This is a genomic window from Pseudomonas sp. EA_35y_Pfl2_R111, assembly GCF_963970955.1.
GTDB lineage: Bacteria > Pseudomonadota > Gammaproteobacteria > Pseudomonadales > Pseudomonadaceae > Aquipseudomonas.
On record NZ_CAXAOM010000004.1, the window covers coordinates 336,835 to 392,746 of the forward strand.

A 55,912-nucleotide genomic window follows, 5' to 3' on the forward strand; every position below is an offset into this window, starting at 1 on the left:
TGAGCGAGCCGCGTGTGGCGCTGATGCAGACGTGCGTGCTGGCGGTGGTGCTGGTTTGGTTGTGTCTGTTTGCCAGTTATGCTCAAGCCATGCGTCAGCGTATGCGCCAGCGGCGTTTTGCCCTGCAGGCGCATCAAGACACGCTGCGTGGCATGATGCGCCAGCTGGAAGACCTGGCTGCCACGGATGAGTTGACCGGCCTGTGTAACCGCCGGCACTTCCTACGGTTGGCCAGCCGTGAGCTGGAAGGGCTGCGTCATGGGCGCCAACATGGCCTGGCGCTACTCGATCTGGATCATTTCAAGCGGATCAACGATATCCACGGCCACGCCGCCGGGGATCGCGTTCTGCAAACATTCGCCGCCGTCGCCCGCGCCTGCCTGCGCGATGGTGATGTGGTAGCCCGCTACGGCGGTGAGGAATTTGTGTTGTTGTTACCCAATACCGAAGCCGATCAGTTCACCGCCTGCTGCGAGCGCCTGCGTGAGGCTTTCAGCCGCGCCGAGCCGCTGGGGGTTAAGGTGGCCAGCCTGAGCGTGTCCATCGGCATGACCCTGCTGACCGTGCACGATGATCTCGACGAAGCTCTGCAACGTGCCGACCAGGCGCTGTACCAGGCCAAACGCGACGGGCGTAACCGTTGCGCGGCGACCTGGGAGGATGTGGATGCCTGAGTTGCGGGCCGCGGGACGCAGCCTTGAGGTCGCCCCCGCCAGTAATCTGCTGGACAGCCTGCTGGCTGCCGGCATCGCCGTGCCCTATAGCTGCCGCGCCGGCAGTTGCCATGCCTGCCTGGTGCGTTGTGTGGGCGGCGAGTTGCTCGATGGCAAGCCAGAAGCCCTGGACGAGGCAAGACGTGAACAGGGCTGGCGCCTGGCCTGTCAGTGTCGGGTGGTCGAGGACGTGCAGGTCGAGGTGTTCGACCCGCTGCGCGATGCGGCCCCTGCCGTTATTCACAGTTGCGATTGGCTCAGCAACGACGTGCTGCGCCTGCGTCTGACCCCACAGCGGCCGCTGCGCTACAGCGCTGGTCAACACCTGCAACTCTGGACTGAAGACGGTATTGCCCGACCCTATTCGCTGGCCAGTCTGCCTGGCGATGATCCTTGGCTGGAATTTCATATCGACTGCCGCCAGGGCGGCGCCTTTGCCACGGAGGCGCGGGCGTTTCAACCGGGCGACAGCCTGCGCCTGGGCGAATTGCGCGGTGCGGCGTTGCACTATGACCCGGACTGGCAAACCCGCCCGCTCTGGCTGATGGCCGCTGGCACCGGGCTGGCGCCGTTGTATGGGGTGCTGCGCGAGGCGCTACGCCAGGAGCATCAGGGCGCTATCCGGGTTATTCACCTGGCCCATGATGCGCCCGCGCATTACCTGGCCGAGCCCTTACAGGCGTTGGCTGCCAGCCATCCTCAAGTAAAGGTCGAGCTGATTGTGGCGGCCGAGTTGCCGGCTGCTTTGGCCGAACTGCGCCTTGTTTCGCGGCAGACCATCGCCTTACTCTGCGGCCACCCCGACAGCGTCGAAACCTTTGCGCGCCGCCTGTATCTGGCGGGTTTGCCGCGTAGCCAGGTTTTCGCTGACGTCTTTTTGCCCCACGCGCGCTAGCCACTCAGGTTTTCAGCTCGCGGGTGGCCTGCCGTGAGGAACAATGATGAGTGAGCACCTGCTGGTTGAGCGTGAGCAAGGGTTGCTGACCCTGCGCATGCACCGCCCCGATAAGAAGAATGCCCTGACCCGCGCCATGTACAGCGGCATGGCCGAAGTGCTGGTGCAGGCCGATCAGGATACAAGCGTGCGCGCCGTGCTGATCACCGGCGGCGAGAGCTGCTTTACCAGCGGCAACGATGTTGCAGACTTTATCAAGGCGCCACCGACCGGGCTGAACAGCGAAGTGTTCCAGTTTATGCAGGCGCTGTTCGAGTTCAGCAAACCAGTGGTGGCCGCCGTCAACGGTCCTGCCGTGGGCATCGGCACCACAATGCTGCTGCACTGCGACCTGGTGTATGTCAGTCATGACGCCACGCTGAAGATGCCCTTCGTCAACCTCGGCCTGTGTCCTGAATACGGTTCCAGCCTGATTCTGCCGCGCTTGCTCGGCCACGCCCGCGCTGCCGAACTGCTGCTGTTGGGGCAAAGCTTTACCGGTGAGCAGGCCGCAGCCTGGGGCATCGCCAATCAGGCGCTGGATAGCGGCGCGGCAACCCTGGCCAAGGCCCGCGAAATGGCCCTGCGCTTTCAGCAATTGGCACCAGCGGCGGTGGCGGACAGCAAACGGCTGATGCGCGCGCCAGGACGTGAAGAGCTGCGCCGGGTCATCGAGGAGGAGGGGGCGTTGTTCGGGCAACGGCTGCGCTCGCCGGAAGCTATTGAAGCGCTGACAGCCTTTATGCAGCGGCGCACGCCGGACTTCAGCAAGTTTGCTTGAGCCGAAACATAAGCGGGCGGATCGCTACCTTGTTGAGACCGAGGTGGGGGCCACGCTGCTGTTAACTCGCGCGCGGTATTGGACGAAAGCTACGCGTTGTTGGAATGCACGAAACTCAGCGTGCCTCATGCAGGTGATTCGTGTTTTGTGGAGGTCGGCACGCTTCCAGACCCGAGAGCAGGGTTTTTCCTCTCCTTGCTCTCCCACTCCGCCTTGATCTGGAGAATCTTTGGCAGGATTGACTCGAACACCTCGATCAACCGGGGTTCGAAATGGTTTCCCGAGCCCTTTTCCAGTGCCTCCAGGACTTGTTCGATAGGCCAGGGATCTTTGTAGGGGCGTCTCATCGCCAGCGCATCGAAGACATCCGCCACCGCCACGATGCGTGCTGATTCGGGAATGGCCTCGCCCGCAAGCCCATCGGGATACCCACTGCCATCCCACTTCTCATGGTGCCGCAAGGCTATTTCTGCGGCCATCTGGAAAACCGGTGCTGCACTCTTGATAAGGATGTCGTGACCAATGCGCGGGTGTTCCTTTATCGCCAGCCACTCGGCGTCATTGAGCTTGCCTGGCTTGCGCAAAATCACATCGGGTATGCCCAGCTTGCCGGTGTCATGCATCGGCGCTGCGAGCTCCAACAACTGGCAATCCCGCTCGCTCCAGCCACTCGCCATGGCGAGCGTGCTGGCATAGGCCGCCATTCGCCAAATGTGTGCGCCGGTGTCAGTGTCTTTGAAATGTCCAGCTTCACCCAGCATGTAGATCGCATCGCGATGGCTGGTTTCCAATTGCTTTACATCGACCAACGAGAGATGTGTGCGCACACGAGCCCGCACGATGGGCGGGGAGATTGGTTTGACGATGTAGTCGACCGCTCCGGCCGCAAAGCCTGCGGTCTCGTTGCCGACTTCGGACATGGCCGTGACAAAGATGACTGGGATCGACTCGGTAACTGGGTTGGCCTTCAACTGCCGACAGATACCGTAACCATCAACCCCTGGCATTTGGATATCGAGCAGAATCAAAGAGGGACAATGCTTTTCAGCGGCTAGCAGCGCTTCTGCGCCATTGCGTGCAAACACCAGCGAATAATCCGCTTCGAGCACTTGGCGCATGGCTGCGAGATTTTGCGGTTCATCATCGACAATTAACAAAGGTCCATTGAGCATGGTTAATCCCTCAACGACAGGCCCATTTCATCCGCCAGTGCACGAATAGCTGTCTCGCCACCGCGGAAATCGAAGTTTTCGCTGGCTTCCGCGAGGGGAGCCAGGTGCTCGGGTGAAAGATGCTCAGCCAGAACGTACAGAACCGGCTCCACCATTGACGGGTTGTCCTGATCGAATGCTGTCAAAAGTTGCTGAAATAGTGACTCCAATTCTCTGCTACTCGTGGGCTCATCAAGAGCTTGCCGGCTTGCGACAGCGTTTGACTGAGCGTCAGGGGCATAGGTCTCAATCGAGTTCAACGCGCAATCCATGGCGGCGCGAAAGGCGCTTGTCGCCGTACTGGTATCTTCATCAGCATAGAGTAAGGATTCGAACTCGTTTGCTGCGGTGAAGACATCGTCGAGCGCTAGGTTTCCCGCTACTCCCTTGAGCTTGTGGAGTAGCGCTTGGGCCGTGCTGAGGTCGGCTGTTGCCAACACCTGGGCGCTGTCACCGAATTCACTCACGAACTTGCGCAAATAGCGCCGATAGGTTTCCTCGTCGCCCCACAGCGCCAGACCACGTCCGACGTTGATGCCTGGCAGCTCAGGCATTCGCCCTTGCGCCGCCTTATGTAACGACTGGGTGAGGTCGCTGGTCTGGGCTCGCCCGGTCTCGACCTTGCCCTTGGCGGCCAGGCGTCTGATCAAGTCGATCGCAGCTTCTGCATCGAAAGGCTTGGCGATGTAATCATTCATGCCAACCGCACGCGCCGCATCCCGTTGGGCTTTGAATGCGCCAGCCGTCAGCGCGATGATCGGGAGCTCCGCCAACGCGGGGTTGGCACGAATAGCACAGGTCGCCTGATAGCCATCCATGACAGGCATCTGCACGTCCATCAGCACGATATCGACTTCGCCGACGTGCGTTCCAAGCCAGTCCAAGGCTTCCTTGCCGTCGTTGGCCAGCACGACCAACGCGCCTTCTCCGGCGAAGATGCGCTGTGCGACTTCACGGTTGATCTCGCTATCGTCGACAATCAACAGGCGAACGCCCTTGAGGCGCTGGGTATTTTCGTTCTCGATTGTCGAGTCGATAATTTGCAGCCTGCGCGCCCGCGCCACGGCGTTATAGAGACTGGATGGCGTTACCGGTTTGCTCAGCACTTCTTCGATCATGTCGGCATTTGGCTGCTCGAGAAGCACCTCGCGAGAATAGGCCGTAGCCATGAGGATTATCGGTGCATGGCCGGCCTTCTGCTCGAAGTGAATGGTCTGGGCCGCGAGCAGGCCATCCATACCCGGCATTTTCCAGTCGAGCACGATGACATCGCATGGTGCCTCTTGGTCCTGCTCTGCCAGCACCTGCTCAACCGCTTCGGCGCCGGAGGAAACGACCTGCGGGTTCCAACCAAGGCCGCTCGCGGTTATCCGTAAAGCTTCACGCGCTATGGGGTTGTCATCGGCGATCAACACCTTGAGGTTTGCCATGGCTGCGGGATACAACGCGGTCGCTGGGGCTCTCTGCATCGTCAGGGTGAACCAGAACTCGCTGCCTTGGCCGGGGGCGCTGGTTAAGCCGACTTCTCCGCCCATCAATGCGACCAACCGCTGGCAAATGGATAACCCCAAGCCTGTGCCGCCAAACCTGCGAGTGGTGGAGGCATCCGCCTGGGTGAATGGTTGAAACAGTTCCCTCTGCTGTCCAGCGGAAATACCGATGCCAGTGTCGCGCACGGCGAAACGCAAGGTGACTTGCTGCTCGTCTGCCTCTACCTGTGTGATGAGAACGCTCACGACGCCGTGGTCAGTGAACTTGATAGCGTTGCCGGTGAGATTGACCAGTATCTGCTCAATACGTAATGCATCCCCCAGCAGCTGGTCGATACCCGGAGGGGGAGAGATGATCAATTCGAGGTCTTTATCCCCGGCATTGGTGCCCATGACCGTCGCGAGATTATCCAGGATGTCCGCTAACCGGAACGACGCGTGCTCGATTTCAAGGTGCCCTGACTCGATCTTCGAATAGTCCAGAATGTCATTGATGATGCCCTGCAGTGAACGGCCGGCGATGCGGATCTTATGCACCATATCGCGCGTATCTTCCGACAAATCGGCTTTTTCCAAGAGATAAGCCAGGCCAAGTACCGCATTCATGGGGGTGCGAATTTCATGGCTCATATTGGCCAGAAAATTGGCCTTGGCACGCGAAGCGGCTTCTGCCGCCTCGGCACGAACGGCTAACGCCTTATTGAGTCGTGCGATCTGAAATTGAGAGCGGATAACCCAGGCCGCGACCAAGGCCGCGATCAGAAACAACAAACCGGCGATGGGGGCCAGTGTTCGCCATATGCGCGCTTTTTCTTCATTCAGCACCGCCATGGGAACGAACGAGGCCACCCGCCAGACATATTCAGCGTCGCCGACGACCGCAACCTTTGAGCCGTAACCTCGCGGATGGAACACGCGGCGGGCCTCCTGCAGTGGGAATAGGTTGTGCCAACTCCATAGACCGTCGGCCAGCCATACCTCTCCCTGGGGCGCACTGTTTATCGCTTGCCAGGCTGCCGGATGGCGAGAGGCGAGTGTGTTCGGCTGACCCAAGACAAATCCCCATTCATCCATGGCCTCGCCGCTCTGTAACCAGTAGCCGTCAGCGTTCAGCAGCATCATGTCTGAACTGTTATCCCTGAGTATCTTCAACCAGGATTCGCCCAGGTAGTTGATGACCAGTACGCCACGACGCTTACCCGATTTGTTGAAAAGAGGAGTGGCGACACGCAGCGTGGGTTTATAGGGACGCTCTATTTGACCATTCTCGATATTCAGATCCAGGGGGGAAATATAAAGGCCGCCTGGATCTAATTTGATCGATTCAATGAAATAAGTTCGTTTCGACTTGTCTTGTAATTTATTCTGCGCTACGCGACGGGCTTGACCCTCGACAGTGTTAACACGCAGAAGCTCCTTGCCGGACTCATCGATCCAACGAATTTGGTCAATTCCGCGATTGGCATTGGTATATGCAATGATGTTTTCCGCTATGCGAGTCAGGTCTTCAGGCGTTGACGTTGTGAGGGACTCTTGCAAGCGGGGCATTCCCGTTAAATAGGAAATGTCGCCAATCAGTTCGCTTACACGATCCGAAAGTTCATCATTAATGATTTCGACCGTTTCACGCTCGTGATCGACAATGCGCTTTTCTACGTAGTGGAATTCGGTGTTTGCGATGAAAAAAACGCCGCCCCCAATCAGGGTCCACGCCATGGTGAGGAGAAGGAGAAAACTCGCTACCGGACCGCCAAGTACGCCCATATCCTTTGCTTCCTGCTTCCATTTGGATGGTCATAAAGGCAGGCAATAGCTAAAGCGATGCCTCTGCGGTGTGAGTGTAGGTTGTGAACCGAGAACCAAGGAATTGCTCTTTTACGGTGTAGTTCGCTGCAGGGCTTGCGTCAATCCCAGTCGTCTGGATGTTGATTTTTCTTCTATGTGTCGTGGATTAGTCTATGGGTTATTTTTTAACTATATGGGGTTGTTGTATTGGTAGTTGTCTTGTTGTTGTGATGCTGCCTGGTAATCCTTTTACATATATCTCCAGTGGTGTTGGGTGATAAAAGTTATTTAATTGTGCTTTGTCTATATAGAAGGTTTCCATGTTAAGTGTGTAGGTGTTTTACGGGTTAAAGTTTTATGTGCCTGTCGGCGTGATTTTTAGACGATGAGTTTTGTGGCGCGGTTCTGGTTTCTTTATCTCCACTAAAAGTTTCCGTCAACGCTTACTTAAAAATAGCGGGTTTATATTTATATATATTCTACGTCTTGGGCGTTCTAGGTCCCGTGTGGGCCCGTTAATTAGAACAGCACGGCGACGCCTCTCGGTATCACTTTCTAGATGGCAGCACTCACAGTGCAAATAAAAAGGCCGCTCGTTTGAGCGGCCTTTTCGGTGGCGCGAGGCTGGTTACACCAGCGCTTCACCGACATGCAGCAGTTTCATGGTGTTGGTGCCGCCGATCGTGTGGTAGCTGTCACCCTTGGTCAGAATCACCCAATCGCCGGCCTGCACTACGCCGCGCTTGAGCAGCTCGTCCACCGCAGCCTGACTGACTTCGGCCGGTTGCAAAGCGGCTGGGTCGAACGGCACGGTGTAGACGCCACGGAACATGGCCGCGCGGGCCTGGGTTTCGCGGTGTGGGGAGAAGGCGAAGATCGGCACCGAAGAGCGGATGCGCGACATGATTAGCGGCGTGTAGCCACTTTCGGTGAGGGCGATGATCGCTTTCACACCGGGGAAGTGATTGGCCGTGTACATGGCCGCCAGGGCGATGCTTTCGTCGCAACGCTCGAACTCGGTGCCTATGCGATGGCTGGACTTCTTGCTGGTCGGATGTTTTTCCGCGCCCAGGCAAATCCGCGCCATGGCTTGCACCGCTTCCAGCGGGTAAGCGCCAGCGGCGCTTTCTGCCGAGAGCATCACCGCATCGGTGTAGTCGAGCACGGCGTTGGCCACGTCGGAGACTTCCGCGCGGGTCGGCATCGGGTTCTGGATCATCGACTCCATCATCTGCGTCGCCGTGATCACCGCCTTGTTGTGGCGGCGCGCGTGCAGAATGATTTTCTTCTGGATGCCGCACAGCTCGGCGTCGCCGATTTCCACGCCCAGGTCGCCACGGGCAACCATTACCGCATCACTGGCGCGGATCAGGCCATCGAGGGTTTCGTCGTCGGCGACCGCTTCGGCGCGCTCGATCTTGGCCACCAGCCAGGCGGTGCCGCCGGCTTCATCACGCAGCTTGCGTGCGTAGTGCATATCGTCGGCATCGCGCGGGAAGGACACCGCCAGGTAATCCAGCTCCATCTCGGCGGCGAGCTTGATGTCGGCTTTGTCTTTCTCGGTCAGTGCCGGCGCGGTCAGGCCACCGCCACGGCGGTTGATGCCTTTGTGGTCGGACAGCGGGCCGCCGATGATCACTTCGCAGTGCAGGGCATCGCTGGTGGCGCTGACAACGCGCATCACCACGCGGCCGTCGTCGAGCAGCAGCTCGTCACCGACGCCGCAATCCTTGACCAGGTCCGGGTAGTCGATACCAACGATGTCTTGTGTACCGGCGGTCAGCGGGTGGCTGGTGGAAAAGGTGAAGCGGTCGCCGAGCTTGAGTTCGATGCGTTTGTTGGCGAATTTGGCGATGCGGATTTTCGGGCCTTGCAGGTCGCCGAGCAGGGCAACGTGGCGGCCATGCTTGGCGGCCAGCTCACGGACCAGCTTGGCGCGGGCTTTGTGCTCATCGGGCGAACCGTGGGAGAAATTCAGGCGGGCGACATCCAGGCCAGCGATGATCAGCTGTTCAAGCACTTCGGGGCTGTTGCTGGATGGGCCGAGGGTGGCGACGATTTTGGTGCGGCGAACGGTCATGCACAGGCTCCTGAGTTTCGACGTTACGCGAGGCTACTATGCCGCAACCCTGTAGTCATTGTTCCTCTGCACTACCTTGCCGGCCCGAGGGTTTAGCGATTGAGCGCCTGATCCAGATGACGGGCGGCTTTGTCGTTCAGCTCGCTGCCAGGGTATTGCACCAGCAGGCGGCGCAGGTAGGTGATGGCCTTGTCGCGGCTGGCCAGGGGATTGTCCGGAGCCAGGTACATCAGGCCGAGTTGGTACAGGGCCTTTTCCTTGATATCGGCGGGGATGCCGGGGTCGCTCAGGGCCAGCAGGTAGAGCTCTTCGGCTTCGCCGACGCGGTTTTTCAGTACGGCGCGGCGCGACAGCAGGGTCATGTCCGCATCAAGGCTAGGCTTGTACAGGTCGAGCTGTTGATTGGGCTTCCAGTGCGCGAGCAGTTCGCGCGAGGTTTTGTGCACCGGCTCGTCTGCCCGCTCGCGGATCATCACGATACGCGCCTCGGCCCGTTCCGCAGCGCGGCTGGCGGGGAACTGGTTGAGCACCTGATAGAAGTAGTTGAGCGCCTTGTTGTCATCGCGCTGTTCGTTGAAGCGGTTCATATACAGCAGGCCGATCTGGTACAGCGAGATCGCACGCACCTCGTCGCTGAGCTTCTCGTCACGGTAACCGGTGAGGTACAGCTGCTCGGCCTGTTCGCTTTTGGCATCGCGGATGGCCTGGGCGCTGTAGGTCAGCAGATCACCTTCATCCTCGATAGCGGCGAGCATGCGGTTGTTCTTCAGGGTCTTGTATTCGACCACTTCGTTAGTGGTGATCTGCGCAATAAACAGAGGCGTGGTGGGCGAGCAGGCGCTCAGCAGGGCGAAACACAGCAGCACTAGCGGGCGAGAGGAAGGCAACATGACAGCTCCTGGGCGCAATGGCCATTGCGCGCCAGTCTAGTCAGACGTGTGAGCGCTGGCCAAGTGGTTGGCGGCATTACCCATCAGAGGATATGTTGCTGCAGAATTTTCCGAGGCAGTCGATACACTGCTCATTGGAGGAGAGGCTTATGCGCATACTGTTTATTGTTCTGCTGGTGGTGGGTGTGGCGGGCTGCAACCGTTACTCGTTCGATCACCACCTCAATAGTGCCTATCAGGCCTACGACCGCGGTGAGTGCGAGGCGGCCATCCTGTCGCTTTCCAAGGCCGAGCGAAACAGCCGCTCGCGGCGTTATATGCAGCCGGAAATCTCCCTATTGCGTGGCCAGTGCCTGGAGCGTCAGGCGCTGTTCGTCGATGCCATGCAGACCTATCAATTCATCGTCACCAACTACCCGGCCAGTGAGTACGCCTACCGTGCACGTGCACGCATGGACACCCTTCGCCAGTTGGGACATGACGGCGTCGATGTGGCCGTCAAGGTTACGCCGGTCAAACCCTGACCGCTGGTCGTTACAGGCCATAGAAGGCTATTCTCGGCGGTAAGCTGAGGTTTTACGGGAAGGAATCCATGCGCGTCTTGTTGTGCCTATTATTATTGCCGGGGCTGGCGGCTGCGGAAATCTATCGCTGGACCGATGCCAATGGCCAGGTGCATTTCGGTCAGCGTCCAGCGGCAGTCGGGGCTGAGAAGGTCGAGGTCAAGCCGCAGGTGGTCGAGCGTGACCAGCTGACCCGTGAGCGCGAAGAGCGCACCAATCGTTTCTATGAGGCGCGCCGCGAGGAGCAGGCGCAGGCGTCGGCTGTGGCTGCGGATAACCAGGCCAAGCGTGCCGAGGAATGCAGCGAATTACGCAAAAAACTGGCCTCGATCCCTGAAGGGCGCAGCTATTACCGCACCGAAGCGAACGGCGAGCGTAGTTACTACAGTGATGATCAGCTCGATACCGCCCGTCAGCAATTGCAGAGCCGGATGTCTGAACGCTGTTCCTGAAACTGGTTTAAGCGCAGTAGTGGGGCCATACTCAATGGCCATCTATAGCGATTTGCCACTATGTCCAAACATATTCAGCGCAGCATCGAGCGGCATCAGTTGCCGTACTACCTGAAGGTGTTCAATCGCATCACCGATAAACCTATGGGCTATATCGGCAATGTCTCCCTGGACGGACTGATGCTGATCAGTCAGCTGCCCCTGCTGGTGGGCGCACGCTTTGACATGCGCTTGAAGATCCCTGGGCACGATGCGCAGCACTACATTGATTTCTCAGCCACCTGCCAGTGGTCCCGAGAGGATGTCACCCCAGGTTGCTATGACTCAGGCTTCGCCCTGGTCGCACCGCCTGGTGACTATGTTGAGATGGTCGATGCGCTGCGGCATTACTTCAGTTTTCGCTCTATGGCTGCATCGGCCTGACTTGATCACCCCGGCAGGCAATAAAAAACCGCCCCTAGAGGCGGTTTTTTATTGCCTGCCATCCCTGGCGGCTACCCTTCGGACCGTCGCTGGCGCGACGTTAAAAATTGCTCCCTGCAATTTTTTATTGCAGCGCGGTTTAGGCGCTGACGGTTTGTTCCAGCTGTAGCAGCGCGTCGGAGCGCGACTGCACCTCGCGGTAGCGTTCGGCGTCGCTGGCGAGAACGTCAGCCATGGCCGGGAAGATCTCGTTCAGTTTGGTGCGCCATTGCTCTGACTTCACCTGTTCGCCGAAGCACCGCTGGATGAGATCAAGCATGATCGAGACTGTTACCGAAGCGCCTGGCGAGGCGCCTAGCAGTGCGGCGAGAGAACCGTCTTGTGCTGCCACCAGTTCGGTTCCGAACTGCAGGATGCCTCCGTTCTTCGCATGCTTCTTGATGATCTGTACGCGTTGGCCGGCTATCTCGATGCGCCAGTCTTCAGCTTTGGCCTCTGGATAGAAGCCGCGCAGGGTTTCCAAACGCTTCTCTTCGGACTGCAGTACTTCCTTGATCAGGTAGCGGGTCAAGTCGAAGTTGTCGCGCGCTACGGCCAGCATTGGACCAATGTTGTTGAAGCGGATCGACAGCGGCAGGTCGAGGAACGAACCACGCTTGAGGAACTTGGTGGTGAAACCGGCATAAGGGCCGAACAGCAGTGAGGTCTTGCCCTCCACGACGCGGGTATCCAGGTGCGGTACCGACATCGGCGGCGAACCGACTGCTGCCTGGCTGTAGACCTTGGCCTGGTGCTGCTTGACCACTTCCGGGTTGTCGCAACGCAGCCACTGGCCGCTCACCGGGAAACCGCCAAAGCCTTTGCCTTCCGGAATGCCGGACATCTGCAGCAGCGGCAGCGCCGCGCCACCGGCGCCGAGGAAGACGAACTTAGCCTGAATTTCGCGGTTGCTGCCGTTATTCAGGTCCTTGACGCTGACGCGCCAACCTTGACCACTGCGCTTGATCCCAACGACCTTTTGGCTGCAGGTGACTTTGGCTTCGTTCTGCTGGCGCAGGTGCTCGAGCAGGTGGAGCGTCAGTGCGCCGAAGTTCACGTCGGTACCGGCCATTACGCGGGTGGCAGCGATGGGCTCGTTCGGGTCGCGACCCGGGAGCATCAGCGGCATCCATTCAGCCATGGTGGCGCGGTCTTCGCTGTATTCCATTTCGCTGAAAGCGTGATGGGTTGTCAGCGCCTTAAAGCGCTTCTTCAGGAAGTCGATGCCTTTTTGGCCGCGCACGAAGCTTAAGTGCGGAATTGGGCTGATAAACGATTTAGGCGAGCCAAAGCGACCTTTCTCGACCAGGTAGGCCCAGAACTGCTTGGATTCCTCGAACTGAGTATTAATGGTCACCGACTTTTTGATGTCGATCGAGCCGTCTTCAGCTTCCGGCGTGTAGTTCAGCTCGCACAGGGCCGCATGGCCAGTGCCCGCATTGTTCCACGGGTAAGAGCTTTCGCTTGACGCGCTGCTCATCATCTCGAGCACTTCCAGCTTGATCGCCGGGTCGAGCTCTTTCAGCAGTACGGCCAGGGTCGCACTCATGATGCCGGCACCAACCAGCACCACATCCATTGTTTCGTAATCGTTTTGCGCCATTACCACTTCTCCGCAAACCAGCACTCAATAGACGTTAGTCAGCTTGTGTACGCACACAGCTAATCAGCAGTCGGCGAGACGCTCAGGGTTGAAAGAAGCAGGCTTCTGGGTGCAGATGCCAACCGCGAGATCGTTCATTTTCGCCACACTCTTGTGAAGTTTTCCAAACCGTTTTTTCACGCTCTTTTGGAGTCGTGAACCTCAAAACACGTCTGCCAGGGCCGACTTTTCCACGATATAAAGCGACCATTGCAGCAACTGCATGGCATTTCACGGGGGGAAAAGCGGCGGCCGGAAGGCAGCGCGAAGTGGGCGACTCTCTGGGGCGCGGCCGATGAATGGTGCATCAGCGTGACGGCAGGGCCCGAACAGGAGGCGTCCTTATAATCGGGGCGCGATTATAAGGGCAAAGCAGGAAAATTGATCGCCTGGTGTGACTTTTCTTCTTCCGCCGGTCAGGCCGCCAGCGTTTGCTGCACGCGCAGGCATGGCGTGACCTGGGCGGTTCTGACGCCGGCAGGCAGCGGTCGATTGAGCCAGCTTGGGCAGCTGTGTTGCACCTCAATCCAGCCGGAGCCTTGTGGTACCTGGGCTGAATGGCGTAACGCGCGGCAGATGCTTTGCGCATCGATCAGGGCAAATGAGCGCATCGGGCGGCGTGGGGCGAGTAGGTTGCGCAGTGAGAACATGGCGAATCACTCATGAGCAGGGAAGACTAAAGTCTTATGCCTGATGCGCATGACAAAGGCGTTACGGGAACCTGTTACCCCCTTGGACGTCCTAACAAGCAACGCTGTCAGGCATTTACCGCGCTGGTTATACTGCGCGCCACTTCTGCCCCTTATTTATGGAGAGTTGAGCATGCTGCATCGTCTGCTGTTTGGTCTGGTGGCTGTTGCCAGCCTTACTCTGGTGGGTTGCGCCCACAGCCCGCAACAACTCAGCCCACAACCCAAACTCAATAGCCCGCTGACCGCGGTTGGCCAGGGCCAGCCGGTGGTGGTGCGCGTGGCCGATGGTCGTCCTTCTCCCGTATTGGGCACCCGTGGCGGCCTTTACCCGGAAACCAGTGCGATCAGCGTGACCGGTCAGGACATCCTGCCCAAGCTGCAGGCCCAGGCGGAAGCGGCGGTTCGTCTGCTCGGCTTTACCCCAAGCGCGAATGCCTATAACGCGCCGCAGCTGACCCTGACTCTGGCCGAACTGAAGTATCAGTCGCCGAAAGACGGGATGTACGTGACCGAAGCGGATATGACCGCCACCTTCCGTCTCGATGTGCAGAACAGCAGCCGTCGCTACAGTGGCCGTTATGGCGCCTCGCTGAACCAGCGCTTCGGCATGGCGCCGAATCAGGCGACCAACACCAAGCTGATCAGCGATGTGTTGAGCGATGCCCTGACCCGCGCCTTCAAAGACCCGACCATCAGCCAGATGCTCGCGCAGTAAGCCTTAGCGCAGTAATTAAAAAGCCCGGAATTTTCCGGGCTTTTTTACATTTGCGAGTTGCGCGCCTGCAGCGATAACCCCGGTTTTAGGCCGCCTCGCTGTAAAACTCCGGCAGGCTCATGCCGGTGCGCGTGTCTATGTCGGGCAGGGCGTAGTGCTCGTGACCGCCCATGGCGCAGTAGACCAGCCAGTGGTCGTCCTGCACATTGAACGACAGGCCATCGATGACGGCGTCCACGTCATCCAGCGAATCGATCAGGTAGTCGCGGTCTTGGGGTTGGGCATGCAGCATGGTGTGATCCTCCATGGATATTAAGGCCGGTCGCCGTGCACGAAGCCTGTGTGGCCAAGGCTTTGGGACGAGTGTTAGACCATAGCTCAGGAAAATGACAGTGTTTAGACCGCTTGGTCATAGCGACTGCGATTCGTCGGAATCGAACCGCGGGTGCGGCAACCTCCGGTAGACTCCGCGGCCGTATTTGGACTGCCCGATACTGCTTCGGGTTTGCTGATAATCAGGCGCGACGTTGATCGCCTGCCTTATAGAAGTAGAGGTTGAGCATGTCGTTGCAAGCGCTCTGGTTGCTGATCGAAGGTCAGCCTGGGCAGTGGCTGAATGGGTTGGCGCTGTTTTTTGCCCTGGCCGGCGCATGGTTGCTGCTGGCCACCCGCATGCGCGAGCAGCGTGCGCAGGCGCGGTGGCTGGCGGGTAGTGAGCTGAATGAACTGGCGGATGAGGCCTATGCCTTTGACGAGCCGACCCTGCGCCTGAACCAGTTTTTCTACCGTTTTGCTTATGCCTGCCTGGCGTCGGCACTGCTGCTGTCTTGGTTTAGCACGCAGCTGTAACTGGGTTTATCCGGCAATAAAAAACGGCAGCCAGTGGCTGCCGTTTTTTATTGCCTGCACGTCCCTACAGCGGTAGGCCGGCCTTGATCCGGTACTGGTTACGCACCGGATTGGCGTATTGCAGGATCAGGTAGGGCTGTTGCTCGCTTGGGCAGTTGGCCAGGCGCCGCTGCCATTCGTTCTTGGCTGCGCTGAGTTCTGCTGCGGGGAATAGCTCGGCGGCGCTGGGCACGGTCAGTTCCGGGTCGCGGTCCGCCCACATGGCGTAGGCCAGGTAATGCACGGGAAACAGTCGATAACCGGTAAGGATCTGCCGGTCCATTTCCGCTGCCAGCAGTTTGCTGTCTTCCAGGCCCTGACTGACCGGCGCACCGAAGTGCACATGCACGCGGCCTTTGTAGCCGGTAATGCCGAGGGCGATGCTCTGGTCATCTTCGCCGGCGGCCTTGGTGTAGCTGCCGCTGCTGGCGCGGATAAACAGCTCGCGGGCCTTGGCCTGGTCGCAGGGGTCGTACTCGTAGCTGATCGATACCGGCGTTAGGCGCAGGGCGTCGATTACCTCGGCGAACGGCTCGCCCTTGCGGCTCATATGGAACATCTTGAGGATCGCCGAATCCGTGCGGTCATCGCCATCCTTGGCGCGGCCTTCGGCCTGGGCGATCCAGATCGACTCGCCATCATTGCGGATCGAATGATTGATATAGGCCGACAGCAGCTGATAAGCCGCCAGTTTCTCGCGCCGTCCGCTGATCGAGCGGTGCACGATAAAGCTCTTGTTCAGGCGCATCAGATCGCTGACAAAGGGCTTCTGCAGCAGGTTGTCGCCGATGGCAATGCGCGGCGTGGGTAGGCCGGCGTGGTACACCGCGTAATTGACAAACGCCGGGTCCATAACGATATCGCGGTGGTTGGCGAGAAACAGATAGGCCTTGCCTGCCTGCAGATGTTCGATGCCGGAGTAGCTCACACCATCGGTGGCTTGCTCAATGGTGTGGTCGACATAGCTCTCGATACGCGTTTGCAATTGCGCCACAGAACTCACGTCGCGAAACTCAAGACGCAGGCGATAGGCTATAAGTGGTTTAAGCAGCCAGCCTAGCGACGATGCCAGGCGCGGGAAGCGGAACTGGGTGAGGATGCCGAGAAACGCATCGTCGGCCAGCAGGCGCGCCAGCACGGCAGGGACTTCGGCGTCGGCGTAAGGTCGGATGGCATCGAATTCGCCCATCATGCTCTCTTGTTGTGGGTGGCTGTGGAGATGCTCAGTGCTCTGGTCGTCGCGCGCGACAATGCATGTTGCGCGACTGCAGGGCCAGCTATAGACCGGCGATTATACGCCCAAGTCACAAGGAGACAGCGATGCTGGAAAGCCAGGACTACCAATGCCCTTATTGTGGCGAGCAGGTTGAGGCGCTGCTCGACCTTTCCGCCGGCGATCAGCAGTACATCGAAGACTGCCCAGTGTGTTGTCGGCCCATCGTATGTTCGCTGCAGACCGATGGTGAGGACTGGAGCCTGGACGTGCGCGGGGAGAATGACTGATGCAGCGAATCTACGAGCCGCAGGACCTGATGGAGGGCGAACTGCTGCTGGTTATGCTGGCCAGTGAGGGGATAGAGGCTTATCTCACTGGGCAGCATTTGGCCGGTGCGGTGGGTGAGTTACCCGCCTGCGGCTTGCTCGGGGTGATGGTTGAGGATGACCAGGCGCACAGCGCACGACAGCTGATCGCCGCGTACAATGCTGCGCTGCCGCTGCCGACGGATGAGCCTGAAAGTTTTCAAGGTTCGTTGCTCTGCTAAAAAATCTGGCAGCGTCCCTCTGACCTAATTCTTGCTGGCCGTCTGGTCGGTACATTGACTGCTGAACGCTATCGAGTTTCCCATGTGTGGACGTTATGCCCTGTTCCGTTGGACGCCTGCATTTGCGGCGATTCCCGGTTTCCCTGCTGATCAGTTACCGCACTGGAGCATTTCGCCCAATAGCCAGGTGTTGCTGCTGCGCAATGTCGAGGGTGAGCGCCAGTTGACCCGCGCGCGCTGGGGGCTGACGCCGCCCTGGTTGACCGATCTGACCAAAACCCCGGCCCAGGCCCGTGCGGAAACCCTGGCCGAGCAGCCGATGTTTCGTGAGGCGTTTCGCTTGCGTCGCGGCCTGCTGCCCGCCAACGGGTTTTACGAGTGGCGGGGCACCGCGCGCAAGCGTCCGTACTGGCTCAGCGGTGAGACCACGCCGCTGTATTTCGCCGCATTGTGGGAGGCCTATCCGGTTGAGGGTTGCGTCTACCTGAGCGCGGCGGTGGTAACTCAGGCGGCAGCCAGCCAGCGACGCCCACTGATTCTCGATGAGGCCGGCCAGGCTGCCTGGTTGGTTGCCGATACCCCAGCGGCCGAGTTGCAGGCCTTGCTGGCGAGCCCGCAACCGGCGCTGCGCGAGCGGGTGTTGGCGAATCTGATCAACGATCCCAAGCTGGATGCGCCTGAGTGCCTGACCCCGGCGTAGCCAAAGCGGTATAAAAAAGGGCGGACTGTTATGGCAGTCCGCCTTTTTGTTGCTGCTTGATCAGACCTTGAACTGGTTGATCAGCCGGCGTTGCTGTTCGGCCAGCTTGGTCAGCTCGGCGCTGGCCTGGCTGGCTTCGTCGGCACCCCCAGCCACTTCATTGGCCACCTGGCCGATATTGGTGACGTTGCGGTTGATGTCCTCGGCCACCGCGCTTTGTTCTTCGGCCGCGCTGGCGATCTGCGTGTTCATGTCGTTGATCACCGAGACCGCCTGGGTGATAGATTCCAGTGCCTCGGCGGCCTGGCTGGCCTGTTGCACACTGATCTCGGTCTTGCTTTGGCTGTCTTCCATGACCGTGACCACGTCGCGCGTACCCTGTTGCAGCTGCTGAATCATGGTCTGGATTTCTTCGGTGGCTTTCTGGGTCTTTTGCGCCAGATTGCGCACCTCATCGGCCACAACGGCAAAGCCGCGGCCCTGTTCGCCTGCGCGTGCCGCCTCAATGGCGGCGTTGAGTGCGAGCAGGTTGGTTTGCTCGGCAATCCCGCGAATTGCCACCAGGATGGCGGTGATGTTCTCGCTGTCTTTGGCCAGGGTTTGCACCACGGTGACTGCGCGGCCGATTTCCTGCGCCAGAGCGGCAATTGCATCGGCGGTGTGTTGCACCGTCTGCTTACCCTGATTAGCCGCGCGGTCCGCATGACTGGCCGCTTCGGCCGCATGGGTGGCGTTGCGCGCCACGTCCTGGGCGGTGGCGGTCATTTCATGCACGGCGGTGGCGACCAGTTCGATCTCCGCCAGCTGTTTCTGCACCCCGGTATTGGTGCGGATGGCAATGTCGGCTGTGTGCTCTGAGGAGTCACTGACTTTCTGTACCGAGCTGACGACTTGGCTAATCATGCTTTGCAGTTTGCCGAGAAAGGTGTTGAAGCCCTTGGCGATGTCGCCCAGTTCGTCACTGCGGTTCACCTCCAGGCGGCAGGTCAAATCGCCATCGCCCTGGGCGATGTCGTCAAGCATGGTCACCATCTGCCGCAGCGGACGGGCGATGCCGTAGCCGACAAACCAGATCACCAGCATGCCAATACCGGCAACCAATAGGCCCACCAAAGCCATACCCAGGGTGTCAGCTTCAGCTTGCTCAGTAAGCCCGGCCTGCAACTCATTCAGATTGGCAAATACCGCGCTGGTCGGCAGCACGATGGCCAGGGTCCAGCGTGTCGAGGTGCCGGCGACCTGGAACGGCAGCAGCAGTTGCAGCAGTTGGCGCTGCTCGTCGAGTTTGTTGATCGGTTGATCGTTGCTGCTTTGCTTGAGCTGACTCAGCAGCTCGGCATCAATCACCTTGCTGGCCGGCTGACCTATCAATGAGGCGTCTTGGGTCGCGGCGATCAGGGTGCCGTTGGCGGCGATCAGGGCAAGTTCACCGGCGCCGTCGTAGAGTTCGCCTTTGGCTGTATTCAAGCGCTCCTGGATAAAGTCCAGGGCCAGATCATTGCCGGCAATGCCGCGGAACTGGCCATTGACCATGATCGGCGCGTTGAAGGCGGCGACCAGTACCTGCTTGCCGCCGAAGTCGTAGGAGGCTGGGTCAATCACGCAGGGCTTGCCAGTTTCCTTGGGGCACAGGTAGTACTCACCCGTGCGCACCCCGGTAGGTTGAACCTCTTCGCTTTCCATCTGCTCCACGGTCAAGGCGTCGAGCTTCAGTTGGTCGCCATCCCTGTACCACCACGGCATAAAGCGGCCGGTATGGTCGTAGCCGCTTTCCTTCTGATTGACGTAGAGGTCGTCGTCCTGATCGAAGGCGTTGGCTTCCCAGCCGATGTAGAGGTCAAGTAGTTCCGGGTTGGCCTTGAGGTATACACCGACCAGGCTGCTTAGTTCTTCGCGGGTCAGGCTGATGCCGGGGCTGCCATCCGTGCTGCCATCCGTGCTGCCCATCTGGCTGTTGAGGGTGGCCAGGGATTTTGCCACGGTCATGGGGTGCTCAAACTGGCGCTGCAGCTGGCCGACCTGTGCTTTGGCCAGAGCGTTCAAGCGTTGCTCGATCACATCCTCTAATAGGCCCTGGGTGCGTTCTTGCACGTGGGTCTGGGTACGCGCGCTGGTGAATAGGGCGTAGAGCACCAGGGCGACGACCACAGCCAGGATGCTAGCCCCCGCCATAAGTGCAACGGAGGACTGGATCGACTTGAATCGCATAGGGACTCCTAAACGTGTTGGTTGCACCCGTCCCTGGCTTATCGGCAGCGTAGCTTCAAAGCATTAGCTCGCCCCTGCCACTAGCAAAGAGCCTTGTGCGGCTTAGTGCAAGTTGTGCGGGTTGTTTTGCCCAGGTGCACGGCCTAGCATACGGTCCCTGTCGTGAAGGAGAGCTGACATGAAGATCCCATTTCGCCTGGCCAGTCTGGCGTTCTGCAGCCTGCTGACAGCCTGCCAGGCTGTGAACACCACCAGTGGCGGTGCCGTAGGTGTTGAGCGCAAGCAATACATGTTCAGCATGCTCTCGACCCAAGAGGTCAATCAGATGTATGCCCAGTCTTACCAGCAGACTCTGGGCGAAGCGTCCAGCAAGGGTGTGCTGGATAAGACCAGTAATAACGCCAAGCGCCTGCGCACCATTGCCGGTCGTCTGATCAAGCATGCCCCATTGTTTCGTCCGGATGCGGCGCAGTGGCAGTGGGAGGTCAACTTGATCAAGAGCCCTGAGCTGAACGCCAACTGCGGTCCGGGCGGCAAGATCATTTTCTACAGCGGGATTATCGAGAAGCTCAAGCTCACCGACGATGAGATCGCCGCGATCATGGGGCATGAAATGGCCCACGCTCTGCGCGAGCATAGCCGCGAGGCGATGTCCAAAGCCTATGGTGTTGAGATGGCCAAGCAGGGCGCTGGTGCCTTGCTCGGTCTGGGCTCTGACAGCTTGGCCCTGGCCGACGCAGCCGTGCAGTACGGCATGATGCTGCCGAACAGCCGTGGTAATGAGAACGAGGCCGATCTGATCGGTCTTGAACTGGCAGCGCGTGGTGGCTACAACCCCAATGCCGCGGTCAGTCTGTGGCAGAAAATGGCCGCCGCCAGCGAAGGTGCACCGCCTGAGTTTATGAGCACGCACCCCGCATCAAGCAGTCGGATCGCTTCCCTGCAGGCGGCGATTCCCAAGGTGATGCCGTTGTATGAACAGGCACGCTAAAGCCCTGTAAACAAAAGCCCCCAGATGGGGGCTTTTTGTTGAGCGCTAATTGTTCAAGGCAGTGCCTTGGCTGCAAAAGGCTGGGTCGCCAGGCCCAGTTGTGAGCGAAAGCTTTCCATGTCGAACATGGTGCAAATTTCCTGAATTTCATTGCTTGGGGTAATGGTCCAGAAGGCCATGGCCGAGATGCTCAGTATCTTGTCGCTGGGTGGGTAGCCGAGTGCAGGCTTCTGGATGGTGCCGATCAGAGTGCTCCAGGTGACAACCTTATTATGCTCGGCGATGCATTCCTCAATCACCACCTGCAGGTCGGGCATGGCATGGCGTATGTCCTGCACCATCTGGGCAAACGCAGGGCTGGTCAGCGGTCTGCCGATAAACGAGCTCTTGTAGAGAAAGTCTTTGCTGTGCAGTTGCTCGGCCAGCGCGGTGCGGCCTTTGTTCCACGACAACTCGATATGGTGACGTACCAGTTTTTTCCGATCATCCAGTGACATCGGTGTCTCCCTGACTGCTGAGTGGGCAGGATGTTGCGCACTGTAGCAGCCGCCGGGAAGCCGAAGTATTGGCCGAAACGCCAGCACCCTGGCGTCAACTTGATGTCAAATAAGCCCGCTGAATGTCAGTGCCTGATAGCTGGCATACACCGCCAGTGCGGCAAAGGCGCAGGCCGCCAGGCGGCGGATCAGGGTCAGTGGCAGGCGCTCGGCCGCGCAATTCCCAGCCAGCACCACCGGTACGTTGGCCAGCAGCATGCCAAGAGTGGTACCGATCACCACCAGGATAAAGTGCGGGTACTGCGCGGCCAGCATCACTGTGGCGACCTGGGTCTTATCGCCCATTTCCGCGAGGAAGAACGCGATCAGCGTCGTCATGAATGGCCCATAGCGTTTGAGCTTGGAGCTTTCATCGTCATCCAGCTTGTCGGGGATCAGTGTCCACAGGGCTACGGCTACAAAGCTGGCGGCAAGAGTCCAGCTCAAGGTGGCGGGGGAAAAGAAGCCTGCAACCCAGTTGCCGATCGCGCCGGCGGCGAAATGGTTGGCCAGGGTGGCGACCACGATACCCCAGATGATCGGCCAAGGTTTGCGAAAGCGCGCGGCCAACAGCAAGGCGAGCAGCTGCGTTTTGTCGCCGATTTCGGCCAAGGCAACGATAAAGGTCGGAACAAACAGGGATTCGAGCATCAGGCTTTCCTAAAGGGGCGGGTCGACACGGCTATGACACGTACAGCCTTCCCGCCCCGGGTAAGGTGTGCGTGTCATAGGTCTGGTCAAACCGCAGGCCCCTCTGAGTGGGCCTTGGGTCGCACGCGCCATGCTCTGCTGAGCAAGTATGTTGACGCGTGCCGGGCGAGCTGGCGCTCGCGGGAGACTACTCCCCTAGGACGCGCGCATTCTGCCCGCGCATCCCTGATAGGGCAAGCGCCGTTTAGCCTTTGCAGGCGCGGTAGATGCGAAAGCCTGTGGCGTCGGCGAGGGTCTGGCAGGGACCGAGGTGCTGTTCGATCAGTGGAGGGTATTTAAGAAAGCTGTTGGCGACCAGTCGCAATTCGCCTTCGTTGGCCAGGTGCTGGCTGGCCTGGCGCAGCAGGTGTTCGGTGGCCTGGTAGTGAGTGTGCACGCCCTGGTGAAAGGGCGGGTTGCTAAGGATCGCACTCAGGCCCGTAGGCGCCGCATCGATGCCGTCACCATTGATGACATCGGCCTGCAGGCCATTGGCGGCCAAGGTCAGGCGGCTGCTTTCAACGGCGAAGGCGTCCACGTCCAGCAGGGTGAGCTGGCTATCCGGGTAGCGGCGTTTCAGCGCCGCGCCGAGTACGCCTGCTCCACAGCCGAAATCCAGGATATGCCCGCTGGGCAAGCCGTCTAGGTGTTCAAGCAACAGCGCGCTGCCGACGTCCAGGCGACCGTGGCTGAATACGCCCGGCAGGCTGAGTACCTGCAGGGGGCCGTCGGCCAGGGCTAACTCGTAGCGTTGCGCCAGGCTGTGCAGATCCGGCGTGGCCGGTGCGTGCTCAACCCGTACTTGCCAGAGCTGGCAGTGCCGCGCGCTGTCGAGCTTGCGTGCTTGACCAAAGGTTGCCAACTGCTTGGCTGCGCGCTCGATGCCCGCGCGTTTTTCGCCGACCAGAAACAGTTCACGGCCATTCAGGCGTGCCGCCAGGGCATTGAGCAGGTACTCGGTCAGCTCGCGGGATTTTGGTAGAAACAGCACGGCTGCCTGGAAGTCGCGTTCGCTAGGTTGAGTGCCAAAGTGGCAGCGATTGCTGAAGCGGGCATCCAGCAGCGCGTGCTCGCCAGCATGCCAGCTCCAGCCGTGTGCCTCGGGGAGTTGGCCGAGCAGGTCATCCGCCGGCAAGCCGGCAAGCAGCAGCGGGCCGTTGAAGAGTTCGGCCTGGCGCAGCAGTACTTCGCTTCGCGGGTCCATAAGCGCTCCTGGAAAAAAGTCGCGTAGCTTAGCTGACAACGCGCATGGGCGTGCCGTTGAAGAATGCCAAAGCGTTTTCACTGAGCTGGCCGACGATGCGTTGCCGCGCTTCGCGGCTGCCCCAGGCGCTGTGTGGGGTGATGATCAGCCTTGGAATATCGGCGGCGAGCAGTGGGTTGCCGTCTTTCGGCGGTTCCTGGGTCAGCACATCGGTTGCCGCGCCGCCCAGGTGGCCTGCACGTAATGCGTCGGCCAGGGCCTGCTCGTTGATCAGGCCGCCGCGGGCGGTATTGATCAGAAAGGCCGTGGGCTTCATCAGGCTGAGCTCGCGGGCATCGATCAGGTTCAGGGTGTCGCTGTTCAGCGGGCAATGCAGGGTCAGGGCATCGACCTGGGGCAGCAGTACATCCAGTGGCAGGCGGTCGGCTCGACGCGGTCGACCTGGCAGCTGACCGAGCAGCACGCGCATGCTAAAGGCCTCTGCCAGTTTTGCGACTGCGCCGCCCAGCTCGCCATGACCGAGCAGGCCGAGGGTTTTGCCGTGCAGCTCGACGATCGGGTAATCGAGCAGACAGAACTGCTGCGCCTGCTGCCAGCGGCCGGCGCGAACGTCCTGCTGGTAATCGGGTAGGCGCGTGGCCAGGGCCAATAGCAGCATCAGTGTGTGTTGCGCCACCGATGGCGTGCCGTAACCCTGGCAGTTGCACACGGTTACGCCATGGGCGCGGGCGGCAGTCAGGTCAATCGGGTTAGTCCCGGTGGCGGCCACCAGCACCAGCTTCAGATCTGGACAGGCGGCGAACACCTCGGCATTCAGCGGCACCTTGTTGCTGATCGCCACCTGCGCGCACTGTAAGCGCTCGATAGTTTGCGCCTGGGTGCTGTGCGGATACAGCTGCAGGTCGGCAAAGCAGGCGTTCAGGTTGGACAGGTCAAGGTCGCCCAAGTCGAGTGAGCTGTGGTCGAGAAAGGCGGCGCGGTGACTGTTACTCATCAGCTGTATCTATCCTGCGGGTTTGGGCGGGGAGTAAGGTGGCGAGCCTAACAGAATCATTTCGACGTCGCGGAGCCGCCCCATGTACTGGACCGAGTTTTTAGCTGTGGCCCTGATCCACTTGCTGGCTGTGGCCAGCCCTGGCCCGGATTTCGCGATTGTGGTGCGCGAGAGTGTCGCGCATGGGCGGCGTGCAGGCATCTTTAGCGCGATTGGCGTGGGCTGTGGGATCTTTATCCATGTGGCCTATTCGCTGCTGGGTATCGGCTTGATCGTGTCGCAATCGATTGTGCTGTTCAACGCCCTGAAGTGGCTGGCGGCGGCTTACCTGCTGTACATCGGTATCAGGGCATTGCGGGCCAAACCGGCAAGCTCGAGCGATGCCGAGTTGAGCCTGGATGAAGGTGAGCGCTCGCCGCGTGCAGCCTTTGTTGCAGGCTTTGTAACCAATGGCCTGAACCCCAAGGCTACGCTGTTCTTCCTGTCGCTGTTTACCGTGGTGATCAACCCGCATACGCCGCTGCCGGTGCAGGCGGGCTACGGCGTTTATCTAGCGGTGGCCACGGCGCTGTGGTTCTGCATGGTCGCGCAGCTGTTCAGCCACCAGCGCGTGCGTGCCGGTTTCGCGCGCATGGGGCACTGGTTCGATCGGTTGATGGGGGCGGTGCTGGTCGGGTTGGGCGTCAAGCTGGCGTTTAGCGAGTTGCGCTAAGAACCTGTCTAACGCCTGCTGCGCGTCGGCCCTGCTGCGTTAAAAACAGGCTCTGAATGCTCATTTACATCAGTAAACTCCGCTTCCTTGCCTGTTTTTGCCTTGCATGGCTCTAGCTCGAAAGACGTTAAACAGGTTCTGGGTCGAGCGCTGCAACGAAAACGCCCCGCATCTGCGGGGCGTTTTCGTTTAACAGGCTCGCTTACTCGTCTTTGCCTTTGCTGCGCATCGCGCGCTGCACTTCGCGGTCGGCGTCACGTTCTTTCTCGGTGTGGCGTTTGTCGAAGTCCTTCTTGCCCTTGGCCAGGGCAATCTCGCACTTGATCAGGTGCGCCTTCCAGTAAATCGACAGGGCCACGCAGGCATAGCCTTTCTGCTGTACGGCGCCGAACAACTTGTCCAACTCGCGCTTGTTCAGCAGCAGCTTGCGGGTACGCGTTGGGTCGGCAATCACATGGGTGCTGGCCGCCGTCAATGGGGTGATGTGGCAACCCATCAGCCAGGCCTCATCGTTTTTCAGCAGCACATAGCTGTCGACCAACTGGGCCTTACCGGCGCGCAGACTTTTCACTTCCCAGCCGGCCAGGACCAAGCCTGCCTCGAACCTGGATTCGACGAAGTAGTCGTGCATCGCCTTCTTGTTTTGCGCGATGGTGCCTTGCGGGTGTTTCTTTTGTTTAGCCATAGGGCGCGCATTATAGGGAGTCACTGGCGCGGGCGCTATGTGCGGTAGGGCAAAATCAGCTTCGCTGGGCGTCTGATGCAGCGCGGCGCCGGCTGCGCTTGAGCCGCCCTGGCGAATCCCCGACAATGCGCGATCTTTTTCAATAGAGCGGGCTAGCCGAGCATGGCGAACGATAAGGTTTCGATACACGGTGCCTGGGCCAGCCGTTGGGTGTTTATTCTGGCTGCGACCGGTTCGGCAGTTGGTTTGGGCAATATCTGGAAGTTTCCCTATATGACCGGCATGTACGGCGGTGGGGCTTTCGTGATGATGTACCTGGTATGCATCTTTATGGTCGGCTTGCCGATCATGCTCGCCGAAACCCTGATCGGTCGACGCGGTCGGCAGAGCCCGGTGAATACCCTCAAGACCCTGGCCATTGAGTCAGGCGCCTCGCCGAAATGGTCCTGGGCCGCGCTGGTGGGGATGGTTGCTGCTCTGTTGATTCTGTCTTTCTATAGCGTGGTGGCAGGCTGGTCGCTGGACTACATCCTCAGCATGGGCGGTGGCCAGTTTGCTGGGGTCAGTGCCGAGGGCGCTGGCGCGGCGTTTGGTGCGCTGACGGCTGACCCATGGCGACTGACCCTGTGGCATACCTTGTTTATGCTGCTGACCGGCTTTGTTATCGCCCGTGGCGTTGTGGCTGGTCTTGAACGCAGCCTGCGCATCATGATGCCGCTGCTGTTTGTGCTGTTACTGGTGCTGCTGGGTTACAGCATGACCACCGGGCACTTTATGCAGGGCTTCCACTTTCTCTTCGATTTTCAGCCGGACCGCGTGCTTGATGGCGTGCTAGCCGCCATGGGCCATGCCTTCTTCACCCTGAGCGTCGGTGTAGGCGCGATCATGGTCTACGGCTCATATATGCCGAAGAGCGCTTCGATTGGCGGCACCATTCTCACCGTTGGCATTCTCGATACCCTGGTGGCTCTCACGGCCGGTATGGCGCTGTTCCCCATCGTCTTCGCCGGTGGCCTTGAGCCAGGCGCAGGTCCGGGGCTGATGTTTGTCACCCTGCCGGTGGCGTTCGGCAATATCGCCTTTGGCCAGGTGATGGGCACGCTTTTCTTTATCCTAGTGCTGATCGCTGCCTGGACTTCGTCGATCTCCATGCTCGAGCCGGCGGTGGCCTATTTGGTCGAGCGCACTAAGCGCAGCCGGGTGCTGGTGACCAGCGTGCTGGCGTTCCTCTGCTGGGTAGTCGGCATGGGTACGGTGCTGTCGTTTAACCTGGGGGCTGAGGCGAAGTTCTTTGTCTTTGGCGAGGATGGTTTCCACCTGTTCCAGTGGGGGGCAGAAGGTGGGCGGAATTTCTTCGACACCATTGATTACCTGACCAGTCGTATTCTGTTGCCGTTCGGTGGCCTGGCGTTCGCCATATTCGCCGGCTGGGTGCTCAAACGTGAGGCGGTGCGTGAAGAGCTGGCGATGAAAAGCCCGCTGCTGTTCAGCGTGGTGTACTGGTTGATTCGTGTGGTCGCGCCAATTGGCGTGCTGATCGTATTTGTCGCAGAGCTGAGCAAATGATCGCCTGCATCCTGTTTAGCCAAGTGGTTGGGTTATGAGTACTCATATTCAGCGTTCGGCGCTGTTGCCTTATCCGGCGCGTGCGTTGTTTGATCTGGTCAATGATGTGGCCAGCTATCCGCAATTTCTGCCCTGGTGCTCGGCCAGCGAAGTGCTTGAATCAAGCGACACGCATATGCGTGCCAGTCTGGCAGTGGCCAAGGGCGGCTTGAGCCAGCGCTTTGTCACGGCCAACACCCTAGTGCCGGGTGAGCTGATCAAACTGACCCTGGTCGAGGGGCCGTTTACTCAGCTGTATGGGCATTGGGAATTCAAGGCGCTGGGCGACAAGGCCTGCAAGATCAGCCTCGATCTGACCTTCGACTACGCCGGGCCGCTGGTACGGGCAACCCTCGGGCCGCTGTTCAATCAGGCCACCAATACCTTGGTTGATGCCTTCTGCCAAAGGGCCAAGCAGCTTTATGGATAAGCCAAACATCGTGGTTGAGGTGGTCTACGCCCTAGCCGACAAACAGAAGCTGCTGCGGTTGAGTCTGCCTTATGGCACCACGGTGCGTCAGGCGGCGGTGCAGTCTGGAATGCAGGCGCATTTTCCCGACTTGGATCTGCACAACAGTCCGCTGGGCATTTTCGGCAAGGCGGTGAGCAAGCCCGATGATCGCGTGCTGGAAGAGGGGGAGCGAGTAGAGATCTATCGGCCGCTGATTGCTGACCCGAAAGAGGTGCGCAAGCAACGTGCGGCCAAAGCGGCGCAAGCCAAGGCCGAAGACGCCGCACAGTAAGTGTTGAAAGCGTGGCTTGCAGAGGTGCAGGCGTAAAAAAGCCCGGACATGTCCGGGCTTTTTATCAGTAAATTTTACTGCGGGGTGCTTTCCAGGGGCTCTGGCGTCGGCACTGGCACGACTTTCACGTCGTCCACTTCGCGCTGAATCTGTTCAAGCAGCGATCCCGGGGCGGGTTTCTCTTCAACCTGCGGCTGCTGAGTGGTTTGCGGCGTTGTAACGCCGCTGTCTTCACCCAGAATGGCCTGGTCGCGGCTCACGCCTGGCATGAAGTCGCCAGACAGACCGACCAGCTGATCCTCAGCATTGAAATTCACGCTGACGCGCTCCTGCAGGCGTTGACCGCCGCCCGGCTGAATGCTGTACAGGTAGTCCCAGCGATTGGCGTGGAAGGTGTCGGTGAGCAGGGGGTTGCCCATGATAAACCGCACTTGCTTGCGGGTCATTCCCGGCCGCAACTGGTCTATCATGTCCTGCGTGACGACATTGCCCTGTTGGATGTCGATTTTATAAACCCCGGGGAATGAACAACCGGCGAGTGCGAGTAGCCCCGTAAGGGTGAGGCTGGTCAGCAGGAGTTTGGTTTTTTGCATCGGTGGGCGACTTCCACTATCTTGGCTGGGCAATATAACCCCGGATCATACCCGCAATAAAGGAAGCTGCGAAGCCGCTTCCGTGAGAAAGCAGACCATGGTTGAAAATAGCGAACTACGCAAGGCTGGCCTGAAAGTGACCCTGCCACGGGTCAAGATACTGCAAATGCTCGACCACGCCGGTCAGCGTCATATGAGTGCTGAAGATGTCTACAAGGCGCTGATGGAGGCGGGTGACGACGTAGGTTTGGCAACTGTGTACCGCGTACTGACCCAGTTTGAAGCAGCCGGTCTGGTGGTTCGTCATAACTTCGATGGCGGTCATGCGGTCTTCGAATTGGCGGACAGCGGTCATCACGACCATATGGTTTGTGTCGACTCCGGTGACGTGATCGAGTTCTTCGATGCCGAGATTGAGAGGCGCCAGAAAGAAATCGTCAAAGAGCACGGTTTCGAGTTGGTTGATCACAATCTGGTGCTGTATGTGCGCAAGAAAACCTGATTGATGCAGGCATAACAAAGGCGACCCTAGGGTCGCCTTTGTGCTTTCTGCGCGGCGCTGAATCAGGCCTGAGCGCTACCGACCATTTGCCGGGCGTGGGCCAGGGATTCCTCGGTGAGGTCAACGCCGCCGAGCATGCGGGCGATTTCCTCGACTCGCTGCGCCGGGCTCAATTTGCTCACAGCGGTGCGGGTGGCATCGCTTTCGCGCACCTTGTGCACGAACAGGTGCTGATGCCCTTGCGCTGCAACCTGCGGCAGGTGAGTGACGGTGAGTACCTGGCCGCGTTCGCCGAGGCGGCGCAGTAACTGGCCGACTACTTCGGCGGTAGGGCCGCCGATGCCGACGTCGACTTCATCGAAGACCAGGGTCGGCACTCGCGAGGTTTGCGCGGTGATCACCTGAATTGCCAGGCTGATGCGCGACAACTCACCGCCCGAGGCGACCTTGGCCAGGGCCTTCAACGGCTGGCCAGGGTTGGCGCTGACCAGAAACTCCAGCTGCTCCAGGCCGTTGGGGTGCGGTTCGCTGTTGCTGTTGGCGCTGAGTTTGATATTGAAACGCCCGCCGGGCATGCCCAGCGTCTGCATTTCCTGCTCGACAGCAGTGGCCAGTTGGCTGGCCGCGTTATTGCGCAGGGTACTGAGCTCCGCTGCTTTTTCCTGGTAATGCCGTTCGAAGGCGGCCAGTTCGTCGCTCAGGCGTTCGGCGGCCTGGTCGTCGGCGTTGAGGCTTTCCAGTTCTTCGAACAGCTGTTGCTGCATGGCGCCCAGCTCGGTTGGCTGGATGCGGTGCTTGCGCGCCAGGGTGTAGATCGCGTCCAGGCGTTCTTCCATCTGCCGCAGGCGTTCAGGGTCGGCGTCGAAATGGTCAAGAAAGCGGTTCAACTCACCGACGGCTTCTTCTACCTGGATTTGCGCGCTGGCCAGCAGGTTGGTGGCTTCGCTCAGTGCGCCGGGTTGGCCCTGGAAAGCGCCGAGGCGGTTAAGGCTGCTGGTCAGGGCGGACAGTACGTTGCCAGCGTCATTCTCGCTGCACTGCTCGATTACCAGGCGGCAGGCGCTGAGCAGGCTTTCGGCGTTGGTCAGGTTTTTGTGTTCCTGCTCCAGGTTGTCCAGCTCATCTTCGCCGAGTGCCAGGTTGTCGAGTTCTTCCAGCTGGTAGCTGAGCAACTGATGACGGGCGCGCTGTTCGTCGCCGATGCTGGAAACCCGTTCCAGCTCATTCTTGGTCTGCTTCCAGCGCTGCGCCGCGAGCTGCACCTGGCGCGCCAGTTCCTGGCTACCGGCGTATTCGTCGAGCAGGCGGCGGTGGGTCTCAGGCTTGAGCAGGGATTGGTGTTCATGCTGGCTGTGGATGTCGATCAGCAGCTCGCCGAGGGCCTTGAGGTCACCCTGCGGGCAGGGTGAGCCGTTGATATAGCCACGCGAGCGGCCTTCGGCGGTGATCACTCGGCGCAGGATGCACGGGCCGTCATTGTCCAGATCGCGCTCGGCCAGCCAGGCGCGGGCTTCGGGGATGTCGTGCAGGTCGAAGCTGGCGAGGATGTCCGCCTTGTCCGCACCGGGGCGCACTACGCCGCTGTCGGCGCGATCACCCAGGGTCAGGCCAAGGGCGTCGAGCATGATCGACTTGCCGGCGCCAGTTTCCCCGCTGATTACGCTCATGCCGGCGTCCAGCTCTAGATCAAGGTGTTCAACGATGGCGTAGTTGTGTACGGACAGGTGCACCAGCATGGCGAGGGCCTCCCAAGTTCATGTCTGGTTATTTATACAGTGTTTTTTTGTGGGCTGACAATCCGTCTGTTGTCCTTGAAACCACATTTTTTGACCCCATATAGCGGTCAGGTACGTGAGTTGAGGCTCGCGTCGGATTTATAAGAGGAGAGACGCATGGCTGACGAACAGACCCTGGATACGCAGAACCCCGATGTACAAACAGCTGCCGAAGCGGCTGCGGGCGATGACCTGGTTGCCCGCGTGCAAGCGCTGGAAGAGCAACTGGCCACTGCGCAGGATCAGTCGCTGCGCATGGCTGCCGATCTGCAGAACGTGCGCCGCCGCGCCGAGCAGGATGTAGAGAAAGCGCACAAATTTGCTCTGGAGAAATTCGCCAACGACCTGTTGCCGGTGGTGGATAGCCTGGAGCGCGGCCTTGAGCTGTCGAATCCGGATGATGAGGCGATCAAGGCTGTACGTGAGGGCATGGAGCTGACGCTCAAGCTGTTCAGCGACACCCTCAAGCGTCACCAGTTGGAAGCCATTGACCCGCATGGCGCGCCGTTCAACGCCGAGCACCATCAGGCGATGGCGATGCAGGAAAGCACCAGCGTCGAGCCTAACAGCGTGCTCAAGGTGTTCCAGAAGGGCTACATGCTCAATGGTCGCCTGCTGCGCCCCGCCATGGTGGTGGTCAGCAAGGCGCCGGTGGAAGCGCCGCCATCGATCGATGAGCAGGCTTGAAATTCGCCGAGCTGCCCCCATTAAACAGTCAAGCGTTTTAGTGCTACCGCCGCTGACAACGATCAGCGGCGGGATTATCAAAGTTTCGGGAGAGTGAAGATGGGCAAAATTATTGGTATCGACCTGGGGACCACCAACTCCTGCGTCTCTATTCTGGAAAACGGCAGCGTCAAGGTCATCGAGAACGCCGAAGGCGCTCGCACCACGCCATCGATCATCGCCTATGCCAACGATGGTGAAATCCTCGTTGGCCAATCGGCCAAACGTCAGGCGGTGACCAATCCGCACAACACCCTGTACGCGGTGAAGCGTCTGATCGGTCGTCGTTTTGACGAAGATGTCGTGCAGAAAGACATTCAGATGGTCCCGTACAAGATTGTCAAAGCTGACAACAACGACGCTTGGGTTGAAGTGAACGGCCAGAAAATGGCACCGCCACAAATCTCGGCTGAAATCCTCAAGAAGATGAAGAAGACCGCCGAAGACTACCTCGGCGAGCCAGTGACCGAAGCGGTGATCACCGTGCCGGCCTACTTCAACGACAGCCAGCGTCAGGCCACTAAAGACGCCGGCCGTATTGCCGGTCTGGACGTCAAACGCATCATCAACGAGCCGACCGCAGCCGCTCTGGCCTACGGTATGGACAAGGCCAAGGGCGATCACACCGTGATCGTCTATGACCTGGGTGGCGGTACCTTCGACGTTTCGGTGATCGAAATCGCTGAAGTTGACGGGGAGCACCAGTTCGAAGTGTTGGCCACCAACGGTGACACCTTCCTCGGCGGTGAAGACTTCGACATTCGTCTGATCGACTACCTCGTTGACGAATTCAAGAAAGAAAGCGGTATGAACCTCAAGGGTGACCCGCTGGCCATGCAGCGCCTGAAAGAAGGCGCTGAAAAAGCCAAGATCGAGCTGTCCTCGAGCCAGTCGACCGACGTGAACCTGCCGTATATCACTGCAGATGCCACCGGTCCGAAGCACCTGAACGTGAAGATCTCCCGCGCCAAGCTGGAATCGCTGGTTGAAGACCTGGTGCAGCGCACCATCGAACCTTGCCGTATCGCGTTGAAAGATGCCGGTATCGACATCGGTGCGATCAACGACGTGATCCTGGTCGGCGGTCAGACCCGCATGCCGCTGGTGCAGAAGCTGGTCACCGATTTCTTCGGTAAAGAAGCGCGTAAAGACGTTAACCCGGACGAAGCTGTGGCCATGGGCGCTGCTATCCAGGGCGCGGTACTGGCCGGCGACGTCAAAGATGTGTTGCTGCTCGACGTGTCACCGCTGACTCTGGGTATCGAAACCATGGGCGGCGTGATGACTGCGCTGATCGAGAAAAACACCACGATTCCGACCAAGAAATCGCAAGTGTTCTCGACTGCCGACGATAACCAGGGCGCCGTGACCATTCACGTGCTGCAGGGCGAGCGCAAGCAAGCCAGCGGTAACAAGTCCCTGGGCAAATTCGATCTGGCCGAGATTCCGCCGGCTCCGCGTGGTGTACCGCAGATCGAAGTAACCTTCGATATCGATGCCAACGGCATCCTGCACGTTGGCGCGAAAGACAAGGCCACCGGCAAGACTCAGTCCATCGTGATCAAGGCCAACTCTGGTCTGTCTGAGGAGGAAATTCAGCAGATGGTGCGTGACGCCGAGGCCAACGCCGAGGAAGACCGCAAGTTCGAAGAGCTGGCAACCGCACGTAACCAAGGCGATCAACTGGTGCACGCCACCCGCAAGATGATCACTGAGGCGGGCGACAAAGCTACCGCGGACGAGAAGACTGCCATCGAAACCGCATTGAGCGCGCTGGAAGTGGCGATCAAGGGCGACGACAAGGCTGAAATCGACGCCAAGATGGCTGCGCTGTCCGAAGTGACCGCACCCCTTGCGCAGAAGATGTACGCCGAGCAGCCTCAGCCGGGCGCCCAAGCTCCGGATGCTGAGCAAGCCACGGACGCAGGCGACGACGTGGTCGACGCTGAGTTCGAAGAGGTCAAAGACAACAAATAAATAGGCGCAAGCTTATGCCGCTCTGGCCGGGCGTGACGCGAGTCGCGTTCGGCATGATCCGCCGCGCGGGAGCTTGCTCCCGCGTTGGCGTGTCTGGAGTAGACGATTTAAAGGTGTTGAAGACTTATGGCTAAACGCGATTTTTACGAGGTGCTCGGTGTCGAGCGCGGTGCCAGCGAAGCGGAGCTGAAAAAAGCCTACCGCCGTCTGGCCATGAAGTATCACCCGGACCGTAATCCTGACGATAAGGCCTCGGAAGAGAAGTTCAAGGAAGCCAACGAGGCTTACGAGGTGCTCTCCGATGCGGCCAAGCGTTCGGCCTACGATCAGTACGGGCACGCCGGTGTCGACCCGCAGATGGGTGGCGGTGGAGGCGGCCCGGGTGGGGCGAATTTCTCCGATATCTTCGGTGATGTATTCAGTGATTTCTTCGGCGGTGGTGGTCGCGGTGGGCAGCGGGGCGGCGCACAGCGCGGTAGTGACCTGCGCTACACTCTGGAGCTGGACCTGGAAGAAGCGGTGCGTGGCACTACGGTGACCATTCGTGTACCGACTCTGGTCAATTGCAAGCCTTGCGATGGTTCGGGCGCGAAGAAGGGCACCACGCCGGTGACCTGTACCACCTGTGGCGGTATTGGTCAGGTGCGCATGCAACAGGGCTTCTTCTCGGTGCAGCAGACCTGCCCGCGTTGCCACGGCAGCGGCAAGATGATCACCGACCCTTGCGGCTCCTGCCACGGCCATGGCCGGGTAGAGGAACACAAGACCCTGTCGGTGAAAGTCCCGGCGGGCGTCGATACCGGTGACCGCATTCGTCTGTCTGGCGAAGGCGAGGCGGGTGCCATGGGTGGTCCGGCTGGCGATCTTTACGTGGTCGTGAATGTGCGTGAGCACGCGATCTTCCAGCGCGACGGCAAGCACCTGTACTGCGAAGTGCCAATCAGCTTTGCCGATGCGGCCCTGGGCGGAGAGCTGGAAGTGCCGACTCTAGATGGCCGGGTCAAGCTGAAAATTCCAGAAGGCACGCAAACCGGCAAGATGTTCCGCCTGCGTGGCAAGGGCGTTGCCCCAGTGCGTGGCGGCGGTGCCGGTGATCTGATGTGCAAGGTGGCGGTGGAAACTCCGGTCAACCTGGGCAAGCGTCAGCGCGAACTGCTCGACGAGTTCCGCAAGACCCTAGAAGGCGACAGCTCGCATTCGCCGAAGGCCAATGGCTGGTTCGAAGGCGTTAAGCGCTTCTTTGGCGACCTGTAAATCCCGCTGACAGGCTGCGCGGTCGCTAAGCGGCGGCTGCAGTCTGTGGCGATAGCTTGGAGCTGATAGCTATGCAACGTATTGCTGTGATGGGCGCCGCCGGGCGCATGGGCAAGACCCTTATCGAAGCCGTGCAGCTGGTCGATGGCGCAAGCCTGAGCGCGGCGATTGATCGTGCCGACAGCAGCCTGGTTGGCGCGGATGTCGGTGAGCTGGTGGCGCAGGGCAAGATTGGCGTCAATCTGTCCGGCGATCTGACTGCGGTGCTCGATCAATTTGATGTGCTGATCGACTTCACTCACCCGTCGGTCACCCTGAAAAACCTGGAAATCTGCCGCCAGGCCGGCAAGGCCATGGTGATAGGCACTACCGGGTTTTCGCCGGAAGAAAAGCAGCTGCTGGCTGAGGCCGGCAAACAGATTTCCATTGTGTTTGCCGCTAACTTCAGCGTCGGTGTCAATCTCTGCCTGAAATTACTCGACACCGCGGCGCGGGTGCTCGGTGATGATGTGGATATCGAGATCATCGAAGCCCACCACCGCCACAAGGTCGATGCGCCGTCCGGCACCGCCCTACGTATGGGTGAGGTAGTGGCTAATGCCCTGGGGCGCGATCTGCAGAAAGTCGCGGTGTATGGTCGTGAAGGTCAGACCGGTGCGCGCGAGCGCGAAACCATCGGTTTTGCCACGGTGCGCGCTGGTGATGTGGTCGGTGATCACACCGTGCTGTTTGCTGCCGATGGCGAGCGCGTGGAAATCACCCACAAGGCATCCAGCCGTATGACCTTCGCCAAAGGCGCTGTGCGCGCTGCGTTGTGGCTGCGCCAGCGTCAGCCAGGCCTGTACGACATGCAGGACGTTCTGGGCCTCACCTGAGACATTCTGTCGCAGGAATGCCTTTTGCCTGGGTCTCAGGCTTAACTGGCGGTGGACCAAAAAGGCAGTTTCCTGTAAGCTTCCTGCTTTAGTGTGTCCACTAAAGTTGCGCAGAATGAATCAGATAAAAAAGCGGGGTGACGGTTGATACGTCATCCCGCTTTTTTACAATCTGCGTTTGCTTCACGTTTTGATTTCCGGAGGTTTTCTTGAGTAAGCCAGCCCTTAAACCTGCCATTTTGGCTCTTGCTGATGGCAGTATTTTTCGCGGCGAGGCCATCGGTGCCGATGGCCAGACTATTGGTGAGGTGGTTTTTAACACTGCCATGACCGGCTATCAGGAAATCCTTACCGATCCTTCCTATGCCCAGCAGATTGTCACCCTGACCTATCCGCACATCGGCAACACCGGCACTACGCCGGAAGACGCCGAGTCCAACCGCGTATGGGCAGCTGGCCTGATTATCCGTGACCTGCCGCTGACCTCCAGTAACTGGCGCAACAAGCAGCCACTGGATGAATACCTCAAGGAAAACGGCACCGTCGCCATTGCCGGTATCGACACCCGCCGCCTGACCCGCATCCTGCGTGAGAAAGGCTCGCAAAACGGCTGCATTCTGGTTGGCGATGACGCCACCGAAGAGAAGGCGTTGGAACTGGCGCGCAGCTTCCCCGGGCTGAAAGGCATGGACCTGGCCAAGGTGGTCAGCTGCACCGAGCGTTACGAGTGGCGTTCCAGTGTGTGGGATCTGAAAGACGACAGCCATCCAGAAATTCCAGCCGGTGAGCTGCCGTACCACGTTGTTGCCTACGACTACGGCGTCAAACTGAACATCCTGCGCATGCTGGTCGAGCGCGGTTGCCGTGTGACTGTGGTGCCTGCGCAGACTCCTGCTAGCGATGTGCTGGCGCTGAATCCAGATGGCGTGTTCCTGTCCAACGGCCCAGGCGATCCCGAACCGTGCGATTACGCCATTGCCGCGATCAAGGATGTGCTGGAAACCGAGATCCCGGTATTCGGCATCTGCCTCGGCCACCAGCTGCTGGCCCTGGCTTCCGGTGCCAAGACCCTGAAAATGGGCCACGGCCACCATGGTGCTAACCACCCGGTGCAAGATCTGGATACGGGTGTGGTGATGATCACCAGCCAGAACCACGGCTTTGCCGTGGACGAGGCCACGCTGCCGAGCAACCTGCGCGCCATCCACAAGTCGCTCTTCGACGGTTCCCTGCAGGGTATCGAGCGTACCGACAAGGACGCCTTCAGCTTCCAGGGTCACCCCGAAGCGAGCCCCGGCCCAGCCGATGTGGCGCCGCTGTTCGACCGTTTTATCGAAGCCATGGCCAAGCGCCGTTAAGCCAGCCGACTGACCCAGGATTCGAGAGAGAGAAAATGCCAAAGCGTACAGACATTAAAAGCATCCTGATCCTCGGCGCTGGCCCGATTGTTATCGGCCAGGCCTGCGAGTTCGACTATTCCGGTGCCCAGGCGTGTAAAGCGCTGAAAGAAGAGGGTTACCGCGTCATTCTGGTGAACTCCAACCCAGCCACCATCATGACTGACCCGGCCATGGCGGACGCCACCTATATCGAGCCGATCAAGTGGTCCACCGTGGCCAAGATCATCGAGAAGGAGCGTCCGGATGCGCTGCTGCCGACCATGGGTGGTCAAACTGCGCTGAACTGCGCGCTGGACCTGGAGAAGCACGGCGTCCTGGAAAAATTCGGTGTCGAAATGATCGGTGCCAATGCCGACACCATCGACAAAGCCGAAGACCGCTCGCGCTTCGACAAGGCGATGAAAGACATCGGTCTGGCCTGCCCGGTTTCTGGCATCGCGCACAACATGGAAGAAGCCTACGGCGTGCTGGAGAAGGTTGGCTTCCCCTGCATCATCCGTCCGTCCTTCACCATGGGCGGCACCGGCGGCGGTATTGCTTACAACCGTGAAGAGTTCGAAGAAATCTGCGCCCGCGGTATCGATCTGTCGCCGACCAGCGAACTGCTGATCGACGAATCGCTGATCGGCTGGAAAGAGTACGAGATGGAGGTGGTCCGCGATAAAAAGGACAACTGCATCATCGTCTGCGCCATTGAAAACTTCGACCCGATGGGCGTGCACACCGGCGACTCGATCACCGTGGCCCCGGCGCAAACTCTGACCGACAAGGAATACCAGATCCTGCGTAACGCCTCCCTGGCGGTATTGCGCGAGATCGGCGTGGAAACCGGCGGCTCCAACGTGCAGTTCGGCATCTGCCCGAACACTGGCCGTATGGTCGTTATCGAGATGAACCCGCGCGTGTCGCGTTCCTCGGCGCTGGCCTCCAAGGCCACCGGCTTCCCGATCGCCAAGATCGCCGCCAAGCTGGCGGTGGGTTACACCCTTGATGAGCTGAGCAACGACATCACCGGCGGTCGTACCCCGGCCTCTTTCGAGCCGGCCATTGACTACGTCGTAACCAAGATCCCGCGTTTTGCCTTCGAGAAGTTCCCGAAAGCTGATGCCCGCCTGACCACCCAGATGAAGTCCGTCGGTGAAGTCATGGCCATCGGTCGCACCTTCCAAGAATCCCTGCAGAAAGCCCTGCGCGGTCTGGAGGTGGGTGTTTCGGGCCTCGATCCGATGCTCGATCTGGCCGATCCTGAAGCCGAAAGCACCCTGCGTCGCGAACTGACCGTGCCAAGCGCTGATCGTATCTGGTACATCGGCGATGCCTTCCGTGCGGGCAAGACCGTGACTGAAGTCTTCGCGCTGACCAACATCGATGAATGGTTCCTGGTGCAGATCGAAGATCTGATCAAGGACGAAGAGCGGATCAAGACGCTGGCACTGTCCAGCATTGATCGTGACTCGATGTACAAACTCAAGCGTAAAGGCTTCTCCGATATTCGCCTGGCCAAGCTGCTGGGTGTGACCGAGAAGACCCTGCGTAGCCAGCGTCACAAGTTGAAAGTGCTGCCGGTGTACAAGCGCGTCGACACCTGCGCCGCCGAATTCGCCACCGACACCGCTTACATGTACTCGACCTACGAGGAAGAGTGCGAAGCCAATCCGTCGAGCCGCGACAAGATCATGATTCTGGGTGGCGGCCCGAACCGTATTGGTCAGGGTATCGAGTTCGACTACTGCTGCGTACACGCGGCGCTGGCGCTGCGTGAAGACGGTTACGAGACCATCATGGTCAACTGCAACCCGGAAACCGTCTCCACCGATTACGACACCTCCGACCGCCTGTACTTCGAGCCAGTAACCTTGGAAGACGTACTGGAAATCGTCCGCGTCGAGCAGCCGAAAGGCGTGATCGTGCAGTACGGCGGGCAAACTCCGCTGAAGATCTGTCGCGCTCTGGAAGAAGCCGGCGTGCCGATCATCGGCACCAGCCCTGACGCCATCGACCGCGCCGAAGACCGCGAGCGTTTCCAGCAGATGGTGCAGCGTCTCGGTCTGCGTCAACCGGCTAACGCCACTGCGCGCAGCGAAGATGAAGCCCTGGCTCACTCCAAGACCATCGGTTATCCGCTGGTGGTGCGTCCGTCCTATGTACTGGGCGGCCGGGCGATGGAAATCGTCTACCAGGAAGACGAGCTCAAGCGCTATATGCGCGAAGCGGTAAAAGTCTCCAATGACAGCCCGGTGCTGCTCGACCACTTCCTCAACTGCGCCATTGAAGTGGACGTGGATGCGGTGTGCGACGGCGAAACCGTGGTGATTGGCGCGATCATGCAGCACATTGAACAGGCTGGCGTGCACTCCGGTGACTCGGCCTGCTCGCTGCCGCCTTACTCGCTGCCGATGCACATCCAGGACGAGATTCGTGACCAGGTCAAGAAAATGGCTCTGGAGCTGAATGTGGTTGGTCTGATGAACGTGCAGATGGCCGTGCAGGGCGAGGATATCTTCGTTATCGAAGTGAACCCGCGCGCTTCGCGTACCGTACCGTTCGTCTCCAAATGCGTCGGTGTCTCGCTGGCCAAGGTGGCTGCCCGCGTCATGGCAGGCAAGTCGCTGGCTGAGGCTGGTTACACCAAGGAAATCATCCCGCCGTACTTCAGCGTCAAGGAAGCGGTGTTCCCGTTCGCCAAGTTCCCAGGCGTCGACCCGATCCTCGGCCCAGAAATGAAGTCCACAGGTGAAGTGATGGGCGTCGGCGATACTTTCGGCGAGGCCTTTGCCAAGGCGCAGTCGGGTGCCAGCGAGATTCTGCCGAACGCGGGCGTGGCCTTTATCAGCGTGCGTGACGACGACAAGCCGTTGGTGGAAGGTGTTGCTCGCGACCTGATTGACCTGGGCTTTGAAGTGGTGGCCACCGCTGGTACCGCCAAGCTGATCGAGGCCGCTGGCTTGCCAGTGCGTCGCGTGAACAAGGTGACCGAAGGCCGGCCACACGTGGTCGATATGATCAAGAATGATGAAGTCACGCTGATCATCAACACCACCGAAGGCCGTCAGTCTATCGCTGACTCTTACTCTATTCGTCGTAACGCCCTGCAGCACAAGATCTACTGCACCACCACCATTGCGGCGGGTCAGGCGATCTGTGAGGCGCTGAAGTTCGGTCCCGAGAAGACCGTGCGCCGGCTGCAGGATCTGCATGCAGGAATCAAGGCATGACTAAATACCCCATGACCGTTCAGGGCGCGCGCGCCCTGGAAGAGGAGCTGGCGCACCTGACCAAGGTCGTGCGCCCCAAGCTCAGCCAGGATATCGGCACCGCGCGTGAGCTCGGTGACCTCAAGGAAAACGCCGAATACCATGCCGCGCGTGAGCAGCAGGGCATGGTTGAAGCGCGAGTGCGAGATATCGAGGGTCGTCTGCAGAATGCAGTGATCATTGATGTCACCACCATTGAGCACACCGGTAAGGTAATTTTCGGTACCACCGTTGAAATCGCCAACTGCGAAACCGATGAAAGCGTGACTTACCAGATCGTCGGTGAGGACGAGGCGGACATCAAGCAGCGCAAGATTTCCGTGGGTTCACCTATCGCCCGCGCCCTGATCGGCAAGAGCGAAGGTGACGTGGTGGTGGTGCAGACGCCAAGCGGTGCGCTGGAGTATGAGATCGTCGAGGTTCGCCATCTCTAAGTCGGGCGCGCGTGATGCCGGCGCGATCAGCTGGCTGCTGGCTCAGACGCTTTGGGTTGGTGGCCTCTGGTTGCTGCATTTTCTGCTGTTGCCGGCAATTGCCAAGATCGGCCTGGCTTCGTTGCTGGTCGAAGAGATCAGCAATACCCTGCGGCCATTGTTAGTTGGCTTAGCGGCGGTATGCGCCGGGTTGCAGGTGCTGGTGCTGATTCGCGCCGAGCGTCTGGCAGGCCTATGGCGTGATAGCCGTGGGCAGTTGCTGCTGGTTGTTGTGACAATGGCGGGCAGTTACTTCGCGGTGCGCCAGCTGCTGCCAGAAGCAGAACTTTGGTTGATGTTCAGTTACCTGGTCATGGCGTTTTGCGGGTTGTTATTGGTCTTGCAGCCAGTGCCGCAAAAGCTCAGGCATAGGCTCTAAGCAGTAAGATTGGGCAGGATGGGAGGTTGCAAAGGCGCTGAGCGCGCCTTGCAGCGGCCGAGTTGTCAGCCGTGATGACGATGAACGTTGGACAGGTTCTTGTTCACTTTCGGGTTTTTTCGGTAGATCAGCGCCATCTTGCCAATCACCTGAACTAGGTCGGCTTTGCTGGTTTTGCACAGTTCGTTGATGGCCGTTAGGCGGTCTTCACGCTCAGTGATGCGTAGTTGCACTTTAATCAGTTCATGATCGCTCAGTGCGCGTTCCAGTTCAGTCAGCACACCTTCGGTCAGACCGTTGTCAGCCACGATCAATACAGGCTTCAAATGGTGACCGATAGATTTGAATTGTTTCTTCTGCTCTTGAGTGAGCGGCATAATCTGATTCCTGCATTTAATCTGGTAAAAAACGGCGGTTAGTTTACCCGAGCGCCTTCGGGGCCGCCCAGATATTCATGCGTTGCACATTCGAGGTATTGCGTGGCCCGTTCCAAGACCAGTCAAGGTTGGCTGAAAGAGCATTTCAACGACCCCTACGTCAAAATGGCGCAGAAGGATGGCTATCGCTCGCGCGCCAGCTACAAGCTGCTGGAGATTCAGGAGAAGGATCGCATCTTGCGGCCTGGCATCACTGTAGTCGATCTGGGCGCAGCGCCGGGCGGCTGGTCGCAGGTCACCAGTCGGGTGATCGGTGACAAAGGTCGTTTGATCGCTTCAGATATTCTGGAGATGGACAGCATCCCCGACGTTACTTTCATCAAGGGCGACTTTACCGATGATGCGGTGTTCGCGCAGATTCTCGATGCTATCGGTGAACACCCGGTAGACCTTGTGATTTCCGATATGGCCCCCAATATGAGTGGAGTGAGGGAATCGGATCAGCCGCGCGCTATGTACTTGTGTGAGTTGGCGCTGGATCTGTCGACTCGGGTGCTACGTCCGGGCGGCGACTTTCTGATCAAGATCTTCCAGGGCGAAGGTTTCGATCTGTACCACAAGCAGGTGCGTCAGCTGTTCGACAAGGTGCAGATGCGCAAGCCGCTGTCTTCGCGTGATCGCTCGCGCGAGCAATATATGCTGGCTCGGGGCTTTCGCGGTATCTGATGGTTGCAGGCTTTACGGCGAATTGTGGTGGGGCTTTGCGGTCTCACAGCAAATAAAGGGTTACAGACGGCGTCTGCCAGGGGTGGGCGTTGTGTAGTAAGTTAGATCGGTACATAACTGGTCGTCATGCGAAGCGCGCTTCGACACGGGGCCTGCTTCAGAGGGTAGCTAATTGAACGACATGGCAAAGAATCTGGTCCTGTGGCTGATCATCGCCGCCGTCTTGGTGACGGTGATGAACAATTTTTCCAGCCCGACTGAGTCGAATAAACTCAACTATTCGCAGTTTATCCAGCAGGTTCAGGATGGCGGCGTTAAGCGGGTGACGGTGGATGGCTTCATCATCAGCGGTACCCGTACTGATGGTTCCTCGTTCGAGACGGTGCGTCCGGCGATTCAGGACAACGGCCTGATCAAGGACCTGATGGACAACAACGTCGAGATCGTCGGTAAGCAGCCTGAGCAACAGAGCATCTGGACTCAATTGCTGGTGGCCAGCTTCCCGATTCTGGTGATCATCGCCGTGTTCATGTTCTTTATGCGCCAGATGCAAGGTGGCGCAGGCGGCAAAGGCGGGCCGATGAGTTTCGGTAAGAGCAAGGCGCGCCTGCTCTCGGAAGATCAGGTCAAGACCACCTTCGCTGACGTCGCCGGTTGCGACGAGGCCAAGGAGGAAGTCAGCGAGCTGGTCGAGTTTCTGCGTGATCCGGGCAAATTCCAGCGCCTTGGCGGGCGCATCCCGCGCGGTGTGCTGATGGTTGGCTCGCCAGGTACCGGTAAAACCTTGCTGGCGAAGGCAGTTGCTGGCGAAGCCAAGGTGCCGTTCTTCACCATTTCCGGTTCGGACTTCGTTGAAATGTTCGTTGGTGTCGGTGCGTCCCGGGTGCGCGACATGTTCGAGCAAGCTAAGAAGCACGCGCCGTGCATCATCTTTATCGACGAAATCGACGCCGTGGGTCGCCATCGTGGCGCTGGCATGGGCGGTGGTCACGACGAGCGTGAGCAGACTCTCAACCAGTTGCTGGTTGAGATGGACGGCTTCGAAATGAACGATGGCATCATCGTGATTGCCGCCACCAACCGTCCTGACGTGCTTGACCCTGCATTGCTGCGCCCAGGTCGTTTCGACCGCCAGGTCGTGGTTGGCTTGCCGGATATCCGTGGCCGTGAGCAGATTCTCAAAGTACACATGCGCAAAGTGCCGATGGGCGAAGACGTTGCCCCTGCGGTGATTGCGCGCGGTACGCCGGGGTTCTCCGGTGCCGACCTGGCTAACCTGGTTAACGAGGCTTCGCTGTTCGCTGCCCGTTCGGGTAAGCGCGTCGTCGAGATGAAAGAGTTCGAGCTGGCTAAAGACAAGATCATGATGGGCGCCGAGCGCAAGACTATGGTCATGTCGGACAAGGAAAAGCTCAACACCGCATTCCACGAAGCCGGCCACGCGATTGTCGGGCGCTTGGTGCCTGAGCATGATCCGGTCTACAAGGTGTCGATCATCCCGCGCGGTCGTGCTCTGGGCGTGACCATGTTCCTACCCGAGGAAGATCGTTACAGTCTTAGCAAGCGTGCGCTAACCAGTCAGATCTGCTCGTTGTTTGGTGGTCGTATCGCCGAAGAAATGACCCTGGGCTTCGATGGAGTCACCACTGGTGCGTCCAACGACATCATGCGCGCCACCCAGTTGGCCAAGAACATGGTCACCAAGTGGGGCTTGTCGGAAAAACTCGGCCCGCTGATGTATGCAGAAGAAGAGGGTGAAGTCTTCCTCGGCCGTAGCATGGGCAGTAACCAGAGCAACGTCTCTGCCGACACCGCCAAGCTGATTGATCAGGAAGTGCGCAGCATCATCGATGAGTGTTATGGCACAGCCAAACGCCTGCTGCTGGAAAATCGCGACAAGCTCGATGCTATGGCCGAAGCGCTGATGAAGTACGAAACCATCGATGCCGAGCAAATCGAAGACATCATGAATGGTCTCGCGCCGCGTGAGCCGAAAGGCTGGCAAGGCGGCGACGACAACAACGGTACGCCGACGGCACCTGTTGAAGTCGCTGAGTCCAAAGAGAAGCCAATTGGTGGTCCAGCCGCCGAGCTTTAGGGTTCTCCATGTCTGTAGCGCCAACCTTTGACCGGCTGCCCTGTGGCAGCCGGTTTCTTGATTTAAGCCGTCCGCAAGTGATGGGTATCCTCAACGTTACTCCTGACTCGTTTTCCGATGGTGGGCGCTATGGTCAGCGTGATGCGGCCTTGCGCCATGCCGAAGCGATGCTGCGGGCGGGGGCGACGCTGATTGATGTCGGTGGTGAGTCGACGCGACCCGGTGCTCGTGCGGTATCTCCGGTTGAGGAGTTGGAGCGGGTTGCGCCCATCGTTGAGGCCATCGCGCGCGAGTTGGATGTGATCATCTCGGTGGATACCTCAACACCAGCAGTCATCCGCGAAACTGCACGGCTGGGCGCTGGCTTAATCAACGATGTGCGTTCGCTGCAGCGCGACGGCGCCCTGGATGCGGCGGCGGATAGTGGCTTGCCGGTGTGCCTGATGCATATGCGCGGCGAGCCCACCACCATGCAGCAAAATCCCCAATACCCTGATGTCGTGGCAGAAGTGCGCGAGTTTTTGCTGGATCGGCTGGCTGCCTGTGAGGCGGCAGGGATTGGCGCTGAACGCATCATTCTTGATCCGGGGTTTGGATTTGCGAAAACCCTTGAGCACAATCTGTCGCTGTTCAAACATCTGCCTGCGTTGCATGCGTTGGGGCGACCTTTGCTGGTCGGGGTGTCGCGCAAGAGTATGATCGGTAAGGTGTTGGGGCATGAAGTGGGCGAGCGCCTCTATGGCAGCCTGGCCTTGGCAGCGCTGGCGTTGAGCAAAGGTGCACACATCCTGCGGGTCCACGACGTGGCGCAAACGGTTGATGTAGTACGGATGATCGCTGCGGTTGAAGCGGCCGAATAAGTTAGAAAGGAATTGTGGGATGGGTAGAAAATATTTCGGTACTGACGGTATTCGTGGGCGTGTCGGTGACTTCCCCATAACCCCGGAATTCATGCTCAAGCTCGGCTGGGCGGCCGGGATGGCGTTTCGCAAGCAGGGTAAGTGCCGCATTCTGATCGGCAAAGACACGCGCATCTCCGGTTATATGTTCGAGTCTGCCCTGGAGGCGGGTCTGTCTGCAGCAGGTGCCGATGTAATGCTGCTCGGCCCGATGCCGACGCCGGCAATCGCCTATCTGACCCGTACTTTTCATGCTGAGGCCGGAATTGTTATCAGCGCCTCGCACAATCCGCATCACGACAATGGCATTAAGTTCTTCTCGGGGCAGGGCACCAAGCTGCCGGATGAGATCGAGCTGATGATCGAAGAACTGCTTGATCAACCGATGACTGTGGTGGATTCCGAGCAGTTGGGCAAAGTCTCGCGGATCAATGATGCCGCCGGCCGCTATATCGAATTCTGTAAGAGCAGCGTACCGAGCAGCACCGACTTTGCCGGCTTGAAAGTTGTTGTCGATTGCGCTCACGGTGCGGCGTATAAGGTGGCGCCAAGCGTATTTCGTGAATTGGGTGCGGAGGTGACCGTACTGTCGGCGCAGCCCAATGGCTTGAATATCAATGACAACTGCGGCTCGACCCACGTCGAGGCGCTGCAGGCTGAAGTGCTGGCGCAGCAGGCCGATCTGGGGATCGCCTTCGATGGTGACGCGGATCGCGTGCTGATGGTCGATCACTCCGGTGCGGTGGTTGATGGCGATGAGTTGCTGTTTATCATCGCCCGTGACCTGCTGGAGCGCGGCAAGCTGCAGGGCGGGGTGGTTGGTACGCTGATGAGCAATCTCGGGCTGGAGCTGGCCCTGGCTGATCTTGGCATTCCGTTTGTCCGCGCCAAGGTCGGCGACCGTTATGTGATTGCCGAGTTGTTGTCGCGCAACTGGCAGCTGGGCGGGGAAAACTCTGGCCATCTGGTGTGTTTCCAGCACACCACCACGGGGGATGCGATCATTGCTGCGTTGCAGGTGCTGATGGCGCTTAAGCGCCGCGGGCAGACCCTGGGCGAGGCGCGGTTGGGTATGCAGAAGTGCCCACAGGTGCTGATCAATGTGCGTTTTGCTGGCGGTGTTGATCCGTTGGAACATCCGGCTGTACAGCAGGCTAGCGCGCGGGTGACCGAGCAAATGGCCGGACGGGGTCGGGTGCTGCTGCGTAAGTCCGGCACCGAGCCGTTGGTGCGGGTTATGGTCGAAGGCGACGATGAAGGCCAGGTGCGCGGCTATGCCGATGAATTGGCTAAAGTTGTTGCGGATGTATGTGCTTGATTCGGCTTGCCAGTCGGGTAGCTGTTGGGTAACATCTGCGCCCTCTTTGACCGACGAGGTAAAGCATGCGTCGCCCAATGGTTGCTGGTAACTGGAAAATGCACGGTACCCGCGCCAGCGTTGCAGAGCTGATCAACGGTCTCACTCAGCAGGTATTGCCTGCTGATGTGGATATAGCGGTTTTCCCGTCTTGTTTGCATCTCTGTCAGGTGGTTGATGGTCTGGCAGGCAAGGCTGTTGCGGTAGGTGCGCAAGATTGCGCAACAGAGGCGCAACAAGGTGCTTTGACTGGCGAAGTGGCGGCAAGTCAGTTGCATGACGCGAGCTGTTCGTTGGTGCTGATCGGTCACTCCGAGCGTAGGTCGCTGCTGGGTGAGAGTGATGAGGTTGTGACGCGCAAGCTTGCTGCGGCGCAGTCTTCGGGTTTGCTTCCGGTGCTGTGTGTTGGTGAGACCCTGGCTCAGCGTGAAGCGGGGCGTACACTTGAAGTGGTTGCTGCGCAGTTGTCTGCAGTGACCGATGCGTTGGGTGTTGAGGTGTTTGCGAGTGCAGTCATTGCCTATGAGCCGGTTTGGGCCATTGGTACTGGTCTGACGGCATCGCCAGAGCAAGCGCAGGAAGTGCATGCGGCAATTCGCGCGCAGTTGGCGGCGAAAAGCGCTGAGTTGGCGGGCAAGGTAAGAATTCTTTATGGCGGCAGTGTCAAGGCCGCCAGTGCAGCCGAGTTGTTCGGTATGCCGGATATCGATGGGGGGCTTGTAGGTGGAGCCTCTCTGAATGCGGATGAGTTCGGTGCGATCTGTCGCGCCGCAGGAAGCTAAAGAAATGCTGGAAACAGTTATCGTTGTTCTTCATCTGCTGGGTGCTATCGGTGTTGTTGCGCTGGTTCTGCTGCAGCAGGGTAAAGGTGCTGATGCGGGCGCTTCTTTTGGTGCTGGTGCTTCATCTACCGTTTTCGGTAGTCAAGGAACCACTACCTTTTTGAGTCGCGTTACTGCTATACTTGCCACCGCTTTTTTCATGACTAGCTTGGGCTTAGGCTACTTTGCTAAAGAAAAAGCTGATGGTATGGCTCAGGTTGGTTTGCCTGATCCGGCAGTTCTAGAAGTGCAACAGGCTAAGCCAGCTGTTGAAGATGTACCTGTTCTTGATGCAGCTAAGCCGGCTACTGAAGCGGCGGACGTACCTCAGGCTCCTGAGCAGCAGTAATACGCAGTACGTTGTGCGCAGTAAATGATTTTGCCGAGGTGGTGGAATTGGTAGACACGCTACCTTGAGGTGGTAGTGGCCATAGGCTGTAGGGGTTCGAGTCCCCTTCTCGGTACCAATTTTCAAAAAGGCCCGCTCGATGCGGGCCTTTTTGTTGCTGGAGTGTCGATTGACCCTGCTTAAGGTTCAGTCGTATAATCCGGCCCCAGCTTTGATGTGGGATTGAGCAGCAAGGTCGCTCCTCGGATGTTTAATCCGAAGCTGGCTGGGTAAAACCAGCCCCCGCATTGAGTTGCAGAGGAGCCCCTTTTAAGGGGCTTTTTGCTAGCTGGGCGACAGCTTTGCCGGCCTTTAGAGGGCGGTTTGATGATGGGCGATTCGCCCATTTTTTATTTTTACAGCATGCGCGAGGGGTTCAGGTGTCGAGCAAGCTAGAACAGTTGCAGGCCTTGGTGGCCCCGGTAGTCGAGGCTCTTGGCTACGAATGCTGGGGTGTCGAGTTCCTGTCACAAGGGCGGCATTCTCTGCTGCGAATTTATATTGATAAACAGCCTGATGGCGTGTTGATCGAAGACTGTGAAATTGTCAGTCGGCAGATCAGTGGTGTTCTCGATGTCGAGGACCCGATCAGTGCCGAGTACACCCTTGAGGTGTCCTCGCCAGGTATGGATCGGCCGCTGTTCACCCTTGAACAGTTCGCCAGTCATGCCGGTGAGCAAGTGAAGATCAAGCTGCGTTCGCCTTTTGAAGGTCGACGCAACTTCCAGGGCCTTCTGCGCGGTGTGGAAGAGCAGGACGTGGTAGTGCAGGTGGATGACCACGAGTTCCTGTTGCCGATCGACATGATCGACAAGGCCAACATTATCCCCAGGTTTGATTGAGACGCGGATCCCCCGCAAGTGGCGCGGATAGCGCGGATCCAATGGATTGCGAAAGGCGAGGCGTACGATGAGCAAAGAAGTACTGCTGGTTGTTGAGTCGGTATCCAACGAAAAGGGCGTACCGGCTAGCGTAATTTTTGAAGCGCTGGAGCTGGCTTTGGCCACTGCTACCAAGAAGCGTTTTGAAGATGAAGTCGAGTTGCGTGTGGCGATCAATCGTCAGACCGGCAACTACGAGACATTCCGCTGCTGGACAGTGGTTGAAGAAGCTGACTTTGATGATCCTGCACACCAGGTCACCACTGACATGCCGCGTGCAGTTGAAGCCAATGCAAAAGTTGGTGAAGTGCTGGAAGAGAAGATCGACTCCATCGAGTTCGGTCGTATTGCCGCGCAAACCGCCAAGCAAGTGATTGTGCAGAAAGTTCGCGAAGCTGAGCGTGCTCAGGTGGTCGAGGCTTATCGCGAGCGTCTGGGTGAGATCATCTCCGGCACCGTGAAGAAAGTTACCCGTGACAGCGTGATCGTTGATCTGGGTAACAACGCAGAAGCCATGCTGGCTCGCGAAGACATCATCTCCCGCGAAACCTTCCGTGTCGGTGTGCGCCTGCGTGCCCTGCTCAAGGAAATCCGCACCGAGAACCGCGGTCCGCAGCTGATCCTCTCGCGCACCGCGCCGGAAATGCTGATTGAGCTGTTCCGCATCGAAGTGCCGGAAATTGCCGAAGAGCTTATTGAAGTCATGGGCGCGTCCCGTGATCCAGGTTCGCGCGCCAAGCTGGCCGTGCGTTCCAAAGACAAGCGTATCGACCCGCAGGGTGCCTGTATCGGTATGCGCGGTTCGCGCGTGCAGGCGGTCTCCGGTGAGTTGGCGGGTGAGCGTGTGGATATCGTGCTGTGGGATGACAATCCTGCGCAGTTCGTAATCAACGCCATGTCGCCTGCTGAAGTGGCCGCCATTATTGTTGACGAAGATGCCCACGCCATGGACATCGCCGTTGGCGCAGACAACCTTGCTCAGGCCATTGGCCGCGGCGGTCAGAACGTGCGTTTGGCCAGTCAGCTGACTGGTTGGACCCTGAACGTGATGACCGAGGCGGACATTCAGGCCAAGCAGCAAGCGGAAACAGGCGACATCCTGCAGCGCTTTATCGACGAGCTGGAAGTCGATGAAGAGCTGGCCCAGGTGTTGGTCGAAGAGGGCTTCACCAGCCTTGAAGAAATTGCCTACGTACCGATGGAAGAAATGCTCAGCATTGATGGCTTTGACGAGGATATCGTCAACGAGCTCCGCGCCCGTGCCAAAGATCGCCTGCTGACTAAAGCCATCGCCAACGAGGAAAAGCTGGCAGATGCCCACCCAGCCGAAGACTTGCTCTCGCTTGAGGGGATGGATAAGGCGCTTGCGCATGAACTGGCAGTGCGCGGCGTTGTTAACCGCGAAGACCTGGCCGAGCAGTCGATTGATGACCTGCTCGACATCGACGGTATCGACGCTGAGCGAGCCGGCAAGTTGATCATGGCCGCCCGAGCCCATTGGTTCGAGTAAGCAGTTGCGGCCTGAGGAGAGAAATGCATGACGCAAGTCACGGTTAAAGAACTGGCCCAAGTGGTCAATACGCCGGTTGAACGCCTGCTCCAGCAAATGAGTGAGGCTGGTTTGCCGCACAAGAGTGCTGAGCAAGCGGTGACCGACAGTGAGAAGCAGGCCCTGTTGGCCCATCTCAAGAGCAGTCACGGCGACAGCAAGACAGAAGAGCCGCGCAAGATTACCTTGCAGCGCAAAACTACCAGCACCCTGCGGGTTGCCGGTAGCAAGACCATCAGCGTTGAAGTGCGCAAGAAGAAAACCTTCGTCAAGCGCAGCGCTGAAGAAATCGAAGCTGAAAAGCAGCGTGAGCTGGCTGAGCAGCGTGCTGTAGCTGAAGCAGCCAAGGCAAAGGCTGATGAAGAAGCCAAGCGCCGCGCCGCTGAAGAAGCGCAGCGCCCTGCGCCAGCTGCTGGCGAGGCGGTCGTTGAAGCGGCTCCGGCTGTAGCAGTTGAGTTGCCGGTAGTGGCTGCTCCTGCGGCAGACGAGCGCAAGAAAGATGAGCCACGTCGCCCAGATAAAGCACGCAATGACGATGCCGACCGCCGTGGTGGTGAGCGCAAGACCACCCAGCACCGTCCGACCGTTAAGGAAAAGGCTCCGGCGCCACGTGTTGCCCCGCGCACCATCGACGAAGAAAGCGACAGCTTCCGTCGTGGCGGTCGTGGCAAGGCCAAGCTGAAGAAGCGTAATGCCCACGGCTTCCAGAGCCCAACAGGTCCGATCGTGCGTGAAGTGAAGATCGGCGAGACCATCACTGTGGGCGATCTGGCCCAGCAGATGTCGGTCAAGGCTGCTGAAATTATCAAGTTCATGTTCAAGCTGGGCACGCCAGCGACCATTAACCAGGTTCTGGATCAGGAAACTGCCCAACTGGTTGCTGAAGAGCTGGGCCACAAGGTTACCCTGGTCAGTGATACCGCCCTGGAAGATTCCCTGGCCGAATCGTTGAAATTCGAAGGCGAGACCTTTGCTCGTGCGCCGGTTGTTACCGTAATGGGTCACGTTGACCACGGTAAAACCTCGCTGCTCGACTACATCCGTCGCGCCAAGGTTGCTGCTGGCGAAGCCGGTGGCATCACCCAGCATATCGGTGCCTACCACGTAGAAACCGAGCGCGGCATGGTCACCTTCCTCGACACCCCGGGCCACGCCGCGTTTACCGCGATGCGTGCGCGTGGTGCCAAGGCGACCGACATCGTGATTCTGGTGGTTGCAGCGGACGACGGCGTGATGCCGCAGACCATTGAAGCCGTTCAGCACGCCAAGGCTGCTGGTGTGCCGTTGGTTGTTGCGGTGAACAAGATCGACAAGCCAGGTGCTGACCTCGATCGCATTCGTAGCGAGCTATCGGTGCACGGTGTGACCTCGGAAGAGTGGGGCGGTGATACGCCGTTCGTTCCTGTGTCGGCGAAAGTCGGTACTGGTGTCGACGAACTGCTGGAGGCCGTGCTGCTGCAGGCTGAAATCCTCGAGCTGAAAGCCACTCCATCGGCCCCAGGCCGCGGTGTTGTGGTTGAATCGCGCCTGGATAAAGGTCGCGGTCCGGTCGCGACCGTACTGGTTCAGGACGGCACTCTGCGCCAAGGCGACATGGTGCTGATCGGCTCCAACTACGGTCGTATCCGCGCCATGCTCGACGAGAATGGCAAGCCGATCAAAGAAGCTGGTCCGTCGATTCCGGTCGAGATTCTCGGCTTGGACGGCACTCCGGATGCTGGCGACGACATGAGCGTGCTGGCTGACGAGAAGAAGGCCCGTGAAGTTGCACTGTTCCGTCAAGGCAAGTTCCGCGAAGTGAAGCTGGCCCGTGCTCACGCCGGTAAGCTGGAAAACATCTTCGAGAACATGGGCCAGGAAGAGAAGAAGACGCTCAACATCGTCCTCAAATCCGACGTCCGTGGTTCGTTGGAAGCATTGCAAGGCTCGCTCAGCGGCCTGGGTAACGACGAAGTGCAAGTGCGTGTGGTCGGCGGCGGCGTCGGTGGTATCACCGAGTCCGATGCCAACCTGGCACTGGCCTCCAACGCTGTACTGTTTGGCTTCAACGTGCGTGCCGATGCTGGCGCGCGCAAGATCGTCGAGCAGGAAGGTCTGGATATGCGTTACTACAACGTGATCTACGACATCATCGAAGACGTCAAGAAAGCCCTCACCGGCATGCTCGGCAGCGATGTTCGCGAGAACATCCTGGGTATTGCCGAAGTGCGTGACGTGTTCCGTTCGCCGAAGTTTGGTGCGATTGCCGGTTGTATGGTGGTTGAGGGTACGGTCTACCGTAACCGTCCAATCCGCGTACTGCGCGACGACGTGGTGATCTTCGAAGGCGAGCTGGAATCCCTGCGTCGCTTTAAAGACGATGCTGCTGAAGTGCGTAACGGCATGGAGTGCGGTATCGGCGTGAAGAGCTACAACGACGTCAAGGTCGGCGACAAGATCGAAGTGTTCGAGAAAGTCCAAGTGGCTCGTAGCCTGTAAGCACGAGTCGCAACATGCAGCGCCCGGCCCCGCTTCTGCGCGGCCGGGCGTTTGCCGCTTTTAGGTCCGCTGCTTTTTCGAGCAGCGTGACGAGTGAAGGTAGTAGAAATGGCCAAAGAATTTAGCCGGGCCCAGCGCATCGGCGACCAGATACAGCGCGAACTGGCGCAGTTGATCCGCCTGGAAATCAAAGATCCGCGTCTTGGCGGCCTGGTGACCATCACGGCGGTGGAAGTCAGCCGCGACTCCAGCCATGCCAAGGTGTTCGTCACCATCATGGGTGGCGAGCCTGAAGAGGGCGTCGATCCTGTCGCGCAGAGCCTTAAAGTGCTCAACGATGCTAGCGGCTTCCTGCGTATGCAGTTGGGTAAGGCAATGAAGCTTCGCAGCGTGCCGAACCTGCGTTTCCATTACGACGAAAGCGTGATTCGCGGTGCGCAGCTGTCGGCTCTGATCGAGCGTGCAGTCAGCGAAGATCGCCAGCATGGCGATGATGTTCCCGAGGCCAAGGAGTAAGCACGTGGCCCAGGTCAAACGTATTCGTCGTGCCGTCGATGGCATCATCCTGCTGGATAAGCCCAAGGGCTTTAGCTCCAATGCCGCCTTGCAGAAGGTGCGCTGGTTGTTGAATGCCGAGAAGGCAGGGCACACCGGCAGCCTCGATCCCCTGGCCACTGGTGTATTGCCGTTGTGCTTCGGTGAGGCGACCAAGTTCTCCCAGTACCTGCTGGATGCGGACAAGGGTTACGAAACCCTGATGCAGCTTGGCGTCACCACCACCACCGCCGATGCTGAAGGTGAAGTGCTGGAGCGTCGCCCAGTGACCGTTGGTCGCGCCGATATCGAAGCTGTGTTGCCGCGTTTTCGCGGTGAAATCAGCCAGATACCACCGATGTACTCGGCGCTTAAGCGCGATGGGCAGCCCCTTTACAAGCTGGCACGTGCTGGTGAAGTAGTGGAGCGCGAGCCGCGTTCTGTTACTATTGCGCGCCTAGAATTATTGGGCTGTGAGGCGGAGCAGGCGCGCCTGGCGGTCGATTGCAGCAAAGGCACCTATATCCGCACGCTGGTCGAAGATATCGGCCACCTGCTGGGTTGCGGTGCTCACGTTGCAGAGCTGCGCAGAACCAAAGCCGGCCCCTTCGATCTGAGCCGCACCGTAACGCTCGAAGAGCTGGAGCGGGTGCATGGCGAAGGTGGCAACGAAGCGGTTGACCAGTTCCTGCAACCGGTCGATAGCGGTCTGCAACACTGGCCGCTGCTGCAGTTCTCCGAGCACAGTTCGTTCTACTGGCTGCAAGGGCAGCCGGTACGCGCCCCGGAAGCGCCGAAGTTCGGCATGGTTCGGGTGCAAGATCACAACGGTCGCTTTATCGGTATCGGTGAAGTGAGCGAAGACGGGCGCATTGCGCCGCGTCGATTGATTGCGACCAAGGCGTAGCCTTGGTTGGAGACACGGGCCGCAGGCCTGTGGTGCAGATTCGGTCGGCATGACCGTAGCGCAGACAAGGGGTTTCGGCTCAGGTCTGCGTGTATCGAGGGTGGCTGTTAATAGGCACGGTCATACCTCACTTAAAAACACGGGAAGCGATTCCCGGCCTATTGAAACTGTTGCACTGCAGCAGTTTCTTAACTGAGAGGATTGCCCCATGGCACTCAGCGTTGAAGAAAAAGCCCAGATCGTAACTGACTACCAGCAAGCTGCTGGCGACACCGGTAGCCCGGAAGTGCAAGTTGCACTGCTGTCCGCCAACATCAACAAGCTGCAAGGCCACTTCAAGGCCAACGGTAAAGACCACCACTCGCGTCGTGGCCTGATCCGTATGGTTAACCAGCGTCGTAAGCTGCTGGATTACCTGAAGGGCAAGGATGTTAGTCGTTACAGCGCCCTGATCGGTCGCCTGGGTCTGCGTCGCTAAGCAATGCTTACGCGTAGCTGACTGCCGAAGCTGGAAGTGGGGTTCGCCCCTGCTTCCAGCTTTTGCTTTTCTGCTTTAGCTGTTTTGGACGATAACGGGTCCGATTCCCGCAACCGCCCGCACATTCTGTAAGACCCGTTTGTTCACGTTGCAGTGATAGAACGGTTGCAAGAAACGCTTTCCCCAAGGGCAACAAAGAGAAGGAAAACACCGTGAACCCGGTAATTAAGAAGTTCCAGTTCGGTCAATCGACCGTTACCCTCGAGACAGGCCGTATCGCCCGTCAAGCCTCCGGCGCAGTGCTGGTCACCGTTGACGACGACGTTGCCGTACTGGTTGCCGTAACCGGCGCCAAGACTGCGGACCCAAGCAAAGGCTTTTTCCCGCTGTCCGTGCACTACCAGGAAAAAACCTACGCAGCCGGTAAGATTCCAGGCGGTTTCTTCAAGCGTGAAGCGCGTCCTTCCGAGAAAGAAACCCTGACCTCGCGCCTGATCGATCGCCCGATCCGTCCGCTGTTCCCAGAAGGTTTCCAGAACGAAGTGCAGGTTATCTGCACCGTGATCTCCACCAGCAAGAAAACCGATCCGGACATCGCTGCGATGATCGGTACCTCGGCTGCGCTGGCCATCTCCGGCATCCCATTCAACGGCCCAATCGGTGCCGCGCGCGTGGCTTTCCATCCGGAAACCGGCTACCTGCTGAACCCGAACTACGAGCAGCTCAAGGCATCCAGCCTGGACATGGTCGTAGCCGGCACCAAAGACGCCGTGCTGATGGTTGAATCGGAAGCCAAAGAGCTGACCGAAGACCAGATGTTGGGCGCCGTACTGTTCGCCCACGACGAGTTCCAGGTTGTCATCGACGCTGTTGCCGAGCTGGCTGCTGAAGCCGCCAAGCCTACGTGGGACTGGCAGCCGAAGGCTGAGAACACTGCACTGCTGAGCGCTATTCGTGGCGAGTTCGGCGATGCCATCTCCCAGGCTTACACCATCACCGTTAAGCACGAGCGTTATGCCCGTCTGGGTGAGCTGCGCAATGAAATCGTTGCCAAGTTCTCCGGTGAAGAAGGCCAGCCTTCC

The 55,912-nt window shown here is 59.1% G+C and carries 55 protein-coding genes, 1 tRNA gene, 1 pseudogene and 1 riboswitch (2 of these 58 running past the window's edge); of the genes and pseudogenes, 39 read left to right on the top strand and 18 right to left on the bottom strand.

Annotation, left to right across the window (positions count from 1 at the left end; genetic code table 11):
* The 3 genes in view from AACY25_RS17045 to AACY25_RS17055 are tightly spaced (at most 46 nt apart) and all read left to right on the top strand, a layout consistent with a single transcriptional unit that may run on beyond the window.
* On the top strand, positions 1-674 hold the 3' portion of the coding sequence (locus AACY25_RS17045; protein WP_339526124.1) for a GGDEF domain-containing protein. It extends 454 nt beyond the left edge of the window; the window shows 674 of its 1,128 coding nt (coding positions 455-1,128); its start codon lies beyond the left edge, outside the window; its stop codon occupies positions 672-674.
* Positions 667-1,608: an iron-sulfur-binding ferredoxin reductase gene (locus AACY25_RS17050; RefSeq protein WP_339526125.1), complete on the top strand. Its 942-nt coding sequence runs from the start codon at positions 667-669 to the stop codon at positions 1,606-1,608. The genes AACY25_RS17045 and AACY25_RS17050 overlap by 8 nt, the downstream gene beginning before the upstream one ends.
* Positions 1,609-1,654: 46 nt before the next feature.
* Positions 1,655-2,428 (top strand): enoyl-CoA hydratase, encoded by a 774-nt coding sequence (locus AACY25_RS17055; RefSeq protein ID WP_339526126.1) that lies wholly within the window; start codon positions 1,655-1,657, stop codon positions 2,426-2,428.
* A 125-nt stretch (positions 2,429-2,553) separates the two neighbouring features.
* On the opposite strand, the gene AACY25_RS17060 is transcribed toward AACY25_RS17055, so the two are convergent.
* The 4 genes from AACY25_RS17060 to AACY25_RS17075 all read right to left on the bottom strand — a co-directional run bounded on the left by AACY25_RS17060 (position 2,554) and on the right by AACY25_RS17075 (position 9,884).
* The gene (locus AACY25_RS17060) at positions 2,554-3,600 is read right to left on the bottom strand and encodes a response regulator (protein WP_339412788.1); all 1,047 of its coding nucleotides are present in this window, start codon (positions 3,598-3,600) and stop codon (positions 2,554-2,556) included.
* Between the two features lie 2 nt (positions 3,601-3,602).
* Positions 3,603-6,893, bottom strand: coding sequence for a response regulator (locus AACY25_RS17065; RefSeq protein WP_339526127.1), 3,291 nt, complete (start codon positions 6,891-6,893; stop codon positions 3,603-3,605).
* Positions 6,894-7,542: 649 nt separating this feature from the next.
* Positions 7,543-8,994, bottom strand: coding sequence for a pyruvate kinase (gene pyk / locus AACY25_RS17070; protein ID WP_339526129.1), 1,452 nt, complete (start codon positions 8,992-8,994; stop codon positions 7,543-7,545).
* A gap of 92 nt (positions 8,995-9,086) precedes the next feature.
* Complete coding sequence (locus tag AACY25_RS17075) at positions 9,087-9,884, bottom strand: tetratricopeptide repeat protein (RefSeq protein WP_445262161.1); 798 nt, start codon at positions 9,882-9,884, stop codon at positions 9,087-9,089.
* Between the two features lie 149 nt (positions 9,885-10,033).
* Between AACY25_RS17075 and AACY25_RS17080 the strand changes: the two genes are divergently transcribed.
* From AACY25_RS17080 to AACY25_RS17090, 3 genes are all read left to right on the top strand, one after another.
* A complete protein-coding gene (locus AACY25_RS17080) occupies positions 10,034-10,408 on the top strand; it encodes a tetratricopeptide repeat protein (RefSeq protein WP_339526131.1) in 375 nt (124 codons plus the stop codon).
* A gap of 68 nt (positions 10,409-10,476) precedes the next feature.
* On the top strand, positions 10,477-10,899 hold the full coding sequence (locus AACY25_RS17085; RefSeq protein WP_339526133.1) for a DUF4124 domain-containing protein: 423 nt from the start codon (positions 10,477-10,479) through the stop codon (positions 10,897-10,899).
* A 60-nt stretch (positions 10,900-10,959) separates the two neighbouring features.
* Positions 10,960-11,322 carry a PilZ domain-containing protein gene (locus AACY25_RS17090; RefSeq protein ID WP_339526135.1) on the top strand — a complete coding sequence of 121 codons (363 nt, stop codon included), beginning with the start codon at positions 10,960-10,962 and terminating at the stop codon, positions 11,320-11,322.
* A 139-nt stretch (positions 11,323-11,461) separates the two neighbouring features.
* On the opposite strand, the gene mqo is transcribed toward AACY25_RS17090, so the two are convergent.
* Positions 11,462-12,964, bottom strand: a complete 1,503-nt coding sequence (gene mqo / locus AACY25_RS17095) for a malate dehydrogenase (quinone) (protein ID WP_339412799.1) — start codon at positions 12,962-12,964, stop codon at positions 11,462-11,464.
* A 455-nt stretch (positions 12,965-13,419) separates the two neighbouring features.
* The gene (locus AACY25_RS17100) at positions 13,420-13,653 is read right to left on the bottom strand and encodes a hypothetical protein (RefSeq protein ID WP_339526137.1); all 234 of its coding nucleotides are present in this window, start codon (positions 13,651-13,653) and stop codon (positions 13,420-13,422) included.
* Positions 13,654-13,825: 172 nt separating this feature from the next.
* Between AACY25_RS17100 and AACY25_RS17105 the strand changes: the two genes are divergently transcribed.
* Entirely contained in the window at positions 13,826-14,410 is a 585-nt protein-coding gene (locus AACY25_RS17105) for a YajG family lipoprotein (protein ID WP_339526138.1), read from the top strand.
* An 85-nt stretch (positions 14,411-14,495) separates the two neighbouring features.
* On the opposite strand, the gene AACY25_RS17110 is transcribed toward AACY25_RS17105, so the two are convergent.
* Positions 14,496-14,702, bottom strand: a complete 207-nt coding sequence (locus tag AACY25_RS17110) for a hypothetical protein (RefSeq protein WP_339526140.1) — start codon at positions 14,700-14,702, stop codon at positions 14,496-14,498.
* A 269-nt stretch (positions 14,703-14,971) separates the two neighbouring features.
* Between AACY25_RS17110 and AACY25_RS17115 the strand changes: the two genes are divergently transcribed.
* Positions 14,972-15,259 (top strand): hypothetical protein, encoded by a 288-nt coding sequence (locus AACY25_RS17115; protein ID WP_339526142.1) that lies wholly within the window; start codon positions 14,972-14,974, stop codon positions 15,257-15,259.
* A 64-nt stretch (positions 15,260-15,323) separates the two neighbouring features.
* Here AACY25_RS17115 and AACY25_RS17120 read toward each other — a convergent pair whose 3' ends face one another.
* Complete coding sequence (locus AACY25_RS17120; protein ID WP_339526144.1) at positions 15,324-16,490, bottom strand: 1-acyl-sn-glycerol-3-phosphate acyltransferase; 1,167 nt, start codon at positions 16,488-16,490, stop codon at positions 15,324-15,326.
* 128 nt (positions 16,491-16,618) lie between these two features.
* Here AACY25_RS17120 and AACY25_RS17125 point away from each other — a divergent pair, with 128 nt between their 5' ends.
* The 3 genes from AACY25_RS17125 to AACY25_RS17135 all read left to right on the top strand — a co-directional run bounded on the left by AACY25_RS17125 (position 16,619) and on the right by AACY25_RS17135 (position 17,761).
* Complete coding sequence (locus tag AACY25_RS17125) at positions 16,619-16,801, top strand: CPXCG motif-containing cysteine-rich protein (protein ID WP_339526146.1); 183 nt, start codon at positions 16,619-16,621, stop codon at positions 16,799-16,801.
* Positions 16,801-17,061: a putative signal transducing protein gene (locus AACY25_RS17130; protein ID WP_339526147.1), complete on the top strand. Its 261-nt coding sequence runs from the start codon at positions 16,801-16,803 to the stop codon at positions 17,059-17,061. Before AACY25_RS17125 ends, AACY25_RS17130 begins: the two co-directional genes overlap by 1 nt.
* Before the next feature lie 82 nt (positions 17,062-17,143).
* A complete protein-coding gene (locus AACY25_RS17135; RefSeq protein ID WP_339526149.1) occupies positions 17,144-17,761 on the top strand; it encodes an SOS response-associated peptidase in 618 nt (205 codons plus the stop codon).
* 60 nt (positions 17,762-17,821) lie between these two features.
* Here AACY25_RS17135 and AACY25_RS21050 read toward each other — a convergent pair whose 3' ends face one another.
* Both AACY25_RS21050 and AACY25_RS21055 read right to left on the bottom strand, forming a co-directional pair.
* Positions 17,822-18,664: a methyl-accepting chemotaxis protein gene (locus tag AACY25_RS21050; protein ID WP_445262166.1), complete on the bottom strand. Its 843-nt coding sequence runs from the start codon at positions 18,662-18,664 to the stop codon at positions 17,822-17,824.
* 15 nt (positions 18,665-18,679) lie between these two features.
* Positions 18,680-19,969 (bottom strand): annotated as a pseudogene (locus tag AACY25_RS21055) (HAMP domain-containing protein); the annotation flags it as partial.
* Positions 19,970-20,147: 178 nt separating this feature from the next.
* Here AACY25_RS21055 and AACY25_RS17145 point away from each other — a divergent pair.
* Positions 20,148-20,960, top strand: coding sequence for a M48 family metallopeptidase (locus AACY25_RS17145; RefSeq protein ID WP_339526153.1), 813 nt, complete (start codon positions 20,148-20,150; stop codon positions 20,958-20,960).
* A gap of 53 nt (positions 20,961-21,013) precedes the next feature.
* Here AACY25_RS17145 and AACY25_RS17150 read toward each other — a convergent pair whose 3' ends face one another.
* The 4 genes from AACY25_RS17150 to AACY25_RS17165 form a co-directional block, all read right to left on the bottom strand.
* Positions 21,014-21,457: a ketosteroid isomerase-related protein gene (locus tag AACY25_RS17150; protein ID WP_339526155.1), complete on the bottom strand. Its 444-nt coding sequence runs from the start codon at positions 21,455-21,457 to the stop codon at positions 21,014-21,016.
* A gap of 105 nt (positions 21,458-21,562) precedes the next feature.
* Positions 21,563-22,147, bottom strand: a complete 585-nt coding sequence (locus AACY25_RS17155) for a TMEM165/GDT1 family protein (protein WP_339526156.1) — start codon at positions 22,145-22,147, stop codon at positions 21,563-21,565.
* A gap of 76 nt (positions 22,148-22,223) precedes the next feature.
* Positions 22,224-22,355, bottom strand: a riboswitch (yybP-ykoY riboswitch).
* Positions 22,356-22,391: 36 nt separating this feature from the next.
* Positions 22,392-23,390: a class I SAM-dependent methyltransferase gene (locus AACY25_RS17160; RefSeq protein WP_339526157.1), complete on the bottom strand. Its 999-nt coding sequence runs from the start codon at positions 23,388-23,390 to the stop codon at positions 22,392-22,394.
* Positions 23,391-23,418: 28 nt separating this feature from the next.
* Entirely contained in the window at positions 23,419-24,384 is a 966-nt protein-coding gene (locus tag AACY25_RS17165; RefSeq protein ID WP_339526158.1) for a 2-hydroxyacid dehydrogenase, read from the bottom strand.
* A gap of 82 nt (positions 24,385-24,466) precedes the next feature.
* Here AACY25_RS17165 and AACY25_RS17170 point away from each other — a divergent pair, with 82 nt between their 5' ends.
* Positions 24,467-25,096: a LysE family translocator gene (locus AACY25_RS17170; protein WP_170049089.1), complete on the top strand. Its 630-nt coding sequence runs from the start codon at positions 24,467-24,469 to the stop codon at positions 25,094-25,096.
* Positions 25,097-25,298: 202 nt separating this feature from the next.
* Here AACY25_RS17170 and smpB read toward each other — a convergent pair whose 3' ends face one another.
* On the bottom strand, positions 25,299-25,781 hold the full coding sequence (gene smpB, locus AACY25_RS17175) for an SsrA-binding protein SmpB (RefSeq protein ID WP_339414484.1): 483 nt from the start codon (positions 25,779-25,781) through the stop codon (positions 25,299-25,301).
* Between the two features lie 162 nt (positions 25,782-25,943).
* On the opposite strand from smpB, the gene AACY25_RS17180 reads away from it, so the two are divergent.
* From AACY25_RS17180 to AACY25_RS17190, 3 genes are read left to right on the top strand one after another with little or no spacing between them, the layout of a single operon-like run.
* Positions 25,944-27,347, top strand: coding sequence for a sodium-dependent transporter (locus AACY25_RS17180; protein ID WP_339526159.1), 1,404 nt, complete (start codon positions 25,944-25,946; stop codon positions 27,345-27,347).
* Between the two features lie 34 nt (positions 27,348-27,381).
* Entirely contained in the window at positions 27,382-27,816 is a 435-nt protein-coding gene (locus AACY25_RS17185; protein WP_275961702.1) for a type II toxin-antitoxin system RatA family toxin, read from the top strand.
* Entirely contained in the window at positions 27,809-28,129 is a 321-nt protein-coding gene (locus tag AACY25_RS17190; RefSeq protein ID WP_339526161.1) for an RnfH family protein, read from the top strand. Before AACY25_RS17185 ends, AACY25_RS17190 begins: the two co-directional genes overlap by 8 nt.
* Before the next feature lie 74 nt (positions 28,130-28,203).
* Here the strand turns inward: AACY25_RS17190 and AACY25_RS17195 are convergent, their stop codons facing one another.
* Positions 28,204-28,722 carry an outer membrane protein assembly factor BamE gene (locus tag AACY25_RS17195; RefSeq protein WP_339526162.1) on the bottom strand — a complete coding sequence of 173 codons (519 nt, stop codon included), beginning with the start codon at positions 28,720-28,722 and terminating at the stop codon, positions 28,204-28,206.
* Positions 28,723-28,819: 97 nt separating this feature from the next.
* On the opposite strand from AACY25_RS17195, the gene fur reads away from it, so the two are divergent.
* Complete coding sequence (fur, locus tag AACY25_RS17200) at positions 28,820-29,224, top strand: ferric iron uptake transcriptional regulator (protein ID WP_090375878.1); 405 nt, start codon at positions 28,820-28,822, stop codon at positions 29,222-29,224.
* Between the two features lie 62 nt (positions 29,225-29,286).
* Here fur and recN read toward each other — a convergent pair whose 3' ends face one another.
* On the bottom strand, positions 29,287-30,960 hold the full coding sequence (gene recN, locus AACY25_RS17205; RefSeq protein ID WP_339526165.1) for a DNA repair protein RecN: 1,674 nt from the start codon (positions 30,958-30,960) through the stop codon (positions 29,287-29,289).
* Between the two features lie 156 nt (positions 30,961-31,116).
* Here recN and grpE point away from each other — a divergent pair, with 156 nt between their 5' ends.
* From grpE to AACY25_RS17245, 8 genes are all read left to right on the top strand, one after another.
* A complete protein-coding gene (grpE, locus tag AACY25_RS17210) occupies positions 31,117-31,686 on the top strand; it encodes a nucleotide exchange factor GrpE (RefSeq protein ID WP_339526166.1) in 570 nt (189 codons plus the stop codon).
* 99 nt (positions 31,687-31,785) lie between these two features.
* Positions 31,786-33,702: a molecular chaperone DnaK gene (gene dnaK / locus AACY25_RS17215; RefSeq protein WP_339526167.1), complete on the top strand. Its 1,917-nt coding sequence runs from the start codon at positions 31,786-31,788 to the stop codon at positions 33,700-33,702.
* Between the two features lie 126 nt (positions 33,703-33,828).
* Positions 33,829-34,956 carry a molecular chaperone DnaJ gene (dnaJ, locus tag AACY25_RS17220; RefSeq protein ID WP_339526169.1) on the top strand — a complete coding sequence of 376 codons (1,128 nt, stop codon included), beginning with the start codon at positions 33,829-33,831 and terminating at the stop codon, positions 34,954-34,956.
* 71 nt (positions 34,957-35,027) lie between these two features.
* Positions 35,028-35,831: a 4-hydroxy-tetrahydrodipicolinate reductase gene (gene dapB, locus AACY25_RS17225; protein ID WP_339526170.1), complete on the top strand. Its 804-nt coding sequence runs from the start codon at positions 35,028-35,030 to the stop codon at positions 35,829-35,831.
* 209 nt (positions 35,832-36,040) lie between these two features.
* Complete coding sequence (gene carA / locus AACY25_RS17230) at positions 36,041-37,189, top strand: glutamine-hydrolyzing carbamoyl-phosphate synthase small subunit (protein ID WP_339413983.1); 1,149 nt, start codon at positions 36,041-36,043, stop codon at positions 37,187-37,189.
* A 35-nt stretch (positions 37,190-37,224) separates the two neighbouring features.
* Positions 37,225-40,446 (top strand): carbamoyl-phosphate synthase large subunit, encoded by a 3,222-nt coding sequence (gene carB, locus AACY25_RS17235; protein WP_339526172.1) that lies wholly within the window; start codon positions 37,225-37,227, stop codon positions 40,444-40,446.
* On the top strand, positions 40,443-40,919 hold the full coding sequence (greA, locus tag AACY25_RS17240) for a transcription elongation factor GreA (protein ID WP_339526173.1): 477 nt from the start codon (positions 40,443-40,445) through the stop codon (positions 40,917-40,919). The genes carB and greA overlap by 4 nt, the downstream gene beginning before the upstream one ends.
* Complete coding sequence (locus AACY25_RS17245) at positions 40,891-41,337, top strand: DUF4149 domain-containing protein (protein ID WP_339526174.1); 447 nt, start codon at positions 40,891-40,893, stop codon at positions 41,335-41,337. Before greA ends, AACY25_RS17245 begins: the two co-directional genes overlap by 29 nt.
* 65 nt (positions 41,338-41,402) lie before the next feature.
* Here AACY25_RS17245 and yhbY read toward each other — a convergent pair whose 3' ends face one another.
* Complete coding sequence (yhbY, locus tag AACY25_RS17250; protein WP_339413987.1) at positions 41,403-41,714, bottom strand: ribosome assembly RNA-binding protein YhbY; 312 nt, start codon at positions 41,712-41,714, stop codon at positions 41,403-41,405.
* Positions 41,715-41,816: 102 nt separating this feature from the next.
* Between yhbY and rlmE the strand changes: the two genes are divergently transcribed.
* From rlmE to pnp, 14 genes are all read left to right on the top strand, one after another.
* Positions 41,817-42,440, top strand: a complete 624-nt coding sequence (gene rlmE / locus AACY25_RS17255) for a 23S rRNA (uridine(2552)-2'-O)-methyltransferase RlmE (RefSeq protein WP_339413988.1) — start codon at positions 41,817-41,819, stop codon at positions 42,438-42,440.
* 181 nt (positions 42,441-42,621) lie between these two features.
* On the top strand, positions 42,622-44,538 hold the full coding sequence (gene ftsH, locus AACY25_RS17260) for an ATP-dependent zinc metalloprotease FtsH (RefSeq protein WP_339413989.1): 1,917 nt from the start codon (positions 42,622-42,624) through the stop codon (positions 44,536-44,538).
* 8 nt (positions 44,539-44,546) lie between these two features.
* A complete protein-coding gene (gene folP / locus AACY25_RS17265; protein ID WP_339413990.1) occupies positions 44,547-45,398 on the top strand; it encodes a dihydropteroate synthase in 852 nt (283 codons plus the stop codon).
* A gap of 19 nt (positions 45,399-45,417) precedes the next feature.
* Positions 45,418-46,755 carry a phosphoglucosamine mutase gene (gene glmM / locus AACY25_RS17270; RefSeq protein WP_339526176.1) on the top strand — a complete coding sequence of 446 codons (1,338 nt, stop codon included), beginning with the start codon at positions 45,418-45,420 and terminating at the stop codon, positions 46,753-46,755.
* A 65-nt stretch (positions 46,756-46,820) separates the two neighbouring features.
* Complete coding sequence (gene tpiA, locus AACY25_RS17275) at positions 46,821-47,576, top strand: triose-phosphate isomerase (protein WP_339526177.1); 756 nt, start codon at positions 46,821-46,823, stop codon at positions 47,574-47,576.
* 4 nt (positions 47,577-47,580) lie between these two features.
* Positions 47,581-47,964: a preprotein translocase subunit SecG gene (gene secG / locus AACY25_RS17280; RefSeq protein WP_339413993.1), complete on the top strand. Its 384-nt coding sequence runs from the start codon at positions 47,581-47,583 to the stop codon at positions 47,962-47,964.
* A gap of 32 nt (positions 47,965-47,996) precedes the next feature.
* Positions 47,997-48,082, top strand: a tRNA-Leu gene (locus tag AACY25_RS17285).
* Positions 48,083-48,383: 301 nt separating this feature from the next.
* The gene (gene rimP / locus AACY25_RS17290) at positions 48,384-48,845 is read left to right on the top strand and encodes a ribosome maturation factor RimP (protein WP_339526178.1); all 462 of its coding nucleotides are present in this window, start codon (positions 48,384-48,386) and stop codon (positions 48,843-48,845) included.
* A gap of 67 nt (positions 48,846-48,912) precedes the next feature.
* On the top strand, positions 48,913-50,394 hold the full coding sequence (gene nusA / locus AACY25_RS17295) for a transcription termination factor NusA (RefSeq protein WP_305594383.1): 1,482 nt from the start codon (positions 48,913-48,915) through the stop codon (positions 50,392-50,394).
* A gap of 27 nt (positions 50,395-50,421) precedes the next feature.
* On the top strand, positions 50,422-52,911 hold the full coding sequence (gene infB / locus AACY25_RS17300) for a translation initiation factor IF-2 (protein WP_339526180.1): 2,490 nt from the start codon (positions 50,422-50,424) through the stop codon (positions 52,909-52,911).
* 108 nt (positions 52,912-53,019) lie between these two features.
* Positions 53,020-53,427: a 30S ribosome-binding factor RbfA gene (rbfA, locus tag AACY25_RS17305; RefSeq protein WP_339526182.1), complete on the top strand. Its 408-nt coding sequence runs from the start codon at positions 53,020-53,022 to the stop codon at positions 53,425-53,427.
* A 4-nt stretch (positions 53,428-53,431) separates the two neighbouring features.
* Positions 53,432-54,352: a tRNA pseudouridine(55) synthase TruB gene (gene truB, locus AACY25_RS17310; protein WP_339526184.1), complete on the top strand. Its 921-nt coding sequence runs from the start codon at positions 53,432-53,434 to the stop codon at positions 54,350-54,352.
* 208 nt (positions 54,353-54,560) lie between these two features.
* Positions 54,561-54,830, top strand: a complete 270-nt coding sequence (gene rpsO, locus AACY25_RS17315) for a 30S ribosomal protein S15 (RefSeq protein WP_275961681.1) — start codon at positions 54,561-54,563, stop codon at positions 54,828-54,830.
* Between the two features lie 212 nt (positions 54,831-55,042).
* A protein-coding gene (pnp, locus tag AACY25_RS17320) for a polyribonucleotide nucleotidyltransferase (protein WP_339526186.1) crosses the window boundary here: on the top strand, positions 55,043-55,912 show its beginning. It continues 1,236 nt past the right edge of the window; only the first 870 of its 2,106 coding nucleotides appear in the window; it begins with the start codon at positions 55,043-55,045; the stop codon falls past the right edge of the window.

Coding starts and splice junctions, on each gene's coding strand:
- AACY25_RS17180 (WP_339526159.1), top strand. CDS start 25,944: ATGGCGAACGATAAGGTTTCGATACACGGTGCCTGGGCCAGCCGTTGG.
- AACY25_RS17100 (WP_339526137.1), bottom strand. CDS start 13,653: ATGTTCTCACTGCGCAACCTACTCGCCCCACGCCGCCCGATGCGCTCA.
- AACY25_RS17155 (WP_339526156.1), bottom strand. CDS start 22,147: ATGCTCGAATCCCTGTTTGTTCCGACCTTTATCGTTGCCTTGGCCGAA.
- AACY25_RS17060 (WP_339412788.1), bottom strand. CDS start 3,600: ATGCTCAATGGACCTTTGTTAATTGTCGATGATGAACCGCAAAATCTC.
- tpiA (WP_339526177.1), top strand. CDS start 46,821: ATGCGTCGCCCAATGGTTGCTGGTAACTGGAAAATGCACGGTACCCGC.
- AACY25_RS17145 (WP_339526153.1), top strand. CDS start 20,148: ATGAAGATCCCATTTCGCCTGGCCAGTCTGGCGTTCTGCAGCCTGCTG.
- AACY25_RS17055 (WP_339526126.1), top strand. CDS start 1,655: ATGAGTGAGCACCTGCTGGTTGAGCGTGAGCAAGGGTTGCTGACCCTG.
- mqo (WP_339412799.1), bottom strand. CDS start 12,964: ATGGCGCAAAACGATTACGAAACAATGGATGTGGTGCTGGTTGGTGCC.
- yhbY (WP_339413987.1), bottom strand. CDS start 41,714: ATGCCGCTCACTCAAGAGCAGAAGAAACAATTCAAATCTATCGGTCAC.
- smpB (WP_339414484.1), bottom strand. CDS start 25,781: ATGGCTAAACAAAAGAAACACCCGCAAGGCACCATCGCGCAAAACAAG.
- infB (WP_339526180.1), top strand. CDS start 50,422: ATGACGCAAGTCACGGTTAAAGAACTGGCCCAAGTGGTCAATACGCCG.
- AACY25_RS17160 (WP_339526157.1), bottom strand. CDS start 23,390: ATGGACCCGCGAAGCGAAGTACTGCTGCGCCAGGCCGAACTCTTCAAC.
- AACY25_RS17165 (WP_339526158.1), bottom strand. CDS start 24,384: ATGAGTAACAGTCACCGCGCCGCCTTTCTCGACCACAGCTCACTCGAC.
- ftsH (WP_339413989.1), top strand. CDS start 42,622: ATGGCAAAGAATCTGGTCCTGTGGCTGATCATCGCCGCCGTCTTGGTG.
- recN (WP_339526165.1), bottom strand. CDS start 30,960: ATGCTGGTGCACCTGTCCGTACACAACTACGCCATCGTTGAACACCTT.
- AACY25_RS17125 (WP_339526146.1), top strand. CDS start 16,619: ATGCTGGAAAGCCAGGACTACCAATGCCCTTATTGTGGCGAGCAGGTT.
- AACY25_RS17120 (WP_339526144.1), bottom strand. CDS start 16,490: ATGATGGGCGAATTCGATGCCATCCGACCTTACGCCGACGCCGAAGTC.
- AACY25_RS17085 (WP_339526133.1), top strand. CDS start 10,477: ATGCGCGTCTTGTTGTGCCTATTATTATTGCCGGGGCTGGCGGCTGCG.
- fur (WP_090375878.1), top strand. CDS start 28,820: ATGGTTGAAAATAGCGAACTACGCAAGGCTGGCCTGAAAGTGACCCTG.
- dapB (WP_339526170.1), top strand. CDS start 35,028: ATGCAACGTATTGCTGTGATGGGCGCCGCCGGGCGCATGGGCAAGACC.
- AACY25_RS17190 (WP_339526161.1), top strand. CDS start 27,809: ATGGATAAGCCAAACATCGTGGTTGAGGTGGTCTACGCCCTAGCCGAC.
- AACY25_RS17065 (WP_339526127.1), bottom strand. CDS start 6,893: ATGGGCGTACTTGGCGGTCCGGTAGCGAGTTTTCTCCTTCTCCTCACC.
- AACY25_RS17115 (WP_339526142.1), top strand. CDS start 14,972: ATGTCGTTGCAAGCGCTCTGGTTGCTGATCGAAGGTCAGCCTGGGCAG.
- greA (WP_339526173.1), top strand. CDS start 40,443: ATGACTAAATACCCCATGACCGTTCAGGGCGCGCGCGCCCTGGAAGAG.
- nusA (WP_305594383.1), top strand. CDS start 48,913: ATGAGCAAAGAAGTACTGCTGGTTGTTGAGTCGGTATCCAACGAAAAG.
- AACY25_RS17075 (WP_445262161.1), bottom strand. CDS start 9,884: ATGTTGCCTTCCTCTCGCCCGCTAGTGCTGCTGTGTTTCGCCCTGCTG.
- AACY25_RS17245 (WP_339526174.1), top strand. CDS start 40,891: ATGAGATCGTCGAGGTTCGCCATCTCTAAGTCGGGCGCGCGTGATGCC.
- AACY25_RS17195 (WP_339526162.1), bottom strand. CDS start 28,722: ATGCAAAAAACCAAACTCCTGCTGACCAGCCTCACCCTTACGGGGCTA.
- rpsO (WP_275961681.1), top strand. CDS start 54,561: ATGGCACTCAGCGTTGAAGAAAAAGCCCAGATCGTAACTGACTACCAG.
- AACY25_RS17135 (WP_339526149.1), top strand. CDS start 17,144: ATGTGTGGACGTTATGCCCTGTTCCGTTGGACGCCTGCATTTGCGGCG.
- rbfA (WP_339526182.1), top strand. CDS start 53,020: ATGGCCAAAGAATTTAGCCGGGCCCAGCGCATCGGCGACCAGATACAG.
- glmM (WP_339526176.1), top strand. CDS start 45,418: ATGGGTAGAAAATATTTCGGTACTGACGGTATTCGTGGGCGTGTCGGT.
- secG (WP_339413993.1), top strand. CDS start 47,581: ATGCTGGAAACAGTTATCGTTGTTCTTCATCTGCTGGGTGCTATCGGT.
- AACY25_RS21050 (WP_445262166.1), bottom strand. CDS start 18,664: ATGATTAGCCAAGTCGTCAGCTCGGTACAGAAAGTCAGTGACTCCTCA.
- folP (WP_339413990.1), top strand. CDS start 44,547: ATGTCTGTAGCGCCAACCTTTGACCGGCTGCCCTGTGGCAGCCGGTTT.
- AACY25_RS17185 (WP_275961702.1), top strand. CDS start 27,382: ATGAGTACTCATATTCAGCGTTCGGCGCTGTTGCCTTATCCGGCGCGT.
- AACY25_RS17090 (WP_339526135.1), top strand. CDS start 10,960: ATGTCCAAACATATTCAGCGCAGCATCGAGCGGCATCAGTTGCCGTAC.
- AACY25_RS17080 (WP_339526131.1), top strand. CDS start 10,034: ATGCGCATACTGTTTATTGTTCTGCTGGTGGTGGGTGTGGCGGGCTGC.
- AACY25_RS17170 (WP_170049089.1), top strand. CDS start 24,467: ATGTACTGGACCGAGTTTTTAGCTGTGGCCCTGATCCACTTGCTGGCT.
- dnaK (WP_339526167.1), top strand. CDS start 31,786: ATGGGCAAAATTATTGGTATCGACCTGGGGACCACCAACTCCTGCGTC.
- AACY25_RS17110 (WP_339526140.1), bottom strand. CDS start 14,702: ATGCTGCATGCCCAACCCCAAGACCGCGACTACCTGATCGATTCGCTG.
- grpE (WP_339526166.1), top strand. CDS start 31,117: ATGGCTGACGAACAGACCCTGGATACGCAGAACCCCGATGTACAAACA.
- AACY25_RS17150 (WP_339526155.1), bottom strand. CDS start 21,457: ATGTCACTGGATGATCGGAAAAAACTGGTACGTCACCATATCGAGTTG.
- pyk (WP_339526129.1), bottom strand. CDS start 8,994: ATGACCGTTCGCCGCACCAAAATCGTCGCCACCCTCGGCCCATCCAGC.
- carB (WP_339526172.1), top strand. CDS start 37,225: ATGCCAAAGCGTACAGACATTAAAAGCATCCTGATCCTCGGCGCTGGC.
- AACY25_RS17130 (WP_339526147.1), top strand. CDS start 16,801: ATGCAGCGAATCTACGAGCCGCAGGACCTGATGGAGGGCGAACTGCTG.
- AACY25_RS17050 (WP_339526125.1), top strand. CDS start 667: ATGCCTGAGTTGCGGGCCGCGGGACGCAGCCTTGAGGTCGCCCCCGCC.
- dnaJ (WP_339526169.1), top strand. CDS start 33,829: ATGGCTAAACGCGATTTTTACGAGGTGCTCGGTGTCGAGCGCGGTGCC.
- AACY25_RS17105 (WP_339526138.1), top strand. CDS start 13,826: ATGCTGCATCGTCTGCTGTTTGGTCTGGTGGCTGTTGCCAGCCTTACT.